The following is a 54,555-nucleotide window of genomic DNA, read 5'->3' on the forward strand; positions in this document are numbered from 1 at the left end:
CGGAAAGAACCTTGCAGGTGGTCGATACCGGACTAATCTCACCGAGAGCTGCTGCTCAATTAAAGAACGTATATCAAGGTGAAAGGTTCGTGGGTTTATCTCTATCGAGCGGTCGACAAATACGGCAAAACGCTCGATTTCATGCTGTGCCCACGTCGAAACAAACCTGCTGCGACAAAGTTCTTCGTCAGGATGCTAGAGGTCAACGGCCTTCCCAGAAAGATCGTCATCGACAAAAGTGGCGCCAATACTGCTGGCGTAAAGGCGATCAACAAGATGCTCAAAGGCTTTGGTTGTCCGATTCCAATCGAGATGGTGAGGCGGAAATACTTGAACAATATCGTTGAACAGGACCACCGTTTCATCAAGAGGCGCACGCGGCCGATGCTGGGGTTCAAGGCCTTTGCTTCAGCATCGGCGACGCTAGCAGGCATCGAGGTTTCGCACATGATCCGCAAGGGGCAATTCACACCCGGACTCTGCCCATTTCAGCAGTTCGCTGAGCTCGCAGCTTAACTCCCGAGCAATTGCTGAAACTGCTCGGCGGGCTCAAAGCTTTGCAACAGAACCTCCAGTAATCGCTGATTGCTCTCAATCGATCATCAGCAGTTTGGCAAGCCAAGATTGTCGATGACATTCGAGGCACAATCTATTTGTGTACTCTAACGAAAAAAATGTGACGGCCTGAAGGTCAATGGCGTAGTCTTCTTGCCTGTAGTGACCTCTGGATAATTCGGCTAACGGGGAACGAGATGAAAAAATTTGAATACCGAGATCTACTGATCAGAGAAGATAAAACTGCACAAAAGAGGTTTGCCCAACTTGGCAAAGCAGGCTGGGAATTGATCGGCATGGTGAGTGTTGAATTCGGCATCCGGTGTTTCTTCAAGCGTAAGCTGACACAAAATAAATAGATTTGTTCACAATGGTGTCAAAAAGCGAGGGCGAATTGGCGGCATTGTGGACTTAGGGCGCTTGTGATGAAGATATGTAACTGAACGGTATGATCAGTCCCAAGCGTTCAGCGCTTTAACGTTGCCATCGTTTCCTGCCTGATGTGTTTGCCTATGCGATTTGGCTCTATGTTCGATTTTAGCTTAGTCTGCACACGGTCTAAGATCCATGCCGTCGCTGTTGTGTTAATCGCGCCCCATAACCTGTGCTTCTTGCGACAGGCTGTGATCACGAACTCGTCTGAGTAACACTTATTGCGCAGCAGCGGCCTATCTCTGCGGATGCAAACTGCAAAGTGCTGACCAAAGCAATTGACCCACAGCCGAACTGCTTCCTGGCTAACGATCATACCCCTTGCTACAAACAAATCCTCGACGTCAGCTGAGCCCAACGCGAAGCGATAGTAAGCCCAATCCGCAATATTAAGGAGCTCAAGAAGATAGTGAAAAAGCTTCAAGCGCGGCATAATCGTAGAGATGTTCATATAGGCGGCATTGCTAGGTCACGCAACCTCGCGCTAATCAGACTTTCCAAATTAACCTGTTACATCCCAATCAGCATGAGACCTGCATAGACCATCACACCAACAGCCATCGTTGAAATGACATGGTTGGTCACGATTGCAGCGCCAAGCGCTGCACTCGCAGCAACCCAAGTCTGTACGGGCTGATCTGCCAATGATGCCGCGACCAGGCAGATGACAATCAAGCCAGGCAATTCATCTAGCACCCACGCTTGGCGTGAGGCTCGGATGCGCCCGCCGGCGATCAATCCGATAACACGAATGGAGAACGCGGCAAGGGCCAGAACGCCAATGACGGCCCAGTGTGCTCCGCTCATACCAGCACTTCTTTCGTCTGACGAAGGACAAACAAGACCACCAGCCCGGACATCGTCCCAGCAACGATGGCATAGGCTTTTGGCAAACCTAGCGCCACAATGGCGACGGTCGCGGCTGCTGCTACAATCCAAGGAAGCATTTGTGAGCGGCTGCGCCAGAGTCCTCGCGACATGGCGATGAAGGCCGCCGTGAACGCAAAGCCCAAGCCAAGCTTTTCGAGATTGGGCAGCACTGATCCAACCACAGCTCCGGTTGAGGTCGAAACTGCCCAGATACTGATCATAACAAAGCCAGACCCCAGCAGAAACGGAGCGCCAATGTCAGGGGATTTGGCGCGTTCTGTCATTGTCAGCGCCCAGTTTTCATCGCCTGTTATGTGGATCGCCAAGAGTTTGGTCCGCAACGACAACCCTTCCAGCACGTCTGACAGGCTTGCAACGATGCCGATGTAGCGCAAATTCAACGCCGCCCCTGCCAGTGCAGCACCCAGGACCGCTTGCGTCGAAGCAAATTGCTCCACGGCGACGATCTGCGAAGACCCGGCGTGGACCGTGGCGCTCATCAGCCCGACACTCCACCATGGGAAACCAACTTGCGCGGCGAGAAGACCAAAAGCGAAGCCATAAATAGCGGCTCCAAGAGCGAGAGGGAGAATTGCAATAGCACCATGTTTCATAACAGAAGAAATAGACTGTTGTCTTGATGCGGAATATACCGAAGAGGGATAAAAGTTGATGTGCTTGCATCGGATTACGACGAAAAACAGGATATTGATGATCATGGATGCTACAGATCGAAATCTGCTTGACCATCTACAGAGAAATTCGAAGATTTCCATTCAAGGCCTTGCAGACGTGACTGGCATTTCGACCGCCTCAGTCCAGCGACGGATACGGTCACTGCGTGAAGCACGTGTAATCAAGCGCGAGGTGGCGATTCTCGATCCTAAATCCATTGGAATAGCCATCACCGCCATCGTATCGGTTGAGCTGGAACGCGACCGCCTCGACCAGATCGATGCATTTAAGCGCAAAGCGCGCGAAGATCGTCAAGTGACCCATTTCTATTGTATCGCGGGCGACGCGGACTTTATCCTTGTTGTGATGGCAAAGGACATCGCAGGTTACGAGGCCTTCACACATCGTTTTTTCTTTGCCGACAAGAACGTCCGGAAATTCCGCACCTCTATCGTGGTCTCTACCGAAAAAGCGACCTCGGAGTTGCCTATCTGATAACGGTTTGCAGCGCGTAGGTGGTGAAGGCTCAGGCTGTCCGCTATGTCGACAAGGAGCGCGCGTTAAAGCGCTCTCCCAGTCATCATGCCGCTCCTCGTAGCCACGGTCGCTCCAATATGTATCATTGTTCGGGTTCAACTGGTCCGAATGAGTTTCATTCTCGTCCTGGCTGTGGTCGTTTCCGTTTTAGTGTCCCATGTGCTTTTCTTTCGATGTTTGGGTAGCTTCAACAAAGGGAAGCGAAGGATTTGTGAGAGTAGGAAACTGTGGATAATGAACAGCGGCCTGATTAGGTTCGCGTTCAGGCGCGGTATCGTCGTCGGGATGTTCATAGGCGCGACCCAACTGGTTGAATCAGCCTGAGTAACTTGGCAATACCGTTCAGTTTAATCCTCAATTTCGGCAATTACCTGACCCCATGCGAGCATTGTAAAGATAGCTGTTCCACCAACGATATTCCCGAACAAAACTGGAACGAAGAAACCGAAAACGGCCTGGGTTACAGATAGTTGCTTCTCAAACAGCATGTACCACATTTCCACCGAACCCGCGATCACGTGAGTGAAATCGCCGGCAGCGATCAGCCACGTAAACAGCACAATAACCACAACGTCGTTGCCCGGTTGGCCGGGCAACATCCAAACTATTGATGCGATGAGGATGCCTGCTGGTATTGCACGGGCAAACGCTTCTATCGGCGTAAAACTGGTTGCATGAGCGGATAGTTCAGCGACGTTAGCCAGAAGGTTCTCTGAAAAGGCCCCTGAAAACGCGATGAACCCGGCCGCCAAAGCTGCCCCGACAACATTTGCAGCGAGCACAATTCCCCAAAGGCGCAGAACACCTAACAAGCATGACAACGATCTTTGATTTACCAGAGGGAGAATTGTTGTGATGGTATTTTCGGTGAATAACTGCATGCGCCCCAGGATGACGAGTAGGAATCCAAAACTGTAGCCAAAATTCTCAATGAGTAAGCGCCATGACGTATTCGGCAGGTGTGTTCTTAAAATAGCTTCACCAAGCACTGAAAAGCTGATGAGTATACCGGCTGCTGTACCTGACCAAATCAGCGAGTTTGTCGGGCGCCCAAGTTCCTCATCGCCTTCGCGCCGTATGACTTCGTAGACCTGTCGTGAGCTCAGTGACGATGCTTCGCGAATTTCTTGTTCGTCGGTCACTTTTTGCCTCCAAGCTCTATCCCTTCTGTGCATTCTGCCTGCTCGTCTCCGTAACAATACATTCCACCTTCAGTGGCGCATACCTCAACTACCACAGTTAGAGCCGGCAAATCGACCGCGCGACTGTCAACGTCAAATGACCGAAATTGTTCAACTCTCAGTTGGAAACTTTGATTGAACCAAATGACAGTTCGCACGTTGACCACCGGACAAATCAAAAAAGGAAAGACCATGAATGTGATGAAATCAACGGTTATCTTGCTTGCTCTCGCAACGCCCCTGAGCGCCGAGACCACCTATGATCGTGCGGAGATGATCCGTACCCGGGACATTATGGGTGCTGCGGTTTACACAACCAATTCCGATGGCAGCACCGCTTGGGACATCAGCCAGGCTTTCGAGAAGGTTGACGATAGCTGGAACAATATTGGTGAAATCGAAGACGTGGTGTTGGACCGCGACGGACAAATGATCGGTGTCATCGCCGAGGTCGGGGGTTTCCTGGACATTGGCGATAAGCATGTGTTTATCGAGGTTGACGGCGTGAAATTGGTTCCCGTCGACGACAAGAATTTCAGCCTGGTAACTGGCTTGTCTAAGGACCAGCTGATGGAACGCAAAAACCTGGATGAAGGGTTCTGGGACTAATCCGATCTTGGGCCGCCCGCACGGTTGGGCGGCCCGAGTCTCCTGCCAGCGTACATCAACTGAAAAACAAGGCTCATACGATGCGAAACATCTTTTACATCATCGGCGTCGTCGTAGTTGTCCTCGTCATTATTCAAATCGTTCTTTGAAGAGGATCCTCCAATGACCAACAAAAAACGCACCAATGAAGGTAGAAGTAGCTTGTCCGATTCTAAACGCTCCACCCCAGCCAAAGAAACTGGAATCCCTGCGGACCGGGGTGTGAAAAAAACCCAGCAGGTCGCGGCAGACGCGGCTAAAACCGCAAAAGATGCTCTGTCATCCGGTGCGTCAGAACTGGCGGAGCAAACACGTGAAACTGCTGAACAAACTGCTGCAACGGTAGGCGACGCCGTCGACCGAGTCAGCCACAGCTTGCGCGAAGTGGCGACGTCCCTGGAAGACGGATCGATTCACGAGCGTACGTTTGGACAATTGGCCCAAGGGTTAGCCGATGTTTCAGATGCGATCCGTGACCAAGATATCAGGGAGTTGAGCACCAGTGTAAGCGGTTTTGCCCGTCGTAACCCACTGTTGTTTGCCGGCGCGGCGGCCCTGCTCGGCTATTCCCTTGCGCGGATGGTATCAAAGGATGGGGGCGAGTCATGAGCTCGCCGTCCGAGCCATCAACATCTGAGTTGGTCGGGCAGGCCTTGTCGCAGTCCAGTACTCTCATAAGGGAAGAAGTGCGTCTGGCGCGTGCCGAATTGGTGGAAAGCGCGAGCCAGGCCGCAGTTGCCGTCGGGCTACTGGTCGGTGCCATCGTTGTCAGTCTGGTGTCCCTGAATGTGCTGGCTGCTGCGCTTGTTGCAGCCCTGACGGAGCTGGGCATAGCCGGCGGTTGGGCCGCACTGATCGTGGGCGTTTTGTTCGCTGCTGTTGCTTACCTGATGGTTCAGAAGGGCGTCCATGATCTTAAAGTGTCGAACCTGGCACCCAAGCGAGCAATGGACAGTGTGAAGCGGGATGCAAAAGCCGTAAAGGACGTAGCAAATGAATGAAGATACCAGGACGCCAGATGAAATTCAGCAAGGCATCGATCGCGAACGGGAACAGCTGAGCGATACCCTCAGTTCACTGAACCACAACCTTTCTTTCGATGGAATCCGCGAGACTGTGTCAGGTCAATTGCGCGGTGTCAGTTCAGACATTCTGGATGACTTCGCGGGTACTGTGATCAAACGCGCCCGCGAAAAACCAATTGCAGCTGGTCTGGTATTGGCAGGGCTGACCTGGATGGCTATAGGTTCGCCCAATCGGCGCGACGCACGTCCGATCGCGCCAAAAGAACCCGAACCGCGACACGCGCAAGAGACATACAGGTACCAGTCTTCCTCAGAACTAAATCAAGCTCGGGCCTCACGTTCTCAAAGAGTGTTAACAGCAACCTCCAATCGGATTGAGAAGCTTTCAGCGGATGCCCAAACGCTGCGTGACCGTATCACGGAAGGCACCGAGAACCTGTCAGAGGAAGCACGTGATCGAGTAATTCAAGCGCGCACAACGGCGGTAGATGCAGCGGAAACAGCCATCGACACCTTACGGTCCGGTGCCAGAAAAACCAAACGCACTGTGCAAGATAACCCATTTGCGGTCGGCGGAATTGCCCTTGCGGTTGGTGCCGCAGTTGGTGGCGTGATTTTACTTCGCAAACAAGAAAACGAAGCGCGAGATGCAAGAAACAAGCTGTTTCGCGAAGCCGATCGCATCATGATAGAAGAAGCATCACATGGCACCGCCACCGATCATTCTGTTGGTGGCAGCCCCAGCTCTGAGTAATGGAGAAGGAACTGTGAAGCGAGGTCGTACCGCAGAAACGCCAGCACAAATCCCGATAACCGGCTGGATTGATATTGTGTGGCGCATCAAGAACCGACTTGTCGCCAACCGTATCAGTCTGGTGGCAGCAGGTGTCGCTTTTTATGGTCTTCTGGCGATTTTCCCGGCATTCGGAGCGATGCTTGCACTGGGTGGGTTGGCGTTCGATCCACAATCCATTCTTGAACAGATGACGGATTTTGATGGCCTCGTACCAGATGAGGTGCTCTCAATCATCACAAACCAGGCAACTGAAGTGTCCAGCGCAGCCGACAAGGGACTGACCTTGGCGGCGATATCCGGGATGCTTTTGTCCTTCTGGTCAGCCTCTCGCGGGATGGCAAACCTCGTGATGGGATTGAATCTGGTTTATAGTGAAGAGGAGAAACGCGGGTTCCTCATGCTGAACCTGCAATTGCTTTTGCTGACGATCATGCTGATCTTCGGCGTATTGATTGGTATTGCTTCGATTGTTGCTGTCCCTGCCGTCCTCTCAATCGTTGAATGGCCGTTGATCGGCGAATGGCTGGCGATCGTTTTTCGCTGGGTTGTCATGATTGTCGCGACGCTTGCCGGACTTGCCATAGTATATCGGTTCGGCCCCTCACGAAGTACGGCAGAATGGAGCTGGGTAACTCCCGGCGCCCTGGTTGCCTGCGTTGTGTGGATTATCGCTTCTGTTGCGTTTACCTATTATGTCGGTAACTTCGCGTCATACAACGAGAGCTTTGGCGCATTAGGCGGTGTAGTTATCATGATGATGTGGGTTTGGATCTCTGCTTTCGTCGTGCTGTTGGGAGGTGAGATCAATGCTGAGATGGAAGCACAAACCAAAGTTGACACAACAATCGGTCCAGACCAGCCTATGGGCGAACGCGGAGCTGTCAAGGCAGACACGTTAGGTGAGACGCGAGAGTAGAGGCCGGAATGAGAGCTGATGCGAATTGGGCCATAATTGGCATCTTTCTGTTTATGCTCATCCAGGCACTGGCGTGGTCAGCGGATTTTCTAACGCCGATCACGGCTGCCGTTCTCGGGTACCTGACAGTTGGTCCGTTTCAACGCCGCTTGTCTCGTATTGGCGTTCCCAGTGTTGTCACGGCCTTAATCGTGATCCTGATCGCAGCAGTGGGCCTAACTTACATCCTATTGACATTTGCCGAACCCACGGCCGATCTACTTGATGACCTTCCGCGGCTAATCCAGAATTTCTCGAACGAAGTTTCAGGGCGTGGAGGGGCAGTTGAAAAACTCAACGAAGCGGCTGCGGCCGCGCAAGAAGTGCTAACTCCAGAAGCAGATCCATCTGCGCTAGAAGTCAGAGTTGTCGCTTCGGGCAATTTCATCGCACAAATCATGGGACAAGCCCCGGCGATCGTGGGTCAGATAGTCTTTGCGATGATCTTGCTGTTTTTCTTGATCTCATCAGGCGACTTATTCATCACCAAAATCGTGGAGTGTTTCGGCAAGTTTGAAGACAAACGAAGTGCGATCTCAGTCGTCAAGTTGGTGGAAGAAAAGCTGGGCCACTATCTGGGCAGCATTGTTCTGATCAATGCCAGCCTCGGTATCACCGTTGCGATTGCGATGTATCTTTGGGGTTTGCCGAACCCGGAGATATTTGGCTTCGTCGCATTCGCGCTGAATTTTATTCCGTTTCTTGGCGCCATCGGAGGCGCGGCCTTTGCGGCTTTGGCAGCTTTTTCGGTTTTTGATGAATTGTGGTCGTCAATCGGCGTGTTTCTGACCTATATGGCTCTCACCAACATTGAAGGGCAATTCATTACGCCCAAATTGCTGTCAAACAGACTGAAACTGAACACGACGGTTGTTTTTGTCGCCGTCGCGTTTTTCGCGTGGATTTGGTCTGTAATCGGCATGATCATTGCTGTTCCGATCCTGATCGTTGCCAAGATAATTTTGGATGAGATTGAAGCCACAAAACGAGTGGGTGCCTTTCTTGGTGGTGCTGCGGACCCTTAGACTACGTCAAGGCAATGTTGATCAAAAGCGCCACGCAAAGGAAAGACACACCATGGCTAATGGTGGAGTGGATTAACTTCCGGCGTCAGTACCGCTGTCATTAGGTCGAACAACTAATTTCAACGGCTCCGCAAAGGTCAAAGTGCGATAAGGGTAGGGGATTTCAATTCCTGCATCGTCGAGCGCTGTCTTGATGGCAATTACGGCCTTGTCACGCGCGGCATGTTCATTGGGCGGGGCACTTTTCGTCCACCAGCGCACCAGAAAATCGATTGATGACGAATTGAACTCCTTCGCGAAAACCTGAGCTGGTCGATTGGAAACGGATTTACTGATCGTTCCGATGGCGTTTTCGATCACTTCCTTCGCGGCTGCTGCATCTTCGTGGTAGGCAACGCCAACTGTTAATGAAATCCGGCGCAACTCCTGATCTGTCAGTATTTTGACAGGGTTTTTAAAGAGATAGCTGTTTGGAACAATCAACAATTCGCCTGACCGCTTTCGCAAAAACGTGTCTCGGATCGAAATCTCCTCAACTTTGCCAGTAAGCCCCAAACAATCTATGTCGTCACCTATCCGCATTGGTTTACGCAGAAGTATTAGGAAGCCAGCGAGAAAATTCTCAAATATGTCCTTGAATGCCAACCCAATCGCAATGGAGCCAATGCCAAGACCCGCAACTAGTTTGGTTGGCGTCAAGCCGGGGAAAATGACCGTCGCGGCAATCAATATACCGGTGATCCAGATCATTAGCCGAATGACGGCTCCAATTGCTCTCAGCAAAGAGGGTCGCGCATTGGATCGGCTAAGGATTTTCCTCGCCGCCAATCTGGCAAATCGCGCCAGAACAAATGTCATGCCGATTATCAGCGCGGCGACCAGAAGATTTGGCGTCAATGCAATAAATGCCTGCGCAAAGGAGGTCAGCTGCTCGGTCAGGATTCTGATGGGTTCCACGATGGCTTCCGATCAAGCTAGTGTCACCTGCTGACACTGAACAAACGGGTCAAGGAACACGGCAACTGCGGCCAATGTTCAGGCGGCGGACCGCGGCCCGGCGAAAAACCAAATAATGAATCCCAAAACCGGCAGGACTATCACCAGTAGTGCCCAGATCACTTTTTGACCGGTCGTAGCCCCAGATCCGAAGATTGAAATTAGAGCCCAGATATCAAGCGCCAAGATGATAATCCCGCCAATACCGGTAAGTTCAAACATTGATTGGTCCACTTCTGTTGTGCTTTGCTCGCTCATCGCGATAAAGCGGCTGTTTCAGGTTCCTACTTAACGATCCGACGCCAGAAACAACTCTGGACGCCGGTCGCCAACGAGGTATTGAAGTAACGGACGAGCCGCATAAAGGTTCCAATCCAATCGCGTTTTCTCGACCAAGCCGTACTTCCACCGTATTTGTGGTTACGCAGTCGTCAGAACCTGCCCCGGTCGCCAGGCTTTGTGATCAGTTCTACGGGTAAACTGGAGATAGCCGTTTTCATAGCCAGCTTCGTGTTCCAACTGCACCCTGTCCACGACCCTCAATACCGCATTCCGAAACGATATCACCGCGTCACGCTCAAACGCTCGAAGAGTTTTGTTTGTATGCACGACTGAGATGCCAAGGATGTCGGCAAATTCCTCTTGTGACATTGGGATAAAGAACTGTTCAGGGTCGGTTATACCAATGATCTCCAATCTCGATATCAACTCACACAGCACATGGGCCGTCCTTACTCGTGCTGAACGGCGCCCAAGAGAGACAATGCGCTCTGCCAAAAGGCTTTCCTCGTGCGCATTCACCCAAAACAATGCCGCGGCCAGCATTGCGTTACGTGTCAACGCAGTTCCCAACCGATCAGCCGGCAAACGATAGGCAACGATGTCTGTTTTGCACCTTAGTTCGAAGTCAGACGTTGCGAACAGCAACGCATTCATAGCGACGAAATCACCCGGAAGTGCAACGTTCACAATCTGCCGTGCCCCGTTTTCTAGGTGACGCGACCGGACCACCCAACCCTTCTCCAGCAGAAAAATGTCTCCATAGTTTCCACCCTGAGAAACGATTACCGTGCCTGCATCAAACTCAACTAATTCGGTGCAAATCTCGGTGAACGTCGACTTAACGTCCTCGGTTACGTCGAAGAAACCTGAGATCTTGTTGAGCAGTATTTCGGTCAATTGGATAAGTCCCGCTTCTTGGCGTGCATCCACTACGAAATCCAGTTCATGGCCACAATTTGATCGTGTATTCTACATCGCATTGAAGCACGGACACCTTTACAGGTCCAGTCGCACGGAATTTCCTTCAATTCTCAGCTTGCTGAGAATACTTGCCGCCATCTGGTTTTCTGACGCGGAATGTGCCGCATGACGATGCTTATGAGCGGAAATGGCGGCATCGAAAGCCTCATCCACCTCGTCGGCCGATAGAGTACCACGTTCCTGCAACGTCAAGATAATAGCCTCAATCAATGACAGTGCAGCGATCCCATAAACAATTGAGGGATCGGCCGGTCCGTTTTCGCCTTCTGTGCGGCTCATTCCGTCTACCTCTCGTTTTTTCTCCGGAGACATGTATGACTGAAGAGCTTCATTCCGACAGCTGTTCATATTTCTGGGCCAACGGCGATCGTGCCATATGCGTAGTTATCCCTCGGACAAATGTGTCTATGTGAACGCGTTCCCAGTGGTTTTGTTCCACTCTCCGTCTCCAAGTGACCAGGGAATCAATTAGAGCGACTATGTAAAAGTTTAGGGATTCTGGATGAACAGTCGCGCGACGCTCGCAAGTAACTTGCAATTCTTGCGACGCGGCAACTGGGTTTTCAGGCCGCCTCGCATTCTGGGGGTCTGATGCCAGATGGAACTTTTACCGATATTGAAACATCTTCGAATGTTGGCGGCGTTGCCAAAGAGATTACCGACAAGGAGCGCTTTGATCGAGGCCTGTTAAAGTACCAAAAGAACTTAAAGGCATACGCCTGTAGCTTGACGCGTGATACTGAAGCCGCAGACGATCTGGTCCAGGAGACCATGCTGCGGGCCTTGGCAAATCGGGATAAATTCGATTGTGACACAAATCTGAGAGCGTGGTTGTTCACGATCCTGAAGAACCTGTTCCTAACAAAGATGAGGCGTGGTCAACGGGAAATCGAATTAACGGATGCGATGGCGAACGGACCGATGTTCTCTGTACAGGGCGCGCAGGAGGACACACTGCTTCTCAAAGAACTCATTCAAGGTATTGGCAAACTTCCCAGATCGCAGCAGCGTGCCGTCGTCCTGGTCGCCGCTTTTGGATATTCTATTGACGAGGTGTCTCGACACGAGAAATGCCCTTCAGGCACTGTCAAAAGCCGTGTGAATCGCGGGCGCAGCGCTTTGATTGGCCAATTCAAAACGGAAATTCCCGGTTGTTCCCGCGACGCAGATCGTTAATCCTGAGAGCCTACCAAAACTCTTGTCGCTAGCGCCCATGTGCTCGCTCGGTGCAAAACAAAATTCGAACAGGACATCGCGTGGAAGACGTATTCACATCCGGTTTTCGAAACATCGGTTTTCTGGATTATGGGATGCGTTTACTCTGTGCTTTGCTGACCGGTGGCCTTTTGGGCCTGGATCGGGAAATCCGCCATCGTAAGATCGGCGTAAGAACCTATATGCTTGTGTCGCTTGGGGCTGCCGGATTTTCCATGCTGACCATTGAGTTTGCCGCAATGTTGGCAGAGAGTGACATAAACTCAGATCCAACCCGCATTGTTCAGGGGCTAATAGGTGCCATCGGTTTCCTAGGGGCAGGCGCTATCATCCAAGGCGACAAAAACGTCGGCGGTATGGCCACTGCTGCCAGCCTTTGGGTGGCCGGTGCAGTTGGTATGGCATCTGGTCTTGGATTTTTTGTGCATGCCCTGACGATCTCAGCCTCTGCTGCGCTTGTCCTCGCAATGAGCCGTTTTATGAGCAATCGTGGTTCGGTCGATCGTCCCGATGAGTGATCTGGGAAATGCCCCTTTTCGACCTGTCGAAGAGTTTTGCCCTCTGATCACCGCTGAGCAAGGGTTCCCTGCAATGGAGCGGCTGGCGTTTAGGGCGCAGCGTCATCTATGGTTATCCTTTCGCGTATTTGACCCGACTACGCGCCTCAGGTTCGCTACTGATATAGGTAACACGTGGTTGGACCTACTGCAGAACCGGCTGGCTGCGGGAGTAAAGATCCGCGTTCTGCTGACTGATTTCGATCCTATTGTTGCACCTGATCTACATGAAGCCAGCGCGCGTTCGGCAGCTTTACTTGGGGGCTTGTCGGACAGTGGCGATTTGGAAACTATGGTCGTTCGTCACGACGCACGGGTTGGCAAAGGTCTTCGTTTTGGATTCTGGTTGCCTGCTGTGCGCGAGTTGGAGCAGCAACGCAGAGAATTGAACTCCTTACCGCTCGATGATCGTGCTGACATCTTTTCTCATCGACCGGGGATCTGGAGGTATTTGTGGCTGCGAGAGGACGGAAGAATTGCATGGCGTGCGTTCAAACTGCCACGTCTTTTTCCGGCAACGTTTCACCAGAAAATCGTCGTAGCCGACCATCAAAACGCAGTTATCGGAGGTCTCGACATTGACGAACGGCGGTATGACAGCCCCGCCCACGACCGTGAAGCAAGCGAGACTTGGCACGATGTAGCAGTTGATCTGACCGGCGGTGTTGTTGGTGACATTTCACGTCACATCGCCTCGTGCTGGAACGAAAACAGGCTTCGCATGCAGGCATTGTATCGTGAGCAATCTCGTCATGCCCCGCCAGAAGGAGTCATTTTGCCCTCGCAGATCAGCCCGCTGGAAATGGATGAAGTTCCTGACGTCCGTGTTGCATCGCAAGGATTTCGCCTTCTCCGGACGAAATCCGTCCAAAAAAGGCGGGTCGGCTTGCAGCTTTCTCCACGCAATGTTGTAGACGAGATCGAACAGGCCCACATAGCTGCCATCAGCTCATCGCAGAAAACGATTTATATCGAAACCCAATTCTTCCGCAGCCAGGCCATTGCTGATGCTCTGGTTCAAGTCTCTCAGAAGAACCCGACCGTTAATCTGGTCATGATCCTGCCCGCAGCTCCGGAGGAGATTGCGTTCGAGGAAAAATTCGGGTTGCCGGAGCGAATGGGTGAATACCTCCAATCTGAGTGTCTTGACGCTGTACATCGCGCATTTGGAGCACGGGCCGTGGTTTTAAGCCCGGTTCGAAAAGTCGCGAGCAAATCGACTTCCCGAGATCAATTGCACGGTTCGGAGATCATCTATGTTCATTCCAAGGTATTAATCATAGACGACGCAAGGTTTATCGTGGGATCGGCCAATCTGAACGGCCGCAGCATGAGGTGGGACACAGAAGCCGCCGTTGAATGCACAGATGCGCCAACGGTTCAAAAGCTCAGGCAGGCTGTTCTCAAGCATTGGCTGCCCAACGACCCAGATCCCAACTATTTTGATGTCGCAGAGATGGCCAGGCATTGGGGTTCTCTTGCGGATAGCAACGCGTGCCAGCTTCCGGGTCAGCGGGCGGGGTTCCTCGTCCCACATGATCCATCTCCGGCGAAACAGGCCGGCGCGCGGTTGCCAGGCGTTCCGGACGATCTGGTTTGAACGGCTTGGGCAGGATACGCGTGTCTAAGAAGACCCAGTGAACCGACAATAGCCGGAAATCTCTAAGAGCGAACAAGTCGCCGTGAATTGTCGGCCTTCAGCGCAGCAGGAGGTGCCATTCTACACCCCAGCCACGCTGCTCAAATAGCCGTTTCAAGGCCAAAGCTTCGCTCAAACCTCGCTGGTTACATTTTCCCTCACATTGAGGACAGAAAATCATCGACTTCCTTCTTCGCTTCTTCCTTTGTTTTTCCGTATTTCTCCTGGATTTTACCTTCCAGTGCGTTTCGATCGCCGTTCACTTGGTCGACTTCGTCATCTGTGAGTTCGCCCCACTTGGCTTGAACACTCCCTTTCAACTGCTTCCATTGCCCTTCGATTTGATCCCAGTTCATTTTTGATTCCTATCTATTGTTTGCTTCTGTCCAATGACAACAAGTACACCAGGGATAGGTTCCAAGCTAAATTCTGAGACCGGTACTATTGGCCAACTCCGAAAAAAGTAGCTCATTTGAGAGATGCTTCAGGAACGACCAATTTCTCATTCAAAGCAGTGGGTGCATCAAATCATTGAAAATACGGGTATGCGCAACAAAGACCAGTTTGGTAGAATTTACTGTGTCAAAAGGAACGTTTTTGAATATCGCACGTTATCAAGCGGAACATCCTGACTTAAACTGTGACGATTGGCAGAAACATCGCGGGAAACGACAAAGATCATGGCTGTGAACAAAAAACCAAGACTCAATATCGCCTTGCTCGTCATAGGTTTTTTGTTCTTATTGTGTGTACCTTCGATAGTTGTTTCACAAGCAACCGCTCCCGTGGGCGAGGAAGTCCCAACAGCGCCAGAACAGCCTGTCGAAATTGACCCAACTGCTTCAGACATAGCGATCAAAAAACGCATCGAGAATATCCTGAATGCCGCTGGTTGGTTTACAGGAGCATCCGTGCGTGTTGATGAAGGTGTGGTTTTTCTTGACGGTCAGTCTGGATCAGATGCGCATCGCACATGGGCACGCGATTTGGCGCAAAAAACCTCTGGTGTGGTTGCTGTAGTCAACCGCATCACGATAGACGAAAGACCGGTTTGGACGCTCACCCCTGCGTTCAATGAAATGAAATCTATCATTAAGAAAGCTGTCTCGGTATTACCATTGATGTTGCTTGCAATACTGGTGCTGCCTCTGGCCTGGTATGTGGCGTCGCTTCTCTCAAAACTGGCGCGCTGGTTGCTCAAGGACCGTATCCGATCTCCTTTCCTGAGACAGGTTGTTGCGCGCGCGATTGCCTTTCCGGTTTTTCTTTTGGGTCTTTACATTGTTCTACAGGTCGCAGGCTTGACGCAGCTTGCATTGTCCTTGGTGGGTGGCGCCGGTGTGATCGGTATCGTTATCGGTTTTGCTTTTCGCGATATCGCGGAAAACTTCCTCTCCAGCCTTATCCTGAGTGTGCGCCGCCCGTTTCAGCGCGGTGATTTCATCACCGTGGCTGGCCTCAGCGGAACGGTAAAAAGCATGACCACACGCAGTACGCTGCTGACATCGGTAGAAGGCAACGAAATTCATATCCCTAACTCGACTGTCTTTAAGAATGTGATCGTGAATTTCAGCTCATCACCTGATCGTCGTGGTGAGTTTGTAGTTGGCATTGGATATGATGCAGGTATAGCGGACGCTCAGTCGATCATTCTGGAGACCTTAAATGCTCATAGTGCTGTGCTCAGGGATCCCGAACCAATGGTTCTTGTAGATGAACTGGGTGCTTCAACTGTGAACATCAGAACGTACTACTGGTTCGATGGTCACACTATTTCTCCAATAAAACTGAAATCGTCCCTGTTGCGCGCGGTGAAGTCGGCGCTCACAGTGGAAGGTATCTCAATGCCAGATGAAGCGCGTGAAGTCATCTTTCCCGAAGGTGTGCGCGTGCTGGATGGCTCTTCAGACAATCTTAAGGACTCAATTGTTGCTCCAGAACCTGCCTCGCGCACACCAGAACCTGCTTCCAGTGAAGCTGAAGGAGATCTGTTAAGCGATCCTCCCGTGGACAATAGCACATCGGTGCAAAACAACGAGGATGATTTGCTAGGTAGTAAGTGACCCAGTGATCGTTGGCGCTGAGTGCGTGACGGGCTGAGCGAGACTTTTAGCTTAGCAACTTTATTTTAGGAGAGGCTTTGATCTGTCCCATCCACGCAGAGGGTGAATTTCATTCGTCTACGACACGAAAATCGCCGGATGGCGCATCTGTAGGTGGTTCTTCAAATTCATTTGTGATCAGACCGCGGCGAATGAGTTCGCGAATGGCAGCAGCTCTTGATGGCAAACGGTTCTCGAACCTCCAGTCATCAATTGCCTTGAGCTCGTCGAGATCCAACATCAGCTGGAGTTTTTCGGTTCGTTTGGGCGGTCGGCTTTGGTCAGACAATGGGTTGGTCCCTATCACTTACGTCACTTACTCCAATCATGTATGCCACTGCACCTCCATGTCTACAATAACATAGGCAGGCAAGGTGGGACACAGCGGATCATCAACACAAGGAATGACCCTATTGTGGGTTACATACGTACCTTAACAATATGATTTTATTTGATTTTTTGTAATTCATTCCTATAATTAACCATGTACGAAGTCGTGAAGGAGAGAAAATGACACACCAAGTCCTGAAACCCGAAGCGCAAGATGAAACTCACGACACAGGTATCGACAAGAATGCGTGGATCTCCAATGCGGTGACCGAAGTCTTGTCAGACAGCATGGTTTTGATGGTTAAGACGCAAGGCTGCCATTGGAATGTCGTGGGTCCTTTGTTCCTGCCAATCCATGAACTGACTGAGCGGCAATATCGCGACCTGTTCGAGTCAATCGATGATCTTGCTGAGCGTATCCGTGCTCTGGGTCACGTGGCACCAATTTCATTTACGGACATGATCAGCCAAGCCACTCTGGTCGAGGAAGAGTCGATCAAAGACGCTGACGGCATGATAAAGCAATTGATCGCCGACAATGAAAAGATTGCCCGCAAACTGCGCGAGACCGCGACACTCGCATCGCGCCACGGCGACGGTGCGACCGAAGATCTGATGAACACACGAATGGCCAAACATGAAAAGGCCGTTTGGATGCTCAAAGCTATCGTCGCGGCCTGACAAGTAGCTCTCGAATGCGGGAGTTCACCGAGCCGGAAAGAAAGGAGGACAAATGACACGCGTGGGGTATGAAAAGAAGGCAAAATTGCAACTGGACGCCTGGAACGCTCAAATTGATCTGTTTGAGGCGAAGTTAAACGTGGCCGAAGCGGATGCTAAAAAGGAGTATGAGGAGCACCTCAAAACCTTGTACTCCGCCAAAGCTGACGCAGAGGCGAAGTTGCGTGAGCTAAAGGCCGCCAGTGATGAAGCCTGGGAAGATATGCGAGAGGGCTATGAAGCGGCTTGGGAAGATATGCAGGCAACGATCAAGAAAGCTGCCAGCCGCTTCACCTGAACAACTGCGCGAGGTCACACCAAACCCGGCGTTTTTAACAGCACTGAATCAAAAGAAAGGAAATTGCTATGAACTGGGATCAAATCCAGGGTCAATGGAAACAACTCAAAGGAAGCGTTAAAGCCAAATGGGCCGACCTGACAGATGAAGATTTAGAGTCGATCGAGGGTGATGGTGAAAGACTGGTTGGCATACTTCAGGAAAAATACGGCAAATCGAAAGAAGACGCGAAAAAAGAAGTCGACGAGTTTCTTTCGTCTGTGTGAGTTCTCTCCCACCAGTTGGAAAATCGACCAAACCCGTGTGGGTAACCTGCGTACAGAAATGGTTGCAACCAAACAAGGAGCGGCTTCAGTAGAGAGCTGCATGAAGCAAAAGGGGGACGGTCTTGCGGACACCAAGAGAACTTCTGAGGTATTTTCGTGGTTTCCTAACAATCCCCGCGGCCATCAGTTTGTCAGGACTAGTGGTGGCGTGGGTAGTGTTTTACGCAGAACAGGTGATCGTAGAAGCGGGTTGGTCATTGCCCTCGATTCTCGTTGTTCCTCAGCGCACTGCAAGCGACGTACTGGGTGCAATTTCGGCAGCTTCCATGTCAGCACTTGTCATGGTCTATTCGATTGTTCTGTTGGTCTACACATTGGCGGCAGGATCCATTGGCCCCAGACTCTTACAGCGTTTCGGTGAGGATCGGGTAAATCAGGTTGCGGTTGGTTCTCTCGGGGCCACATTTCTATACAGCCTTTTGACTATGTGGTTGATCCGTGACAACGCTTCAATCAGTTTGGCGGCCGGCGTTGGCATGCTTTACTCAGTAATTTCAGTCCTGTTGTTGTTGTTATTTGTTCACACGGTTTCGACGCGAGTCACAATTGATCAGGAGGCCGCACGAATTTCCGAAGCCCTGGATTGCCAGATCGACGCAGCGATAGAAGAAAGCGCTGATTTGCATTCGTCTAATGTGGTCCCATGGGAGGGAGCGGAACACCAAATTCAATCTTCGGGCACGGGCTACGTCAATTCGATCAATACCCGAGAACTGATAAAAACGGCGCAGGATGCAAACTGCGTTGTTGTTTTTGACGTTCAGCCTGGCGATTTCTTAATTCCTACTGATATTCTGGCCAATGTGCACGGCGATTCAGAGGAAGACCTTAACGCTATTGTGCAAGCGGCGGCTCCACTCATTCCAGCCCGAGATCCGAATGGTGATATTCGGTTTTCCGTGCATCTTCTTGTAGAGATTGCACTTCGGGCTTTGTCGCCTGGCGTCAATGATACATTCACGGCAATTGTGTGCGTTGACCGGTTATCCGCTTCACTGGCACGGGCCTGGTCGTCTAACCTTTGCGCCGGCGTGTATCGCGACGACGCTGGCGCCATTCGAGTGGTATATCCATCCATCACCGCAAAATCGTTGTTTCATGACTCCATTCCGCCGCTTCGACGGGCCGCTCGTGGGAACGGGCTTGTCACTAATGCTCTCATCAGGGCGATGACGCGTTTGGCACAAACAGCGTTGGAAGAAGACCTCAAGGCCATCAGCGATGAATTGGCGGCGATTGGCGACGAAACCCGCCAAAGCGACATGTTGGAAAGTGAGGTCGACAAGTTCTGTTCAGATATCGAAACGGTTATTGCGCGGATCAAAGATAAGGGGGGGGGGTAACTCCAATCATAGTACCAAAATCACAATGCAAGAGAAAAGGCCCGAAAGCGAATTGTCCACGACGTGCGGCATGTATTTTGAGCCATCATGGGCAAAGTTATAGCCCGAAAATGGCAGCGGGAAATACTCGGCTGGGTCGCAAAGCTGGTAAACGCTGTGTTAAACGGTTCTGTTGCAAACTTTTGACCATTGGAGCTGGTCAGGTTAGGCGGTGGCTGGCCAACCGTATTCACCAGTTGAAAGCCAGCTCATGATCTCCTTCAAAGGCGTACAATATCCGAAGGATGTTATCCTCTTTGCGGTGTTCTTCTACGTTCGATACGGCGTCTCGTACCGTGATCTGGAAGAAATCATGGCCGAGCGTGGCGTTTCGGTTGACCACACCACGCTGAACCGTTGGGTGACACGATACTCCGGCGCCATTGCCGACGCCGCGCGCAGACGGAAGGGATCGTGTGACCGATCCTGGCGAATGGATGAAACTTATATCAAGGTGAAGGGCGCGTGGGTTTATCTCTATCGAGCGGTCGACAAATACGGTAAAACGCTTGATTTCATGCTTTCCCCACGCCGAAACAAACCTGCTGCGACAAAGTTCTTCGCCAGGATGCTAGAGGTCAACGGCCTTCCCAGAAAGATCGTCATCGACAAAAGTGGTGCCAATACTGCTGGCGTAAAGGCGATCAACAAGATGCTCAAAGGCTTTGGCTGTCCGATTCCAATCGAGATGGTGAGGCGGAAATACTTGAACAATATCGTTGAACAGGACCACCGTTTCATCAAGAGGCGCACGCGACCGATGCTGGGGTTCAAGGCCTTTGCTTCAGCATCGGCGACGCTAGCAGGCATCGAGGTTTCGCACATGATCCGCAAGGGGCAATTCACACCCGGACTCTGCCCATTTCAGCAGTTCGCTGAGCTCGCAGCCTGACTCCCGAGCAATTGTTGAAACTGCTCGGCGGGCTCAAAACTTTGCAACAGAACCAAGCGGGTGGTCGTTAAAGATGGTGCGGGGCGTGTTATGCGCCCCGCGTTAATGACTAGGATGCTCTACGGAGAAGCACGAGAGCCTGTGAGGGAAAATTAGAACAAAATATCTGCTTTGCGGGTCTTGCCCTAGCAACGGGAGAACTCGCTGGGTGGTAGATTAAGGCCGTCCTCATCGCCGCGATCTGAGCCCTCCAATAAGATGCCGCGGTTGCTCCGATGGCGGCAACGAGCCCTTCTTGACTGATGCTGCGGGGATGATGAACGTCTGATAAAGTAGCATTTCGTTCGTCGGCATTAGGCGCTCAGTCATTCTCAGTCTCGCGTTTCCATCACAACGATCATTTGGGTATTAGGCATCAAGGCTTCGTAAACATGGGTCCGGTCGGCAGGATAACGGTAGTAATCCCCGACGTTCAGAATCTCTTCGGCCCCAAGCGGTCCAACTCTGGCTTGACCGACACAGAGGACAGCATGTTCAAAGGTTCCAGCGGGGTGCGGGGCCGAGCGACGGGCGGTGTCTGGTTCGAGTTCCACGCGGTAAAGGTCGCGACGCCTACCCGAGGAACAATTTGCCAACAGCGTTGTCTGATAACTTGCATGATCTGATCTTACGGTATCGCCTTCACCAGCTCGTATAAGGCTGACATCAGGCATACTGACCTCAAATAAAGTAGAAAAAGTGACCTCTAACGCGGCGGCAATGGCCCAGAGAGTTTCAATGCTTGGATTTCCCTTGCCAGATTCTAACTGTGACAGAGTAGATTTAGCCAACCCTGCTTTGGCCGCCAATGCCGAAAGGCTAAGCCCCTTGCGATTGCGTTCCCTTTGAATTGCGTTGGCAATTAGATCATTTGGGGTCATATTTTATCACCATAAAGAACAGTTGTATCTTTTGTCGAACAGTCATAGGTTCGTCATAGTGAACAATGTTCGACATAAAAGGTCAATCATGTCTGAATTATCTACATCAATCATGTCTAAAATGGCATTGGGGGCGCGGGGTATGTTGCCTATGGCTCTGGCAGCCGCGACCTATGGTGCAGCCTTTGGCCTGTTGGCATCGCAATCAGGGTTTTCACTCGCGCAATCCCTCAGCATGAGCGCATTCGTATTTGGCGGATCGGCGCAGTTGATTGCATTGGATCAGCTGATGGCTGGTGCCGGTGTCACAGCAGCGATTCTTGCGGGTGCCGCGCTGAACATGCGCATCCTGCTTATTACAGCCAGCATGCAGAATGCTCTGATCAACCGTCCATGGTGGCAGATTATGGCCGGCGTATATTTTGCCACAGATGCCTCCGTGGCTCTGATGCAAACCGCCAAGAGCCGTGGCGCACTTGCAAGCTATTGGTATCTCGTTGGCGGGGGAGCGTTCCTGCTGATGACTTGGATTGCAGCAACTGGCATCGGTGCGTTGCTGTCTCAAGGCATACCTGATCCCACCCGGTTCGGATTGGATTTTGCAATCATTGCAGTTTTTGTTGCCTTGTTGCCTGACCTTTGGCGCGGGCGCAGCGATTTATTGCCTTGGGCCGTGGCCGCAAGTCCGGTCATTATCTGTACGCTGCTGTTTCCCGAACAAGCCAGTTGGGCATTGATTTTGGGGGCTATTTTAGGCGCAATCACGGCAGGAATAGCCCATGACCACTGAGATTTGGTTAACCATTCTGGGCCTTGCGGCCGCCAGCTATGCCATTCGCCTTGGTGGCTGTCTGCTAGCACTGCGCTTGCCGCATGAGGGCGGTTGGGCGCGCGGTATGGAGGCGCTGCCGGGTTGCCTGATTATCGCGCTAGTGGCGCTGATGATGATAAATGGTGGAGCTATCGAATGGGCAGCAGGGGCGACCGCATTTCTTGTTGCCGCAAAAACCCGCAATCTACCCATTTCCATGCTGGTGGGCATGGTGACTGTGGCAACTCTGCGTACTCTGGTGCTGTGACGCCAAGGTACATTGAGACATACACATGTTGGCCAGTTGATTAACCCGCAAGCATTTGTCCCATCTTATAACAAATCTGTAGAAACTGTCCCAACTTTCAACAGCAGTCATTGGACCTGTCTTGGCCAAAGTCGGGAAAGCCCGCAAACAGTGAGCACAATGGCCTTTGGGCTTTGCTCTCGCGGCGAAGGGCAGCAATGTGGGCTGCGACGGCAGCATGTAAGTTGGCTGATGGATGTCGGCTATGGGCCCGTCCAGGACAGGGCTTACCTAGGCTTGGCGAGTCATTCTGCGCCGCATCCGACGGCAGCAGTGAGCCCAGTTCGCGGATGCTGCATTATTATGAAACGACTGCAGCGCATTACGAAGCTGGCATTGACGTAAGCATCTTACGCAGGCATCGTTCTCTCCGTGGTTGCAATTAGTCTTGAGCGGTTTAGTTGCTTTTCTAGGATCGGATTAGTCTACCAAAGCGGCGCCATGTTTGTGGGCGCTCAAATAGCTAACGAGATTACATGGTTGGGCTCGACACATGCAACTGAATTCACGTCTTCTCGAGTGTTTCCACGCAACAATGACAGTAGGCACAGTAACTGGTGCTGCCGAACTGCTTAATACTTCCCAACCTGCGGTAAGCAGATCGTTGAAGCAACTGGAAGATGCAACCAGGATGACGCTGTTTGTTCGAACCGGCAACCGGGTTACGCCCACTCGTGAGGCGCAGTTGCTGTATGAAGAAGTCGACCGATCGTTTCGCGGCCTTAAACGCATCAGCCGGGCGGCTGATGAAATTCGAAACCTGCAACAGGGGAAAATCCACATCGCCTGCGCACCTGCTTTTTCTCAGGGCTTTCTGGTCGATACGGTCAAAGCATTTCGTATAAGCAGGCCTGGGGTGCAAACCGTCGTCACGACCCGCATGACGCCGACAATTGCGGAACTGGCTACGTCACAGCAATGCGACCTAGGGCTGGCGGCTTACGCAATTGAACCAGAGGGTACTGAATTCGAAACCTTCACCGATTCCCCGGAAATCTGCATTCTGCCTGTTGGGCACCACCTGTGCAAAAATAGCGTCATTTCTCCCGAGGATTTGCATGGTGTGGATTTTGTCTCACTCGGGCAGATTGATCCTTATTCGCAACGCCTTCAACGGTTGTTAGAAGAAGAAGACGTAACAACCCTAAACGTGATGGAAGTTCAAAATTCTCTGATGGCAGGTGAGGCGGTCGCGGAAGGTCTGGGTGTCACGATCATTAACCCGTTCTCCGCGCTCAGTTTCCGGCATCGTGCAATTGTGTTTCGACGCTTTTCCGTGAAACTCCCTTTTGCCACCACGTTACTGCGCTCCAAGTTTCGACCGGTAAGCGCGCTGATCGGCGAATTTGAAAAATGCCTGGCTGAGACCCGTAACCGCTATCTCGATGTGCTTGAAGATCTTTTGAACAAGTAGCCACCCGCCAGAGCACGGAGCCAAATCTAAAGCAACAAAACTAATGAATTGGGGGAAGCTATGGCCACCCCAACCAACTTGGAATTCGAAGTAGCTTATTCCCAGCATATCAAAATGGAATACTAGACATCAGTATTTATATTTTTCACATGCTCACCGGCATGACATGACTCCCCCTACACAACTTGTAACGCGCCCGGCATCAAAGCTTCGACGGGCCTAGGGGAGAAGACCGCGATGTACGATTTCTACGCTGACACGAAGACCAAACCGACGCTCGAGATGCGCCGGACCGTGTTGGATTGTGTCGTAGGGGACGAACAAAAGGATGAAGATCCCACAACGACCGAGCTTTGCGCTCGGGTTGCAAAGCTTCTAGGGAAAGAGGCAGCTGTCTTTCTACCGTCAGGTACGATGTGCAACGAGATTGCGATCAAAGTGCACACTAACCCGGGTGATGAAATCATCTGTGAGCAATCCTGCCACATCATCAATTTCGAAACCGGCGGACCCGCAGCAATTAGCAGCGTGATGATTAAGGCATTGCATGGTCGCAATGGCATGTTCACACCCGATCAGGTGCTGGGCGCCATTCGTCCGGATTCTCGATACATGCCACAAAGCACCCTGCTTTGTGTTGAGCAAACGGCAAACATGGGCGGTGGTGCTATCTGGCCGCTTGAACAATTGCAGGCCGTTTCCGCTGTCGCGAAAGACGCCGGATTGGCCACGCATATGGACGGTGCACGGCTGATGAACGCCGTTGTCAAAACGGGCATTCCTGCTGCCACCTATGCCGAAGGCTTCGACACCGTTTGGATCGATTTTACCAAGGGGCTTGCCGCACCGGTGGGGGCCGTGCTGGCCGGATCACACGAGTTTATCGCAAAAGCGTGGCGCCTGAAGCAGCAGATCGGCGGTGCGATGCGCCAGTCCGGTATTGTTGCGTCTATGTGCCTCTATGCGCTGGATCATCATGTGGACCGCCTGGCCGACGATCATACGCTTGCGTCGAACCTGGGGGATCAGATTTCGCAGCTTGCCCTGGTCAAGGAAGTCCTGCCGGTCGAGACTAACATCGTCATTTTTGACCTGAAGGATGCGGCACCTACTGCCGCGGAAATCGTCGCACGGCTTCGCGCCGACGGAATTCTGGCGGGTGCGTTTGGGAAACGCCGCATTCGCATTGTCACCCATATCGACGTCAACGCCACCGCAGGTGAAGCGCTGATGGAGTTATTGAAAAAATATCTTGGCACAGACGCAAGGGAGGTCGCGTGATATGGACAACGGCTCTGCACAAAAATGTGATGTACTGGTCAAGGTGGAAGGCCTGTCGAAGATCTTCAAAACCACCGACGGGCGCATAATCAACGCGCTGACAGATGTGAACACAACCGTGGATCGTGGCGAGGTTGTTGCCATCATCGGGCCCAGTGGCTCGGGCAAAAGCACACTGCTGCGGACCTTCAATGGGCTCGAGACGATCTCGAAGGGTCACATCTATATCGATGGGATCGACCTTGCGGACAAGAAAACCGACATGAATGCGTTGCGCGCTGATGTTGGCATGGTCTTTCAGCACTTCAATCTGTTCCAACACAAGACATCTCTTGAAAACATTACGCTGCCGCAAACCCTGGTGCGCAATTGCACGAGTGCCCAAGCGGATCAGATCGCAATGGATCTTTTACGTCAGTTGGGGCTCGATCATCTGGCCAACAACTATCCGTCGCAGCTCTCGGGTGGTCAGCAGCAACGGATCGCGATCGCGCGAGCTCTGGCGATGCAGCCCAAACTAATGCTTTTTGACGAGGCGACGTCTGCGCTCGACCCGGAAATGGTTGGCGAGGTGCTTGATCTCATGAAGGGTCTTGCGACCGACGGCATGACGATGTGCATCGTGACGCACGAAATGAACTTTGCCCGGGAGGTTTGTGACCGGGTGATCTTCATGGATGCCGGTGAACTGGTGGAAACCGGTCAACCTGCGGAATTTTTCCAGAATCCGTCCACGGACCGCGCCAAGCAGTTCCTGGACAAAGTTCTCTAATCATCATCAACCAAAGGGAGAATCCTCTGATGAATTTCTTGAAAACCCTCGCTGTCGGGGCGGTAGCATTTGCAGCTGCCCACACAGTAACACCGGCCCCTGCCAGTGCCGATACGGTGCAGGACATCGTGAACAGCGGCACACTGAACGTCGCTGTGCAAACCCAAGGCCCGCCGTTCAGCTTTGTCGACAAACATGGGGAGCGCACTGGTTTTGCCGTTGAAGTTGTCAAACTGATCGCACAGGACATGGGCGTTGAAATCGAATTCCACGATTACGAGTGGAAGGGCCTGATCCCATCGCTGCTGGCGGAAAAGGTTGATTTCATCGCCGCCGACATGACCCCCACACCCCAGCGCGCGTTGCAGTTGGTCTTCACCGAACCCTTCTACTATAGCGACGTGGTCGCCTATGTTGCTGGCGGGTCAGATGCGGCCAAATGGGAAGACCTGAACGTCGAAGGCGTCAACATCGGCGTTCCGCAAGCCAGCTCGCACGTCAAGTTCGTCCGCGACAACATGCCCAATGCCACAGTTGTCGAACTCTCTGGCGGCAGCCCTGCCGTGGCGCAGGCTCTTTCGGTTGGACGTGTAGATGCAGGTGTCACGTCGCGCGAAATCGCGACGCAGTTTACAACCGAATTTGAGGGCGTGCGGCTTCTGGATGGAACCATCGTGCAATCGCCGCTCAGCTTTCCTGTCCGTCCCACCGATACGCATCTTGAGGCGTGGCTGAACAACTGGTTCCGCATCAAGAAAGCAGATCGGACAATCGAGCGCATGCTGGAGTATTGGGTGCATACCAAAGCCTGGGAAGCAGATCACAAATAATAAATGTAGGCCGTGAGGGACTATACCTCTCACGGCCAGCCTAACAAGGGAGGTGCACCATGAGTTTGATAGAATTTTACAACTACAGGGTTGTTCTACAATACCTGCCCGAATTCGCCTGGGGGCTGTGGGCGACGCTCTGGATTTCTTTTGTCTGTCTTGTCGGGTCGCTTATCCTTGGCACTCTTGTCACCGTCGCGCGCCGATCTCAAAAGCGTTGGATATCAACCCCAGTGGCGGCCTATGTCGAAGCAGTACGCAGCACACCATTGCTGGTTCAGCTTTACATTGTCTACTACGGCCTGTCGCAAATCCCGGTGCTGAATGTTCCGGTTCCGGCGCTTGCCTGCGGTATTTTTGCACTGACAATCCACACTGCCGCTTACATGAGCGAAATCATTCGCGGCGGCATCGAAGCCGTAGATCGTGGCCAATTCGAAGGCGCTAAAGCAGTCGGAATGAGTGAGCGGCAGACGATGATCCACATCATCTACCCGCAGGCCTTCGCGAAAATCATCCCGTCGCTTCTTGGACAGGCGGCAGTGCTTGTGAAAGACAGCTCCATCCTCAGCTTTATAGCTGTCTTTGAACTGCTTGGTGCCGGGTTGATCATACTCTCCGACCGCGTCATGCCGACCGAGGCGTTCATGACCGCGGCCTTTGGGTATCTGCTGATCTATCTGCTGATGCTGGTGGCGTCGAATAAGATTCAAAAGAAGCTGTCGGGCAATGCCTGGAACAGCAGGTAGGAGGTCACAATGCTTGAACTCACGCTACAAACCATGCCCTTCTTGCTTGAGGGTTTTCTCAACACGATCCTGATTTCGCTTGTCGCGATCTCATTGGGCAGTTTCGTAGGCCTTGTGCTTGGACTTGGCCGCACGGTCGGGCCTAGGCTGGTTTACAACATCATCGGACTTTACGTGCACCTGGTGCGGGCGACACCATTCCTGGTGCAAATCTACATCGTCTACTACGTACTGCCGACGACGAAACTGCCGATTTTTGACTTCTCGAACTTCACGGCAGCCGTGATTGCGCTGACAATCTATACATCATCCTACACGGCCGAGATTGTGCGCGGCTCATTGGAAGCCGTACCAAAAGGGCAATGGGAAGCGGCCGCAGCGGTTGGCATGAATATGCGCCAGCGTCTTCTGAACGTGATCCTTCCCCAGGCTTGGAAACTCACCTTGCCGCCCCTTGCCGGGGTTTATGTTCTGGTCATCAAGGGCACGTCGATCCTGACCGTTATCGGCGTGGTGGAACTTATGCGTCAAGGCGAAGACGCCATTCACCGGCATCCGGCGCACATCATGTGGATACTCTTTCTCGTCGCGAGCCTCTATTTTATCTACTGCTTCCCGATCTTGCGCGGCATCAAACACATGGAAAAGCGGATTGCGGCCAAAGGTGCACGAAGCGTTGCCGGAGACGCTCAGTGGTAAGGCAAAACGTCACATGATTTTGATAGAGCAGCATCCTAGATGCCGCTCTATCACAAAGAACCCTCCCTGTGAGGCAATAATATGGGCGGCCTGTCGAGCAGGCAAACCAATCAACTACGGGATCTAAAGCCATGACAAAGACAGTAGATAAAACCCTGTTTATCGGCGGCGGCAACATGGGGCGTGCTATCTTAAGGGGGTACAAAACTGATGGCGGCGACATGTCGAAAATCTCGATTATCGACCCCTTCATGGATGCGCAAGACGCCTCTGAACTCGGGATCGGAGCGCTCCACAGGGCGTATGACGACATTCCCAGCGACCTGAAATTCGCAACAATTGTTCTTGCCACCAAGCCACAGGTTTTCGAGGACGCCAGCCGCCCGGTGGCCAATGTCCTGAGTGAAGATGCACTTGTTATTTCCATCATGGCCGGCGTGACCAGCGCCAGAATCATTCAGAATATTGGCAGACAAGTGCCTGTCGTGCGTTGCATGCCTAACATGGCCGCAGCGGTTCAGAAATCCGTCAACGTGGCCTTTGCGACGGATGCCTCCCGCAAAGACCAGTTTGAAGCGCTATTTACTGGGTCTGGCCCAGTCAGTTGGGTCGACGACGAAGATCATATACACGCAACAACAGCCGTTTCGGGAAGTGGCCCGGCCTATTTCTTCGCCTTTGTCGAGGCCATGGGGAAAGCCGGAGAACATGCAGGATTGGATCCCCAATTCGCTTTGGACCTTGCTACCGACACGCTGATTGGAGCCGCCGAACTTCTGAAACAGGACCGCGTGCCATCTAAGTTGCGAGAAAGCGTGACCTCAAAGGGTGGGACAACTGCAGCGGCGTTAGAGCAGTTTGCCCTGAACAACAACCTGAATGCGATTGTGTTGGAGGCCGTCAAGGCAGCACAAAGCAGATCGAAAGCGCTTTGAAGTAGTAAGGCTTTGATTTTTCAAATTGTCAGCCTGATGCTTTTTTGCGGTGGTGCACAATGCAAGATATTCTGACTATCCTTGACCGGCTCTGCGCTTTTGATACGATCAGTCACAAATCCAATCTGGAGTGCATAGATTATTGTCGTCATCTGCTGGTGTCCGCAGGGTTCGATGTCACCATTCTGCCCAATGCTGACGGCACCAAGGCGAACCTGCATGCTGTCGCGGGTCCAAGGGACGGTCCTGCTCTGGTCTTCGCAGGGCATACTGATGTTGTCCCTGTTGACGGTCAGAATTGGTCAACGGATCCGTTCAAACTGACGCGAAGGGATGGCAACCTCTTCGCTCGCGGCACAACGGATATGAAGGGGTTTGTCGCGGTCGCCCTTTCCACCGCGACAAATCTGGATCTGCACGCGCTTGGGCTCTCGCTGCATCTTGTTCTGACCTATGACGAAGAAACCGGATGTTTCGGCGCGCGGGATATCTCCGATTATCTGCGATCGGCGGTCCCCGCAGGAAGTTTCTGCATGGTTGGGGAACCCACAGGTCTGCGGCCCATCGTGGCGCACAAGGGAATTATCGGCCTGCGGGCAACGGTGACCGGTTCTGAAGGGCATGCAGCCACCATCGCGACCAAAACCAACGCCATTCACTTTGCATCCGATCTGGTGCAGTACCTGTTGCAACAGGCTCAGGTCTATGCAGCCAAACCCAACAAAAATGACTACGTCACACCCTTTTCAACGATCCAGATCGGCCTGATGAACGGGGGTCAGGCGCGTAACATGATCGCGAAACAGTGCGATTTGGAGTTTGAATTCCGGCACCTGCCGGATGATCTAAGCGTCGAATTTTTGGAGGACCTAGAGGCGTTCCTGTCGTCAGACCTGAGGCCGAGATTGATCAGGAATGATGAACTCTCATCGGTTCACATCAAAACGATGTCGCATGTTCCCGCATTTAGAGCCAGTAAGAACAGCCCTTTCCTCAGCGCTTTGAAAGCAAATCTGGGGTCGGTCGACATAGGGTTCTGGGATGGTGTAACCGAGGCTGGGTACTATCTGGATGCTGGCCTGGATACCATCGTGTGTGGACCAGGAACCATTTCTCAGGCGCACCAGCCGAACGAGTGGGTGTCAGTGAGTGCCCTGAGCGAGTGTAAAGATCTCCTGCGCCGTTTGACGTCCCACTTAGCTGCTGCTTCATAGGATAGACCGGACATTGCGAAGGCAACCACGAGTTCACAGTTTGTCCGCGTCTTTCCAGTTCGGGCTTGGCGCGGTGAAGGGTCGGTTACGTACCAACCTTTTCAGAAATCTCCTTACCACCCTATTTTGCACTCAGCCTGAATCGACCCCACAAGCTGATGGGCCAGATCAACCTTGTCCGCGTTGGACAGAGACATATCAGCGATGCTGGATCGTTCACGCTCACTGCCGGCATACTGTCACGAGAACCGATGCAGGGCTCGGTGGTGATCAGCATCGCCAATGGGGCGCTGGAATCCTTTGCCAAGGCAGCAGCACTCGAACTTGATCGCGAACTACGGGTGAACACCGTCAGCCCGGTCTTCGTCAAGGAAACGATGGAGATGATGGGCATGGATTCAAGCACGGGCTTATCGGCGGCAGACACTGCAAAGGCCTACGTCGCTGCCGTCGAAGGGAACATGAACGGCGAAACGTTGGATGTGCCTGATTACGTATAACGCTATGAGCTAAGCAAACTTGCTTGGAATACAAACCTGCCGTTCGGACCGCGAGGCCGAATGGCAGATTTGTCCGCGATCTGTGAGTTCATGAACCATGCGGTGAATGTCCGCACTTGGCGGTTTGCAACGCGCTGCACACGCGAAGGTCTGTCAGGTGACCAAAGTCTGCAATGGGCTCAAAGCCCCACAACCTTGGGTCCCCTCTAGGAAGTTGCTGTACCTGGCTTTCCTTAAGCACAGGCCGGACGGTCTATATCCTTCTGGCGTCCACACAGCTCACGGGTTATTGCCTTTATTATGACTGAAACTCCGCCTTCGTGCCCCGAATGTTCCTCTGCCTACACTTACCAAATGGATGCCCTGCTTATCTGCCCAGAGTGTGCGTATGAATGGGTCGCCGGTTCGTCATCTGACCACGCTGCGGAGGTGCTTGATAGTGTGGGCAACGTATTAAGTGACGGAGACACTGTAACTGTTGTCAAAGACCTGAAGCTCAAGGGAACGTCCTCCGTCATTAAGGTCGGAACCAAGGTCCGAGGAATCCGGTTGGTTGACGGTGACCACGACATCGATTGCAAGGTGCCTGGGATAGGTCCAATTGGCCTGAAATCCCAATTTGTGAAAAAGGTGTTCGGGTAAAGTTTGAACTGTGAACCCCGTAGCTGAGAAGTTTTAGTGTCCGGGCGATTGAAACGCCAGCACTTAGGCCGCGAAGGTTCGCAAGCTGCCTTTTGCAATTGCAGCATTCTGACTATCAATTAGCGGCAGTTCGGGGCTCTTATCCCAATCGATGAGAACCGCAGAGAACGACGGTTCTGAGCCCAAGTTGCTCCATTCTTGAAGCTATGCGACACGTTGGAAAAGGAGAACCGAATTGCCGACACTCATCGAAACAGTTCGCAAAAAAATGAGTGGCGGTGATCGACCTCTCGCAGAACTCGTGCAACCCGAAAGCGAATTAGTTGCCGTTGCCGCCCGTGACAGCCTTGGTACTCTCATCGCATCAGCTTTAGCTTCTCGAAAGCAGGGACGAATGAACGACGCAATCTCTCAGATCACGCGGGCAAACCGTGCACAGCTCGATGCAATCGAAGGTATTATGCGCACGTTGGACGGAGTGTTTGAACGCCCTAAAACCGAAGTGGTATTTGCCAAATATCGACAAACGCTTCCATTCGAAATGGGTATCGAAAATGCTGACGATGTGATTGATCTTGTTCAGGCTTATCATCGAGATATGCACCCTGATGATCCCTCAACGACCGAGATACTGCACAAATTGGAAACCGCTCGGTCGGAAGAAACTGAAGCCCTTGAATTCTTTAGAAATCGATTTCGAAACGGCGGTGCCGAAGCAGAGATTGAAGAAGCTCAAGACAAGCTCAAATCCATAAACAATGATCTAGAAAGAACAAAAACAGCAATCTTGGGTGCGGTAATTTCGGTGGTATCTACATTGTTGAAAAAGCACAGGAGCGGCAGGATGGCTTCTTCAGCAGAATATGAAATCTCGGGGTGGCTTTACCAGATTGTCACAAGCAAAACCCTCACTAAGGCCGCGAAAAATGTTAAGGCAGATTGATCCAGCCGGTAGTCGCTTCGTCCGCATCACAGTCATATGCGACCCATGCAGGCAATGTCCGGTTTACACGGTTCGCGACCCGCTGCATGTGCGAAAGACCGGAGTGTGATCAACGGAAGGTTAGGGCTCAAACCGGTCATCTGACGGTTTCAATAGGTCATCGGGTCGGGTCAGACGGCATCAAGGTCAGCAACGCGGACAAAGCTGCCTTATAAATTGCCTGAAAAGTGGTTCTGTCGCAAACTTTGTCCCTACCTGTCAGGTCGAGTGCATTTCTGGTAGCGCGCACTAGAACTTGACAGGAGCAGGCCGTGACGATCTCATTTAAGGGCGCACATTTTCCGAAAGACGTCATCTTGCACGCGGTCTTCTTCTACCTGCGCTACGGTGTTTCATACCGGGATTTGGAAGAAATCATGGCGGAACGTGGCGTTGCCGTGGATCACACGACGTTGAACCGCTGGGTGACGCGGTATGCAGGCGCAATCGCAGAAGCGGCGCGTCGTCGAAAAGGGACCGTGCGACCGCTCCTGGAGAATGGACGAGACTTACATCAAGGTGAAAGGCAACTGGGTCTATCTCTATCGAGCCGTCGACAAGCGCGGCAAGACGCTTGATTTTATGCTTTCCCAGCGTCGAAACAAACCCGCAGCCACCAAATTCTTCGCCCGAATGCTGGAGGTCAACGGCCTTCCGAGAAAGATTGTCATCGACAAAAGTGGAGCTAACACTGCTGGCCTCAAGGCCATCAACAAGATGCTGAAAGGTTTTGGTTGCCCGGTCCCAATTGAAATGGTCAGGCGGAAAAACTTGAACAACATTGTGGAACAAGACCACCGTTTCATCAAAAGACGAACCCGCCCGATGCTCGGCCTCAAGTCTTTTGCTTCGGCTTCTGCGACTCTGGCAGGCATTGAAGTCGCGCACATGATCCGTAAAGGCCAATTCACACCAAGACTCTGTCCATTTCAACAATTCAAAGAGCTGGTCGCTTAACACTGCTGGTCAGATGTATTTCTCTGAGCTTCAGTAAACTTCGCAACAGAACCCAGTCGATATGCCGGCCTCATTGCTGAAGCAGCGCGGTATAGAAAGCGTCCCGCAGACCGTTCGTGGCGAATGGATGAGACCTATGTGCGGGTCAAAGGCAAGTGGATGTATCTTTATCGAGCGATCGACAAACACGGGAAAACCTTGGACTTCATGTTGTCCGAGCGCCGGAATAAAGCCGCTGCGTCGCGGTTCTTCGCCCGCGCGCTTGAGGTGAACGGTTTGCCAAGCAAGATCGTCATCGACAGAACCCTCAAATGTTTGCGACACAATCGTTTGTTGCAACCAAGTAGAATCGGACCACCAAAGGTGTGTTAATATTTAATTCAAGTAATGCCTCGTATTCCTTGTCTATCCGTCTTTCAAATCACCGGAGATCAAGCTAATTTCCGTCAATCTGCCAATGTGACAGCATCAGAACCCATTGTAAGACACTCATAACGTACAGTTTCAGGAGTGACTCATGCGCGGCGCGGATATTCTGGTCGAAATGCTTTTGGGATACGAAGTTGATACCATTTTCGGTGTACCTGGCGACACGAACGTTCCGCTCTATGAAGCGTTGCAACTCAGAGAAGACCGGATTACCCATGTAATGGCCCGTGACGAGCGGTCGGCCGGGTTTATGGCGGATGCCTACGGACGATTCACAGATAGACCGAGCGTCGTAGAATGCCCATCAGGGGCTGGTGCGATGTACACGCTGCCACCAATCGCGGAATCTAACGCATCTTCTGTACCCGTGATCGTGTTGACGATCGACATCCCCTTGCCCGGTGAAGGGCGTGGGGTCTTGACGGAATTGGACTGCGCGCGCCTTTTCGAGCCTGTAACCAAGATGTCCGTTCAGATCAAATCCGCGGAGAAGCTACCCGAAATCATCCGTCGCGCCTTTCGAACAGCCTGTTCGGGGAAACCTGGGGCAGTGCATCTGCAAATTCCAGAGGACTTGCTTCTGGCGGAGGTCGATCCGGAAAAGGTGTCGCTGCATGTGGAAGACGAGTGCAAGCGGTTCCCGGCATTCCCGATGCGCCCGGCTCGAGACGTGACGGAACAATTGCTTGACCATCTCACTGCCGCGAAACGCCCGCTAATCGTATCGGGGGGCGGTGTCATCCGGTCGTGCGCCGGGGACGATGTTTTAAGTCTGGCCGAACGGCTGAATATCCCTGTCTGCACCACCATGACTGGCCAAGGAACAATGCCCGACGATCACCCCCTGTCGATTGGTGTCATTGGAGATAACGGTTTCCATCCCCATGCAAACCGCGCGATGGAGGAAAGTGATTTTGTGCTGTTTGTGGGCTCTAAGATGGGGTCGGTTGTCACCATCGGTTGGACCTTTCCCAAGATCACGCTGAACAAACGCGTCGCCCAAATCGACATCGATCCTGAGATCATGGCGAACAACTACGAAAACGTTCTATCGGTTGCAGGGGACGCGAAATTGGTGTTGCGCGATATACTGGCTTGCGTGCCGACCGATTTCAGCGGGACGAGATTTACGCCATGGGTTGATAACCTGAACAAGTTACGCGCCCGGTTTTGGGAAAGTGCCCAGAGCCTTCTGGACAATGATAGCACGCCGCTACGACCCGAACGCGCCGTGCGCTGTTTTAACGAAGCGCTGGAAGCGTCTGGCGCGCCCGCTCTGATCTACTCGGATGCGGGCACGCCGACACCGCACATGACCCGGCTTCTCAAAATTAACAATCCCCGAACGCGCTTCGCGATTCCCCGTGCCTTTGGCGGTCTGGGTTCTGCCCTGCCGGCCACTGTGGGCGCTTGGCGGGCCGATCCAACGCGGCGCCCAATTGGAATGTTTGGCGACGGGTCGTTTGGGATGTCAGTCGGCGAACTGGAAACGCTCGTCCGGTTGCAGATCCCCGCCATTTTGCTTTTGTTTAACAACGGCCATTTCGGCTGGATCAAAGGGCTTCATCGTTTAAACGGGCACAATCAGACATTTGGCGTCGATTTCATGCCCCCACGAGGTGCCGCCATCGCTGAGGCCTTTGGCGTCAAGGGTTGGACCGCCAAGACGGCGGTGGAACTGGATTCTGCACTGGCCGAGGCCTTCGCCTACAAAACCGGCCCATGTCTGATCGACGTTTGCGTGGAATCCATCGCCGACCGTGTGCCCCCGGTCTATTCGTGGCTTACCAAAAAGGGCGAAGACCCTTTGCAACTGGACGCCAAAGACGTCGCTTACCTGTAGGGGTGGCCAGAATGGCGAAGGCTCACACCGAACACCAGAACCTAAATGGGAAAGACGTGATCGTAGTGGGGGCGGGCATGGTCGGGGTTTGTGTCGCTATTCATCTGTTACGCCGGGGCGCAAATGTCAGTCTGCTGGATCGCAGCGCGCCGGGTTCCGAAACGTCGTTCGGTAACGCTGGAGTTTTGGCCCGCTCGTCTTTGATGCCACTCAATAACCCGACGATGCTGCGGGACCTGCCTGCTCTGATTGCCCATCGCCGCAATGGACTTCGATACAGCTGGCGCTATTTGATGGCCAATTTGAGTTGGGCCCTCCCTTTCGTAGTAAATGCGCGAAGGTATCAGTTTGAACGCACAGCCTGCGCACTCGATGCATTGATTCAGCTTTCGTTGACGGGGCATAAGAAGCTGATTGGTCAAGCCGGACAGGACGCACTATTGTCCGAGAGAGGTTGGCTGTTTCTCTACCGGTCCGATCTGGCCTACGCGAGATCAGTTCTATTGCGCGAATTGCTTGGACAATTCGATGTTCGCCACAAGACGATTGACCGCAATGTGCTACAGCAGATGGAGCCGAGCCTTGCTCCAATCTTTCCCAAGGCTGTTTGGATACAGAACAGTGCTTCGATCAGCGATCCCGGGGAACTTGTGACCAGCTACGCACGGCTTTTCGCTGCCGAAGGCGGACATCTCCGTCAAGCCAATGTCAGCCACCTATTGCTGGGTCCCCATTCCCCCGAGCTCATTCTGTCAAACGGCGAACGTCTCACCCCCGATCATCTGGTGATCTGTATGGGGCCCTGGAGCAAGGAAGCCCTTTCCTCTGCGGGTTTCTCTGTTCCGATGGCGTTCGAGCGCGGGTATCATCGGCATTTCTCTGGTGCTAGCGGCAGAAATGGTCCGGTGCTGAATCGTCCTGTTTATGATACCGGTGGCGCCTATGTTCTCTCTCCGATGCATCGGAGGCTGCGCCTCACTTCAGGAGTTGAACTCAATAATCTTGGGGCGGCTCCGCGGGCTGGTCAACTGGATCTCGCTGAGACTGCGGCGCGCCAGGCCATCGACTTGGGCCATCGTTACCCAGGACCTGACTGGATGGGAGCGCGACCAACCTTCCCTGATAGTTGCCCTTGCATCGGTATTTTGCCTGATGCAAAAGGGGTTTCAGTGGCCTTCGGGCATCAGCATATTGGCTTTTCAACCGGGCCAGGAACGGCAAGTATTCTGGGTGATCTGATTGAAGGTAACACTCCGCAGATCGACTCCTATGCTTTCCGTCCGGAACGGTACATCAGGCGCATACATGCGTCATCTTAAGCTGCGGGTTTCCGCCATGATCCAGTCCCGAAAGGCAAGGATCTGCGCCGAGGGACGCGCCGTTTCAGGATAAACCACATAGTAGCTAAAGCCGCTAGAAACAGCTTCACCGAAAGGCGTATGTAGTCGGCCATCAGCCAGATGATCTTGGATCATGAAGACTGGTAGTATTGCTAAGCCTATACCCGCAACTGCCGCTTCAATCACCATGGTTGTCTGAGAAAAACGCGGCCCGGAAATTGGTCCTAGATGGGCGATCTCCTTTGCCTCTAACCAACGAAGCCATGAATCTGGCCGGTGCGCGTTCTGAATCTTGGCGAATTTTTCGTGGTCGGCAAGTTTAAGTGTAGCACCTGGCGAAACAAGGTCAGGCGATGCTACGGCTGCAACTTGTTCGTCAATCAACTTGAATGACATGGCGTCACGCCAGGCGCCAGGCCCGCGCACAACTGCAATATCCGGGCTGCCCGCGTCAAAATCGACCTCGCCACGGATGGGCAATACGTTGAACGGTTTATCTGGGTGGAGTTTCATGAAGTGCTTCATTCGCGGAACCAGCCAACGGCTGGCAAGGCTGTCCTGCACGCCAATCTGCAGCGCATCTGTTGACCGGCTTCCACGCACAACGTCAATTGACGCTTCTTCCAACTGACCCAGAATATCCGACACACGTCTGGCATAGCTACGCCCTGCATCCGTCAGCACAAGCCTCGGCCCGAACCGCTCGAAAAGATTGATTCCCAATAGGTTTTCCAGGTTAGAGACCTGTCGACTGATCCCACTTTGTGTACGTCCCAGTTCTTCTCCCGCGCGTGTGAAACTGAGCGTGGTCGCAGAGGCTTCGAAAGCCTGAAGCGCAGAAAGAGAAGGAAGGTAACGACGCATGTCATGATTTTAGTTCATGCTTATGCGTATAAACAGCATTATTTGCATGGTCAGTTTTCTGCCAAGCTGCCTGACGACACTTACTTAGTCTTGGGGGAAAAATGCGAAAACTAGATGCCATCGACCGAAATATTATTGCACTGCTGACGGAAGATGCACGGCTTTCCACGTCGGAGCTATCCCGACGTCTTGGCACCGCCCGCACAACCGTCAGCGAGCGGGTGGCGCGGCTGGAGCGCGAGAAAGTAATTCTGGGCTATGCCGCAATAGTTCAAGAAGAAGAAAACATCTTTGAGACACGCGCAATGGTGCATTTGATCTGTGATCGAGCCTTAAGCCGAAACGTCATCATTGCCTTGCGAGCATTTTCCGAAATTGAGGAATGTTTGAGCGTTACTGGGCGCTACAATTTTGTCTGCATGGTGCGCACCCCACATCAAGAGGATCTGGATGCACTGTTGGACGAAATCTCGTCAATCGCTGGTGTCAAAACCGCTGATGCGACCATTGCGCTGGCTAACAAGTTTTCGTGGCCCAACACGATTGGAAGCGCCCAGCCAAGGCATCTACGAGTAGCTAGCTAATGCCTGCAGGTGTGCTGCGCATCAGCAATTCTGCTGCCTCGACAATTGAATAGACCGGTTTGCCGGTCGCAAGTCGAATATTGGCAGCATAGGGTGGCAGATTCCCGCATTCCAAAACAAATGCACCAAGATCGGAATGTGTCTCGGCCAAGCGTGTCGCTTCGCCGACGACTATCTGGCGCATACTGGCGACATCGAACTTTCTTGGCTGCCTTGCTTTGGGCACCAGAAAGCACTCGCGAAAGAGGGTATGTCGGTCAAGGCCCGCAATCACGGTATTGCCTTGCTTGATCCCCGCCTGCATCTTGATATTTGGTCCAAGTGATGTTTCCGACGCTGTAAGAATCCCGATTTTACCTGGGTGAACAGCGAAAAGCATCGGAACCAAGGACAATGCAGACATCATGACAGGAATGCGAACCGCCCTTGCGATGTCATGTTGAGCTAGGATCAAGAAGCCACAGGTCGAAACGATGGCCCGCGCGCCCTTAGCCTCCAACTCCTGGGCAGCTTCGGTAAAACCCTGCAATAAACGGCTACACGGCGGCGTATCAGCGACAATCACATTGCTTTCAGCCTTCGGGACAATCTTCACTATGCAGTCGAACGGATACGTTTCTGGACAGCCCGAATCACCGGGGATCCGATCAAATGCAGTATCGAGCGAAAGGATTCCGAGTTTACCATAGTTTAGGTGTTTCATCAGGGGCGAGACTAGACCTGTTTCAACGGCGCGAGAAGCTCCTCCATAACCGATTTCAACAGAAAATTGCACGTGCACCAAACGAACCCGTCAGTTTCACGGATTAGATAAAAAACCCGTCAATTTGACGCTGTTCAGCGACCCTGCTTAGTCTGAGGATCAAGTTAAGAAACATACCATGGGAGCTTGCGAATGAACCTTACAAGAACAATTCTGGCCGCTTCGGTCACAGTCGGCGCTGTCGGTACTGCAGCAGCTGAAAAATGGGATATGGCGCTGGCGTATTCTGCAACCAACTACCATTCGGAAATAGCGGCCGAGTTCGCGGCGGAAGTGACCGCCAATTCTGATCTTGAAATCGTGACGCATCCAGGAGGCTCGCTTTTTGGCGGATCAGAAATCTTTGGCGCTGTGCGAAAAGGCTTAGCACCGATCGGCGAGCGTTTGATTTCGGCACTTGGCAACGATGATGCACTGTACGAAATCGACAGTGTTCCGTTTCTGGCCTCGGGTTTCGGGGATGCCAAGCGTCTTTACGAAGTGTCAAAGCCAGCGCTGGTAGAGACCCTGGAAGACGCGCGGCTGCACTTTCTATATTCCTGCCCCTGGCCACCACAGGGCTTCTATTCCGTTCAGGAGGCCAACAGCCTTGACGACGTTGCTGGCCTGAAGTTCCGCGCCTACAACGCGACGACCTCAAAAATGGCCGAAGGTTTGGGTATGGTGCCGACCAAGATCGAAGCGGCTGAACTTGCGCAGGCTTTTGCCACCGGCGTGGCGCAATCGATGATCTCTTCAGGCTCGACCGGCTATGACCGCAAACTCTGGGAGCATGTCGATTACTATTATGACGTGAAAGCCTGGCTGCCACGCAACATGGTAATCGTGAACGGCAAGGCTTGGAACCGGCTGAGCGATGAGACCAAGTCTACAATAGAAACTGCAGCCGCCAACGCAGAAGAGAAATGCTGGGCCAAGGCCGAAGCGCTTGACAGCTGGTATGTCGAGCAATTCCAGGCCAACGGCATGCAGGTTGCTCCTTTAAACGACGCGATGCAGGTCGAATTCGAGCGGGTCGGCACAGAGTTGCGCGACGCCTGGCTGGAACGAGCAGGTGAAAAAGGGCAACAGGTTCTGGACGCATATTCGACCACAAACTGACCACAACCAAAGCGCAACCTCTTTTTCCTCCGGGGGGGTTGCGTTTTATCTTTTTGAAAAGGAACCTGCCGTGCAGCGACTGTCTTCCATCATGGATCAGGTCTACAAAGTTGGCGCGTTTTTCGCTGGCGGATTGTTGATCCTGCTTTGCGGGTTGGTGCTATATAGTATCCTAGCACGCGCATTTGGGCTTTATGCCGGTGGTGCCACGGATTTTGCCGGCTACGTCATGGCGACAAGCACCTTTCTGGCGCTTGCCTACACATTCCGAAGCAATGGGCATATCAGGGTTCAACTGCTGATCCAGCGGATGGGCCACACGCCACGCAGGGGTATTGAGATCTTCTGTCTCGGCTTTATGTCCGTTATCACGGTCTTTGTCGCATACTACATGATCCGCCTCGCATATGACAGCTACGACTTTGGCGAACGCAGCGAGGGCGCGGACGCTGTGCTGTTGTGGATTCCACAAACCCCCGTCGCCATTGGCGCCATACTGCTGGCCATCGCGGCATTGCACACATTTTTGCAATCGCTTTTCGACTACGAAGCGATCAATCCCGAAACTGCCGGGCATGAAGGGCCGAACGAAGTATGAGCGAAACAATCTCCATTATCGTTTTCCTGTCAACCCTCTTCATACTGCTGGGGTTCGGCGTTTGGGTGGGGGCCGCGCTATTGGCCACTGCCATCGTGGGCATGGCCCTCTTCACATCCGCACCCATCGGCGATTCGATGGCCGTCACGATTTGGGGAGAGCAATCCTCTTGGACCTTAACCGCACTACCACTTTTCATTTGGATGGGTGAGATTTTGTTCCGAACGAAGCTAAGCGAAACGTTGTTCAAAGGGCTGGCCCCGTTTCTGAAAGGACTTCCAGGGAGCCTTCTGCACGTCAATATTGGGGCCTCGGCGGTGTTTGCCGCAATCTCAGGGTCTTCAGCGGCAACCGTGGCGACAGTCGGCAAGATGTCCATCCCCGAGCTGCGCGCCCGCAACTACCCCGAACACATGATTATTGGGACCCTGTCAGGCGCAGGCACACTAGGGCTTTTGATCCCGCCTTCGATTTCTATGATCATCTTTGGCGTCACGGTGAACGAAAGTATCTCGAAGCTGTTCATGGCGGCGATGATTCCCGGACTGTGCCTTGCATTGTTGTTTATGGCCTATGTCGCAGCGTGGTCATTGATCAACAAAGGCACATTCAAGCCCGTACTTGATGTGGATGTCTCTAGCCTGGGTCGCAAGCTTGCGGACCTTTTGCCTGTTCTTCTACTGATCGGAGCCGTGATCGGTTCGATCTATTCTGGCATAGCAACCGCCACCGAGGCGGCAGCGCTTGGTGTTGTTGGTGCATTGCTGCTGTCCATGGTGCAGCGTAGTTTGAGTTGGGACAGCTTTCAGGAAAGCGTGTTGGGATCGGTTAGAACCACCGCCATGATCATGCTGATCCTCATGGGGGCTGGGTTTCTATCCTTGGCCATGGGGTTCACCGGCATACCAAAAGCCTTGGCGGAAGTCATCGCCGCATGGAACCCATCTCCGCTGGCCCTGATTGCAATCCTCACCGTCTTTTATATCATCCTTGGAATGTTCCTTGATGGGTTGTCCTCTATCGTGCTGACGATGGCGGTGATAGAGCCGATGGTACGCGCCGCAGGATTCGACATGCTGTGGTTCGGTGTCTATCTGATGATCGTGGTTGAAATGGCACAGATTACTCCGCCGATCGGCTTCAATCTGTTTGTTCTTCAGGGCATGACTGGCAAGGATATTGGGTTTATCTCGAAGGCATCATTCCCGATGTTCCTCGTCATGTGCCTGTTCGTTGTCATCCTGGTGATATTCCCAGGACTTGCCACCTGGCTGCCTGAAGCTCTGAGCAAATAGGAGATTGATGAGATGGCACCCAAAATAGTTCTTGTCCTCGTTGATATTGCCCATGCGGAAAGTGGCAAGGGTGTTGTACGCTATGCCTCAGACAGCTTTCCCGAGGCCGAATTGCACGTGGCATATGTGATGCCATATGGGTTTTACAGTTATGTTGAACCCTTCGTTTCGGATGAAAGCCAGAAGGCCGCGAACGAGCGTGCAAGGGCCGAATTGGCTAATCTTGTGGCGACAGCCGGGGTCGAGGCCAAACGACATGTCCTACGCGGCGGTATAGGAGAGCAGTCTTTGCTGGAAGCCAAAGAAATAGGCGCGGATCTGATTGTGCTGAATGCCGCACGCCCTGACAGCAAGCTGTCTACATTGGGCACGCATGCAGCGCAGATTGCCCGCCATGCCGAGATCAGCGTTTTGCTCCATCGCTGATCCCGATTGCAAAAAAGACAAGGGTTCCGCATCAGCCCTCTGCGGGTTTTTTGTATTGGCATATCTACTGTGCAAAGACAAAATGACCAACGCTGATCTTCAAGAGATGCAGCGTGCCCTTCTCCTATTCCTGAACAACAGATTTTCCGATTGCAGGGTTTTGTCGCAAACTCGTACTCAGCGCAAAAATATCCTAACGACTAGACACGGTTATCCAGCGAGAGCCGCAAACTGCGCGAAGCCGTCGCCCTCCAGTTCAAATTGTTTCTTCCGGATCATTTGAGCAACTTCGATGCCATCGAGCGTCGCTGCCGCTGACGTGAAGGATTTGAATCCAAGCATCGGACGCGTTCGCCGTTTGATAAAGCGATGGTCTTGCTCAATTCGATTGTTTAGGTACTTGGATCTCACTACGGTGATCTTGGTTGGGCAACCAAATCGCTTGAGGATCTTGTTTACTTCATTGATTCCGGCAGCATTTGCTCCGCTCTTGTCGATCACGATCCACAATGGAATGCCGTTGTTGGCCAATGCCTTCGCAAAAAACTTCTTGGCCGCTGCAGTGTCCCGGCGTTCAGATAGCATGAAGTCAAGGGTTTTCACGTCACGATCAATCGCACGATAGAGATACATCCACTGGCCGCGCACTTTGAGATAGGTTTCATCCATTCGCCAGGAAACGGCGCCGGACTTCTTTCGCTTATGCGCCTCGATCGCGACCAAGGGCGAGAATTTAACCACCCATCTGCTGAGCGTTGCATGATCAACAGTGACACCGCGCTCGGCCAGGATCTCCTCCAGATCTCGCAAGGACACCGAGTACCGCAGGTAGAAATAGACTGCATGAAGAATGGCCTGCTTGGGAAAATGGCAACCTTTGAACGAGATCACGTCGGGCACCTGCTCCACAAATTTGCCGGTACATTATGTCGGTTGGGGGAACTCCAAGCAATCAAGCAAAAAGTTTGCGACAAAGCCAGACGGGTTATGCTGTCGCATTCAATCGCCCCAAGAGCCGTTCCATCATTGGATTTTTTACTGTCAGATCTGCAAGTGTTACCTCTTCCAGAACGGCATAAAACGCGTCCTGCGCCGAGCTCAGTAAGGCCGTAAGGCCGCAGGAGGGGGCCAGCTTGCAGCAGCCGCCATCCGGTCGCATACATTCCACCAATACAGACTGGCTTTCGAGTTTGCGGACAAGTTCGCCAAGATTAATCTCATTTGGTTGCTTTGCGAGCGAAACGCCCCCAGCGCGACCTCGGGTGGATGCCACATAACCCTCTCTCACCAGCCATTGTGTGATCTTCGCGAGGTGATTGTATTTTGCTTCATGGATTTCGGCGATCTGCCCAGTGGTCAGAGAATGACCCTCGGTGACGGCCAGGTGCATCAGGGTCCTCAATGCGTAGTCGGTAAATTTGGATAGCTGCATGTCAATCTCGTAACATAGTTTATTTGGTATCTGTAGTGCAAATTTAAATTGACATTTAAAATACCAATTAATAATCGTGACCTAGCAAATGAACGATGCGAGGGAACATGCAACCAACGATTCTATTGATCAGCCTTGTGCTGATGGCCGTCGTGGCCCTGTTTTATTGCAGGGCAGTTTTTGCCACAGCCGGCCCCTCGGCAGACGCCGGCGTAAACAAAAGGCGCACTGTGCTGCTGTGGGGACTGATCATTTTTGGAATCATTCTATCGGTGGGAACACTCAGAGAATGGCCGAATAAGTCAGCTGGCGCTGACGCTTTGGTGGTCAATATTTCTGGCGGTCAGTGGTGGTGGGACACTGACACGGTTGAGATCCCGCTTGGCCGGCAGGTCGCCTTTAATGTGACAACCGAGGACGTGACGCATGGCATGGGCATTTACACACCGGACATGCGTTTGGTCGCGCAGGTTCAGGCTATGCCCGGATACACCAACACCTTAGTGCACACTTTCGATGAAACGGGCACCTACCAGATTCTTTGCATGGAGTATTGCGGCGTAGCCCACCACGACATGGTCAATGAATTCGAAGTCGTGGAGACGAACTGATGACAAATGTAGCATTCAAATCTGATATATCGGCACAAAACCCACAGGCAGGACTGATAAAGCTGACGATGGGTTTGGCCGGTGTCGTGTTTTTATTGATGATGATTTTTGGCTTGATCATGCGTGCCGCTCAGGGTGGGCTGTTGGAACTTGATCCCGAGTTCTTCTATCAGCTTTTGACAGCGCACGGAGCGGGAATGGTTGGTTCGGCCGCCTTGTCCGGCGCAGCTATCATGTGGTATTTCCTGGGCCGCCACATCTCATTGAACACAAAGATTTATGTGGCGTTTCTGGGTCTGTTCCTGTTGGGAGTGGTCTTTATTCTCACCTCAATCTTTGTCGGTGGATTTGGCGGGGCCTGGACGTTCCTGTTTCCACTGCCCGCCATCTCTGGCGGCGTTTGGGAAGCAGGATCTGCTATCGCCTTTTGTCTGGGCTATGTGTTCATCGGGGTTGGCTTTCTACTGTACTACCTTGAAGTCGGCTACAAGATTTCCAAGTCATTCGGTGGCCTTTTCGGCGGGCTGGGCTGGAAATTCCTTATTAGCGGGGATACCAGCACTGCTCCTCCGCCCACGATTGTCGCGGCGTCCAGTGTTGTGATCTTCAACTCGATCGGGATTGTTTTCGGCGCGATTGTCCTGGTTGCAAGTATCGTAAACCTGCTATTCCCGGATTTCGCTGTTAATGCGCTTCTGGCAAAAAACGCAATCTACTTTTTTGGTCATGTCTTCATCAATGCGACGATCTACATGGCCGTTACCGCAGTTTATGAGTTGATCCCAGAGTACACCGGCAGGCCGTGGAAAACGACCCGTGTGTTCGTGATGGGTTGGGCCGCCGTAGTTGTCTTTGTTCAGATTGTTTACTTTCACCACCTGCTTCAGGACGTCAATATGCCGGTCTGGGCGTTGGCAACTGGGCAGATCATCTCATACGCATCAGGCGTGCCGCTGCTTGGGATCACGGTTTTTTCTCTGGCTGTTTACGTCAAAGGTTCGGGTCTAAAATGGGATCTCGCGTCGAAGCTTCTGGTTCTTGGCGTCGGCGGTTGGGGTCTGGGATCAATCCCGGCGATGATCGACGGAATGGTTTCGGTCAACAAGCTGATGCACAACACACAATGGGTGCCAGGCCACTTTCACACCTATCTGCTTTTGGGTGAGGTCGCGATGGCGTTTGGTTTCTGTGCGTGGCTGGTCCGCGATGCAAAGCGCTCAACTCCGTCCAACTTGGACCGTTTCGCTTTCCTCGCCTATGTTTTCGGTGGCGTTGGGTTCGTCTTGATGTTCTTGTGGTCCGGCGCAAGCTCGATCCCACGCCGCTGGGCTGTGCATTATGAGCAGTGGCAGTTCCAAAGCCAACTTGCCACGGTCTTTGCGACAATCGTCGTATTGGCAACCGCATTGTTGGTGCTGGGCTACATAGCCGGCCTTCTGAGGAAAAGGGCCGGAGAATGAGGCCCACAATCCCACTCACACTTAGCGCCGCGTTTCTGGGCGGCGCCAGTCTTTACCAAGCAACGGATGGGCTGCATGCTTTTACCGCCGAAGGAGCGCGGCGCTACGAGGTGTTCCAGACCCAGCCAATTGTGCCCGAGTTTATCGTTGAGGATATGGCTGGGTCGACGCAATCATTGCGGCCTCTGAGTAACGAGATCGTATTGTTGGAGTTCATTTACACGACCTGCCCAACAATTTGTCAGACCTCCGGCGGGGAGTTTGCCGAATTGCGCGATGCTTTGTCAGAGACAGATGTTCGAACGCGCATGTTGTCGGTTAGCTTTGATCCCGAAGCCGATGATCTTGCCGCTTTACAAACATACGCCGAAGCGCACTCCGCGGCAGGCGATCCTTGGACCGTGGCCCGGCTGGCGAATGCTGATTTGGATCTGGTGCTGGATTTCTTCCAGGTGACGGTGATCCCCGACGGCTGGGGAGGTTTCCAGCACAACACTGCTGTGCTGCTGATAGACAGAAGAGATAGGTTGTCCGGTGTCTTTGATACAGATGCGATAGATCAGGTTGTTGAGGCGGTCGAGCGATCGTCATGAGCCGGTATCTGAACATGCTTTCTGCACCGGCCCTGTTCGTGGCAGCTTTTGCTGTACAGCCGTTTGTAGCAGCGGATCCGGTTTTGCACATGCTTGTACAATTCCCGTTGTTGGCCGCCGCGGGATATGTGTTGGGGGTCAGATTGAGAATCCCTGATGAATGGATCGGCTCGGTTCTGATTGGCGGTATCACAGTCCTTCTGTTCTGGATGCTACCCAGATCGCTGGATGGTGCCCTGACAAGTTGGTCGATGCATTTCGCCAAATTCATCACTTTGCCCCTTTTTGTAGGGCTACCTCTGGGACTGACATGGCCAGTGTTGGGACCGATCCTACGCGGTTTCCTAAAAGCACAGTGTGTTTCGATGACCGGTGTTATGGGGTTTCTATACACTCATGCGCCCATACGGATTTGCAACTCGTATCTGGTGGATGACCAGATACGTTTAGGCTTTGGGTTCTTTTATCTCGCCACCGCACTTGCTCTCTTTTGGAGCCTACCAGTTTTGGTCGGGCATCCGATTTCTGTAACTCGTTTACTTCCTGGAAAGTTCGAACATGACCTTCGTTGATTCAGTTTATGGTTTCGCCAACTCAGCGGTCACCAAGCGGGCACATCTTCGCGATGATCCCATGGGATTCCTTGTGCTGGCGATGATGGCTGGCGCGTATGTTGGGCTTGGCATCTTGCTGATCTTTTCAGTGGGGCAGAACGTCGATCCGGGACTTCGACCGATTGTCATGGGTGCCAGTTTTGGACTGGCGCTGATCCTGGTGATCTTTGCCGGATCAGAGCTGTTTACCGGACACACAATGTATATGACACATGGACTGCTGACCGGGCGGACTAATATGGGAGACCTCGCCGCTTGTTGGGCAGCAAGCTGGGTAGGGAATCTGTTTGGAGCGCTGCTGCTTGCAGTTTTCTTCGTCTATGGCGGCGGAGGCGTTGTATTGGGGGCTGAAGGAAAGCTACTGATCCACGCAATCTCCGAAAAGAAAATGCATGGCTCCGCCTTGCAGCTGTTCCTGAATGGCGCGCTGTGCAACTGGCTTGTCTGTCTTGCCATTTGGGGTAGTTCGCGTACGCAGAACGAAATGGCCAAGATCGCAATAATCTGGTTCTGCCTCTACGCATTTATCGCCGCAGGGTTTGAACATTCGGTCGCAAATATGACCGTGTTCTCAGTTGCACTTCTTTCCGAACACCCGGGCTCGATTTCGCTTGCCGGCGCCGCGCGCAATCTGGCCTTTGTCACCGCCGGAAATGCATTTGCCGGGGTGTTCATTATGGGTTTGGGGTACTGGCTCGCAGCTGGTCGGCCGCGGACCACTAGAACCGAAGTGGCGTAAGTTCTCATCCTGAGATCTTTGTTAGTCACTGCAAACAGGTAAACAATATACCATAATAGGAGATCTAATATGAATCGTTACTGGTCAACAAAACTTTCCGGGCCACTTGCAGCTGTTTCGTTTATCGTGACTTTGTCTCAACCGGTACTGGCGCAAGACATTGAAGCTGGGGAGAAGGTCTTCAAAAAATGTAAAGCCTGTCACGCGGTCGGCGAGGGGGCCAAAAACAAAGTCGGACCCGAATTAAACGGCATTGTCGGAGATGCGGCAGGGCAGAGAGAGGGCTTCAAGTACTCGCCAGCAATGATGGAGGCCGCTGAGAATGGGTTGATTTGGGTTGATCAAAGCCTGGTGGCTTTTCTGACTAAGCCCAAGGAATTCCTTCCCAAGACAAAAATGAGCTTTCCGGGGCTGAAAAAGGAAGAAGATATTCTGAACCTAATCGCGTATCTGAAGACCTTCCCACCCGAGGGCTGATCGCGTCCATTTCATGATATGTTTGGAAACTGGCAGCTGGACTAAGTTCCAGCCGCCAGTATCTGATTCTTTACTTCTCGGACAGGCGTCGCCCGATTCCGGCCGCATAAATGCCTGCGCGGACCTGAAGCATGGGATCCTCTGAAGGCTCAAAGCCGTCGCTCAGCAGAGTCGGGTCAAAATTCATTTCATCACAGATTCCATCTTCTTCACGAACCGCCGATGTCACGACCAGCTTGGCTGCAATGATCTTCGGATTGTCGTCGTTCCAGCGGATAGCCGGATTGAGGATGTCGTCCCCTTCCTGAGCAAACGTAACCACCATATCCCACGCCACTTCACCCTTTTTGAGGTTGGCTTGCATATTTTCAAAGAAGAAGTTCTCCGTCGGTTCAAGTATCACGCCTTGATCGTTGGATGGTACAAATGCCCAGCGAATTGGCGTGCGCGTACCCACTTCGTCAATGAGATAGAAGCTGTTGATACTGTTGTAGGTCGATCCTTCATAGGGCACCAGCGTCTTGTCGCGCGCTGAATGGAATGCGGTATAGGTGGCCAACTCCGGATGGTTTTCTTTGAATTCGGCGACGGCTTCTTTGCCGATCCCTTTTACGCGGATGAGCTCGATAAAGGCGTCTGAAGAAGACACTGGAAAGAATGACTCGGTGTTCATGTTGATGATATGGTAGTCACCCTCTGGCGTTTCGATTTCAAAGGCAAGGCCGTAGTCTGCAAACTTATTATCCGGGGGGTTGCTTTTGCCGCCCTTGTGCGACACGCGCCCGTTGATTGTAGAGACCTGCGTGAAGATCGGACTGTTTGTGTATTTTAGAATTTCCTTATCCTGAGGCACAAATTGGCCGATTATGCAGTAGCCTTTGGTATGATTGCGACGTTTGCCTTCCGTGACACCAAAAGTTCCTTCAAAGATTGTCAGAACCCCGTCTGGGTTTTCGGACATAAGGTGGCCATCCGCCAATGCGGTCATGGGCAACAATGTAGCGCAAAGTGCAAGGGACGTGATCTTGATCATGGGTCAATCCTCAATATAGTTAGTACACTAACAGTTAATGTACATACACTTTGCAAACGTACAATCAAGCGTTATATCCAAGTAGCGTCAAGTTGCCGTTTTCGGGGGATACAAGATTTGAACGACCAGCCGACTAAATCACTGCCGGAAACGCTCAGGTTGGAAGAGCAGCTGTGTTTCGCAGTTCATTCCGCATCAAATGCGATTGATCAACTATATAGGCCGCAGCTGTCAGAACATGCTCTGACCTACAGCCAGTACATTGCGCTAATGGTATTGGCCGAGGAGAGCGGACTTTCCATAACCGAGTTGGCGCGCAGATTGGGTGTCAGCAAGGCCACTATGACACCTCTATTGCGTCGTCTAAACGACAAAGGCCTGATCACCAGGGAAGTGGAAGAAGGCAACGAGCGCCAAAAGGCTGTCGTGATAACAGATTTAGGGCGCAAGGCGTTGGCAGCGAGCTGTCACGTCACAGACAAAGTGTTCGCAGACACATCGCTATCGTTGGATGAGGCTGAAATGCTAATCAGGTTATGCAAGCAGGTCGTGAGGGCGGCAAAATCCTAATCACCTGGTAACCGCATGTGACACAGCCAATGCTCTCGCGCTCCTATGGTTCAGCTTCGCCTTGTCTGTAGCGCGTCAGGTTCTGGGACAGGTCGGTCAGTTCGGAAACGATGTTGTCCAGAACTCTAGGATCCAACCCTGACGCTTCGACGATACAGGACGTGATATCCTTGGCCACTGGCTTAATCGCCCGGCCAGAACCGGTGAGGTGTACAAAAACCTGCCTTTCATCCTGTTGCCCCCGGCGTCGCTCAACGTGCCCCATATTCTCGATGCGCTTCAATAACGGCGTTAGAGTGCTGGATTCCATGCCCAGCTGCGCCGCCAGTTCGCCTACGCTCTGCCCATCACGTTCCCAGAGCAATGTCAGCGTTATGTATTGTGGGTAGGTCAGACCCAGAGGCTTTAGCAATGGCGCATAGGTCCGGTTGATCGCATGCGTGGCCCCGTAAATAGCAAAACAAAACATATCACGGGCGTTTTCTGGGAGGTCCGACAAGTTTTCACCTTTGTGCGCTGCAATTAAATCGTGTGCGATACTTATCTATTGACAAGCAGTAGGTGTCAATAATATATAGTTAGTACATATAATCGTGCACGATCTTATGCCAATACTTGATCGCATGCACTCGCCACGCGAATAAAGCTACAGGAGATGACAACCGTGACCCAAGCTGCAACACTCATCGACGCACTCAACGGGACGTTTGGGCGCCACAAGGGCTTCCGCGCTTCACATGCTAAGGGTATTGCTGTGAAGGGACGTTTTATTCCATCCGAAGATGCTCATGAAGCGGATATCCCTCTGCTCGTATCGGAACAGCCTGTATCAGCCCGGTTCTCAATCGGAGGCGGCAAGCCAGGTATCAGCGACAAAAGCCCTACTGTTCGTGGTATTGGACTTACGATAGGCGAGCAGGATGATCGGTGGTCGATGGCACTGATCTCGGCACCGGTGTTTTTCGCAAACTCGGCGGAGCAATTCCTAGCCTTTCTCGCGGCACGTGTTCCTGATCCAAACATCGGCGGGCCAAACCCCGAAAAGGTCGCGGCTTTCAACGCCGCAAACCCCAACACCATAGCGCATCAGGTCCATCTTAAGTCGACAGCACCCTGCCGCTGCTACTCGACCGAAGAGTATCATTCGGGTCATGCTTATTGCATCGCAACGACAAAGGGTGACCTATCCGCCCGCATCTACCTGGAACCCATCGCAGGACGTCAGGGTCTGTCCGAACATGAGCTGGCAGCGCAGTCAGACGACTTTCTACAGGACACATTAGCGCAAAAACTTGCCGCTGGAGCAGTCAGCTGGATGGTCAAACTGGTTGTCGCCAATTCGGGAGACACCCTTTCAGATCCAACCGTTCCATGGGAGGGCGCACACCGGGAAATCACTCTTGGCGAGCTGCGAATTGAAGCGCTGGACAACAGTGACCACGGTCAGGTCCAGGTATTCGATCCATCACTTCTGTCGAAGGGTGTTAGCGCCCCACAAGATGAGGTCTTCGCACTACGAAGCCCGGCGTACGCAGTCTCTTGGTCACGCCGCAACGACTAGCCTGCCAGGCAGTCGCTAGGCCGTCCCGCCACCAAAAACACTCACGGATCTGAGCGGGGCGGCCCCTCACAACAGCCACGACCCAATGCAAGCTTACCTTTCAAGCTCGGAGACCCCAGGACATGGATTTTGAAGCATTCTGCGCGGCGGAGCTGGAGACGTTGAAAAACGAGGACAACTATCGCTACTTTGCCGACCTTGAACGGAAGATGGGAGAGTTCCCCCAAGCCAAACGATACCTGCCTGACGGTGATGCCCGCGAAACAACCGTCTGGTGCTCAAACGACTACCTCGGCATGGGCCAGCATCCCGCTACCTTAGCAGCGATGCATGACGCCATTGAAAAGTGCGGGGCGGGGGCGGGCGGCACCCGCAACATCTCGGGCACAAATCATTTCCACGTTCTCCTCGAGCGCGAGTTGGCGGATTTGCATGCTAAGAAGGCTGCGCTGCTGATGACATCGGGTTACGTCGCCAATTGGTCCGCACTTGGCACGCTAGCAGCGCGGCTACCGAACTGCATCGTATATTCTGACAGCGACAATCATGCATCAATGATCGAGGGTATTCGCCATTCGCGTGCTGAAAAGCGAATATGGCAACATAATAACGTAGAGCATCTTGACAAGTTGTTGCGTGAGTCTGACCCCGATGTGCCGAAGCTTGTGGTCTTTGAATCCGTTTATTCGATGGATGGAGATATTTGCCCGCTGAACGAAGTTTTGGATGTTTGTGAACAGTACAGCGCTTTGTCGTACCTTGATGAAGTCCATGCAGTCGGGCTCTATGGGCCGCGCGGTGGTGGTATTGCCGAGCAGGAAGGCCAAATGGGCAGGGTTGATATTATCCAAGGCACGTTGGGTAAAGCATTTGGCGTAATGGGGGGGTATATTGCAGCAGCTGATACTGTTGTTGATTTCATCCGCTCTTTTGCCTCGGGTTTTATCTTCTCAACCGCCCTTCCCCCGGCACTTGCTGCGGGCGCGTGCGCATCAATACGGCACCTTAAAAACAGCCAATCCGAGCGTATGGCTCAACGTCGGCAAGTTTCGAAGCTAAGAGCACACCTGGATGAGCTTGGCATTCCGCATCTGCACAATGACAGTCACATCGTGCCCATCATGATTGGTGATCCGAGAAAATGTAAATTCATCTCCGATTGTCTTCTAGAAGAATTCGGCATTTATGTTCAGCCGATCAACTATCCGACGGTTCCCAAAGGGTCTGAGCGTCTACGCATAACGCCCGGTCCAGTGCATTCCGATCACGATCTAGAGCGGCTCTGTTCTGCACTCAGCGAGCTCTGGTCTCGATGTGCCCTTTCGCGAGCTGTTGCATAAGGCGGCATGGGTCAGGCACCGTCTGAAACTGACGGTGGAGATAGCCAATCAGGAAAGCACGACATGGGTCTTAAAATTTTGGAACTTCGGAAGCTGTTCGATAGTGATCAGAGACACCATAACTCAGACCGTGCCCGTTTCGGTGGGCCAAGTTTGACCATGCCTCTGCCAATTCCGCCGGAAGCTGGTCATGAAGAACTGTGTCGAACAGATCCAACCAGATTGCGAAGTGCCCGCGCTCTACGTTCCCGGCAGCGAGGTGAACTTGCATTGGATTGCCGGAGTAGGACCTTTCGTACAGTAACGCGCTTGCCCAGAAGCTTGCGATCTTTGCTTCGTGTTCATCCCTGGACGATACGTGATCAACAAAAATCGGGCCAAGTACGTCATTGTGCCGAACATGCCCATAGAACTGTGCGACGACCTGTTCGATTTGTGTCCGTGACAGTCCGATCCTTGGTTGATCGCTCATGCTTGCTCCATCCAATTCAAACGATGCAAAGGGTTGATGCCGATTTTCGACTTGATCCGTTACGCGTAGTATTTATAATAGGTATTATAAATACCAAATATAAATCGTATGTGATCGGAAACCTCTGAGAGTTGTGCTATGCCTATTGAAACCAACACCGCCTCTTATGCTGAATTGAAAAGGCTGCAGTTACGACAGCGGGCAAATGGTTTTGGCGTGACCGAATTGTTTATTCACGTTGTGGTAGCGGCCTTTTACACAAAGGTCAGGAGGCATCCGGTCCTTCGGCCGATATTTGTGGAAAAACTGGGCAGCCATTGGCAGAACCATCTTGGGAAAATGGAAAGGTTCTGGTGCTCGGTTGCACTGAATGCTGGAACTTATTCTGGCAAGCCAGTGCAAGCCCAGGCGGTGCTTCCCGTAATTATGCCGCAACATTTTGGAATTTGGATAGAGCTGTTTGAGCAGACACTGGATCAACTCGCGCCAACTGAAGAAGCAAAGCATCATATGATGTTAAGGGTGCGACGCATGTCCAAAAACCTAGAGAACGCAATAGTAACCGGTAGGGTCGACGACAATGCAGCGTAGTCTAAGCATAGCGTTAGTTGCCACTGCTCTTGTTTGGGCCGGGGTATCCCTTGGCGGCAATTTGATAGCAGCCCCTGCTAAATTCAGCGTTGAAGGTCTGGCTTTGTCGGAACTACTGCAAGTTGGTCGAGCGCAATTTAGGTGGATTGGCTACGCCGAATTCCTGCTGACGGGAATCGCGTTTATTGTGGCATATTGCTCAAATTCATTTGCGCCAAAACTGATCTTTATCGCCATTTTGGCATTCGCAGTGCAGCGCGCTGTGATCATGCCGGAACTCTCTGAACAAACGGATTTGGTCATGAATGGGCAAATGGTAACGAGCCGTGTTTTGCACCTCGCGTTTGTCGGTGCAGAGTTAATAAAATGCGCGACCTTACTGGCGCT

General features: G+C 52.5%; 66 protein-coding genes and 2 pseudogenes (1 of these 68 only partly in view). 51 read left to right on the plus strand and 17 right to left on the minus strand.

What is annotated here, in order from left to right; translation table 11 throughout:
• Positions 1-66 precede the first annotated feature (66 nt).
• Both AC2FH6_RS18570 and AC2FH6_RS18575 read left to right on the plus strand, forming a co-directional pair.
• Positions 67-516 (plus strand): annotated as a pseudogene (locus AC2FH6_RS18570) (IS6 family transposase); the annotation flags it as partial.
• Between the two features lie 236 nt (positions 517-752).
• Complete coding sequence (locus AC2FH6_RS18575) at positions 753-914, plus strand: hypothetical protein (RefSeq protein ID WP_496703869.1); 162 nt, start codon at positions 753-755, stop codon at positions 912-914.
• 583 nt (positions 915-1,497) lie between these two features.
• On the opposite strand, the gene AC2FH6_RS18580 is transcribed toward AC2FH6_RS18575, so the two are convergent.
• Both AC2FH6_RS18580 and AC2FH6_RS18585 read right to left on the minus strand, forming a co-directional pair.
• Complete coding sequence (locus AC2FH6_RS18580) at positions 1,498-1,794, minus strand: AzlD domain-containing protein (RefSeq protein ID WP_496703870.1); 297 nt, start codon at positions 1,792-1,794, stop codon at positions 1,498-1,500.
• Positions 1,791-2,471: an AzlC family ABC transporter permease gene (locus AC2FH6_RS18585; RefSeq protein WP_496703871.1), complete on the minus strand. Its 681-nt coding sequence runs from the start codon at positions 2,469-2,471 to the stop codon at positions 1,791-1,793. The genes AC2FH6_RS18580 and AC2FH6_RS18585 overlap by 4 nt, the downstream gene beginning before the upstream one ends.
• A gap of 103 nt (positions 2,472-2,574) precedes the next feature.
• Here AC2FH6_RS18585 and AC2FH6_RS18590 point away from each other — a divergent pair, with 103 nt between their 5' ends.
• A complete protein-coding gene (locus AC2FH6_RS18590) occupies positions 2,575-3,027 on the plus strand; it encodes an Lrp/AsnC family transcriptional regulator (protein WP_496703872.1) in 453 nt (150 codons plus the stop codon).
• Between the two features lie 389 nt (positions 3,028-3,416).
• On the opposite strand, the gene AC2FH6_RS18595 is transcribed toward AC2FH6_RS18590, so the two are convergent.
• A complete protein-coding gene (locus tag AC2FH6_RS18595) occupies positions 3,417-4,244 on the minus strand; it encodes a formate/nitrite transporter family protein (protein WP_496703873.1) in 828 nt (275 codons plus the stop codon).
• A gap of 198 nt (positions 4,245-4,442) precedes the next feature.
• On the opposite strand from AC2FH6_RS18595, the gene AC2FH6_RS18600 reads away from it, so the two are divergent.
• The 6 genes from AC2FH6_RS18600 (at position 4,443) to AC2FH6_RS18625 (ending at position 8,699) form a co-directional block, all read left to right on the plus strand.
• A complete protein-coding gene (locus AC2FH6_RS18600; protein ID WP_496703874.1) occupies positions 4,443-4,859 on the plus strand; it encodes a PRC-barrel domain-containing protein in 417 nt (138 codons plus the stop codon).
• A gap of 162 nt (positions 4,860-5,021) precedes the next feature.
• A complete protein-coding gene (locus tag AC2FH6_RS18605; protein ID WP_496703875.1) occupies positions 5,022-5,507 on the plus strand; it encodes a hypothetical protein in 486 nt (161 codons plus the stop codon).
• Positions 5,504-5,899: a phage holin family protein gene (locus AC2FH6_RS18610; RefSeq protein WP_496703876.1), complete on the plus strand. Its 396-nt coding sequence runs from the start codon at positions 5,504-5,506 to the stop codon at positions 5,897-5,899. Before AC2FH6_RS18605 ends, AC2FH6_RS18610 begins: the two co-directional genes overlap by 4 nt.
• Positions 5,892-6,677: a hypothetical protein gene (locus AC2FH6_RS18615; protein ID WP_496703877.1), complete on the plus strand. Its 786-nt coding sequence runs from the start codon at positions 5,892-5,894 to the stop codon at positions 6,675-6,677. Before AC2FH6_RS18610 ends, AC2FH6_RS18615 begins: the two co-directional genes overlap by 8 nt.
• Positions 6,628-7,635, plus strand: a complete 1,008-nt coding sequence (locus AC2FH6_RS18620) for a YihY/virulence factor BrkB family protein (RefSeq protein WP_496703878.1) — start codon at positions 6,628-6,630, stop codon at positions 7,633-7,635. The genes AC2FH6_RS18615 and AC2FH6_RS18620 overlap by 50 nt, the downstream gene beginning before the upstream one ends.
• 8 nt (positions 7,636-7,643) lie before the next feature.
• On the plus strand, positions 7,644-8,699 hold the full coding sequence (locus AC2FH6_RS18625; protein ID WP_496703879.1) for an AI-2E family transporter: 1,056 nt from the start codon (positions 7,644-7,646) through the stop codon (positions 8,697-8,699).
• A gap of 72 nt (positions 8,700-8,771) precedes the next feature.
• Here the strand turns inward: AC2FH6_RS18625 and AC2FH6_RS18630 are convergent, their stop codons facing one another.
• From AC2FH6_RS18630 to AC2FH6_RS18645, 4 genes are all read right to left on the minus strand, one after another.
• Positions 8,772-9,656, minus strand: coding sequence for a mechanosensitive ion channel family protein (locus tag AC2FH6_RS18630; RefSeq protein WP_496703880.1), 885 nt, complete (start codon positions 9,654-9,656; stop codon positions 8,772-8,774).
• Positions 9,657-9,734: 78 nt separating this feature from the next.
• Complete coding sequence (locus tag AC2FH6_RS18635) at positions 9,735-9,917, minus strand: PLDc N-terminal domain-containing protein (protein ID WP_496703881.1); 183 nt, start codon at positions 9,915-9,917, stop codon at positions 9,735-9,737.
• A 198-nt stretch (positions 9,918-10,115) separates the two neighbouring features.
• Positions 10,116-10,874, minus strand: a complete 759-nt coding sequence (locus tag AC2FH6_RS18640) for a Crp/Fnr family transcriptional regulator (protein WP_496703882.1) — start codon at positions 10,872-10,874, stop codon at positions 10,116-10,118.
• A gap of 99 nt (positions 10,875-10,973) precedes the next feature.
• The gene (locus AC2FH6_RS18645) at positions 10,974-11,237 is read right to left on the minus strand and encodes a hypothetical protein (protein ID WP_496703883.1); all 264 of its coding nucleotides are present in this window, start codon (positions 11,235-11,237) and stop codon (positions 10,974-10,976) included.
• 312 nt (positions 11,238-11,549) lie between these two features.
• On the opposite strand from AC2FH6_RS18645, the gene AC2FH6_RS18650 reads away from it, so the two are divergent.
• The 3 genes from AC2FH6_RS18650 to AC2FH6_RS18660 all read left to right on the plus strand — a co-directional run bounded on the left by AC2FH6_RS18650 (position 11,550) and on the right by AC2FH6_RS18660 (position 14,330).
• Positions 11,550-12,134 (plus strand): sigma-70 family RNA polymerase sigma factor, encoded by a 585-nt coding sequence (locus tag AC2FH6_RS18650; RefSeq protein WP_496703884.1) that lies wholly within the window; start codon positions 11,550-11,552, stop codon positions 12,132-12,134.
• 80 nt (positions 12,135-12,214) lie between these two features.
• On the plus strand, positions 12,215-12,691 hold the full coding sequence (locus tag AC2FH6_RS18655; RefSeq protein ID WP_496703885.1) for an MgtC/SapB family protein: 477 nt from the start codon (positions 12,215-12,217) through the stop codon (positions 12,689-12,691).
• A 73-nt stretch (positions 12,692-12,764) separates the two neighbouring features.
• Positions 12,765-14,330 (plus strand): phospholipase D-like domain-containing protein, encoded by a 1,566-nt coding sequence (locus AC2FH6_RS18660; protein ID WP_496703886.1) that lies wholly within the window; start codon positions 12,765-12,767, stop codon positions 14,328-14,330.
• Positions 14,331-14,527: 197 nt separating this feature from the next.
• On the opposite strand, the gene AC2FH6_RS18665 is transcribed toward AC2FH6_RS18660, so the two are convergent.
• The gene (locus AC2FH6_RS18665; protein ID WP_496703887.1) at positions 14,528-14,725 is read right to left on the minus strand and encodes a CsbD family protein; all 198 of its coding nucleotides are present in this window, start codon (positions 14,723-14,725) and stop codon (positions 14,528-14,530) included.
• A gap of 324 nt (positions 14,726-15,049) precedes the next feature.
• On the opposite strand from AC2FH6_RS18665, the gene AC2FH6_RS18670 reads away from it, so the two are divergent.
• Entirely contained in the window at positions 15,050-16,432 is a 1,383-nt protein-coding gene (locus tag AC2FH6_RS18670) for a mechanosensitive ion channel domain-containing protein (RefSeq protein ID WP_496703888.1), read from the plus strand.
• Positions 16,433-16,541: 109 nt separating this feature from the next.
• On the opposite strand, the gene AC2FH6_RS18675 is transcribed toward AC2FH6_RS18670, so the two are convergent.
• A complete protein-coding gene (locus AC2FH6_RS18675) occupies positions 16,542-16,760 on the minus strand; it encodes a hypothetical protein (protein ID WP_496703889.1) in 219 nt (72 codons plus the stop codon).
• Between the two features lie 221 nt (positions 16,761-16,981).
• Here AC2FH6_RS18675 and AC2FH6_RS18680 point away from each other — a divergent pair, with 221 nt between their 5' ends.
• The 5 genes from AC2FH6_RS18680 (at position 16,982) to AC2FH6_RS18700 (ending at position 20,419) form a co-directional block, all read left to right on the plus strand.
• Complete coding sequence (locus AC2FH6_RS18680; RefSeq protein WP_496703890.1) at positions 16,982-17,482, plus strand: Dps family protein; 501 nt, start codon at positions 16,982-16,984, stop codon at positions 17,480-17,482.
• A gap of 52 nt (positions 17,483-17,534) precedes the next feature.
• Complete coding sequence (locus tag AC2FH6_RS18685; RefSeq protein ID WP_496703891.1) at positions 17,535-17,819, plus strand: sll1863 family stress response protein; 285 nt, start codon at positions 17,535-17,537, stop codon at positions 17,817-17,819.
• A 68-nt stretch (positions 17,820-17,887) separates the two neighbouring features.
• Positions 17,888-18,085 (plus strand): CsbD family protein, encoded by a 198-nt coding sequence (locus AC2FH6_RS18690; RefSeq protein WP_496703892.1) that lies wholly within the window; start codon positions 17,888-17,890, stop codon positions 18,083-18,085.
• Positions 18,086-18,207: 122 nt separating this feature from the next.
• Entirely contained in the window at positions 18,208-19,488 is a 1,281-nt protein-coding gene (locus tag AC2FH6_RS18695; RefSeq protein WP_496703893.1) for a DUF2254 domain-containing protein, read from the plus strand.
• Between the two features lie 250 nt (positions 19,489-19,738).
• Positions 19,739-20,419, plus strand: coding sequence for an IS6 family transposase (locus tag AC2FH6_RS18700; protein WP_496703894.1), 681 nt, complete (start codon positions 19,739-19,741; stop codon positions 20,417-20,419).
• Between the two features lie 371 nt (positions 20,420-20,790).
• Here AC2FH6_RS18700 and AC2FH6_RS18705 read toward each other — a convergent pair whose 3' ends face one another.
• A complete protein-coding gene (locus AC2FH6_RS18705; protein ID WP_496703895.1) occupies positions 20,791-21,339 on the minus strand; it encodes a helix-turn-helix domain-containing protein in 549 nt (182 codons plus the stop codon).
• An 88-nt stretch (positions 21,340-21,427) separates the two neighbouring features.
• On the opposite strand from AC2FH6_RS18705, the gene AC2FH6_RS18710 reads away from it, so the two are divergent.
• From AC2FH6_RS18710 to AC2FH6_RS18790, 17 genes and pseudogenes are all read left to right on the plus strand, one after another.
• Complete coding sequence (locus tag AC2FH6_RS18710; RefSeq protein ID WP_496703896.1) at positions 21,428-22,129, plus strand: AzlC family ABC transporter permease; 702 nt, start codon at positions 21,428-21,430, stop codon at positions 22,127-22,129.
• On the plus strand, positions 22,119-22,418 hold the full coding sequence (locus AC2FH6_RS18715) for an AzlD family protein (RefSeq protein ID WP_496703897.1): 300 nt from the start codon (positions 22,119-22,121) through the stop codon (positions 22,416-22,418). The genes AC2FH6_RS18710 and AC2FH6_RS18715 overlap by 11 nt, the downstream gene beginning before the upstream one ends.
• Positions 22,419-22,950: 532 nt before the next feature.
• Entirely contained in the window at positions 22,951-23,871 is a 921-nt protein-coding gene (locus tag AC2FH6_RS18720; RefSeq protein WP_496703898.1) for a LysR substrate-binding domain-containing protein, read from the plus strand.
• Between the two features lie 237 nt (positions 23,872-24,108).
• Positions 24,109-25,152 (plus strand): threonine aldolase family protein, encoded by a 1,044-nt coding sequence (locus AC2FH6_RS18725; protein WP_496703899.1) that lies wholly within the window; start codon positions 24,109-24,111, stop codon positions 25,150-25,152.
• A 1-nt stretch (position 25,153) separates the two neighbouring features.
• Positions 25,154-25,924: an amino acid ABC transporter ATP-binding protein gene (locus AC2FH6_RS18730; protein WP_496703900.1), complete on the plus strand. Its 771-nt coding sequence runs from the start codon at positions 25,154-25,156 to the stop codon at positions 25,922-25,924.
• Between the two features lie 29 nt (positions 25,925-25,953).
• Complete coding sequence (locus AC2FH6_RS18735; protein ID WP_298855857.1) at positions 25,954-26,754, plus strand: ABC transporter substrate-binding protein; 801 nt, start codon at positions 25,954-25,956, stop codon at positions 26,752-26,754.
• A 59-nt stretch (positions 26,755-26,813) separates the two neighbouring features.
• A complete protein-coding gene (locus tag AC2FH6_RS18740; protein WP_496703901.1) occupies positions 26,814-27,503 on the plus strand; it encodes an amino acid ABC transporter permease in 690 nt (229 codons plus the stop codon).
• A gap of 9 nt (positions 27,504-27,512) precedes the next feature.
• The gene (locus AC2FH6_RS18745) at positions 27,513-28,202 is read left to right on the plus strand and encodes an amino acid ABC transporter permease (protein WP_496703902.1); all 690 of its coding nucleotides are present in this window, start codon (positions 27,513-27,515) and stop codon (positions 28,200-28,202) included.
• Between the two features lie 131 nt (positions 28,203-28,333).
• Complete coding sequence (gene proC / locus AC2FH6_RS18750) at positions 28,334-29,137, plus strand: pyrroline-5-carboxylate reductase (protein ID WP_496703903.1); 804 nt, start codon at positions 28,334-28,336, stop codon at positions 29,135-29,137.
• Positions 29,138-29,196: 59 nt separating this feature from the next.
• Positions 29,197-30,351, plus strand: a complete 1,155-nt coding sequence (gene argE, locus AC2FH6_RS18755) for an acetylornithine deacetylase (RefSeq protein WP_496703904.1) — start codon at positions 29,197-29,199, stop codon at positions 30,349-30,351.
• A 158-nt stretch (positions 30,352-30,509) separates the two neighbouring features.
• Positions 30,510-30,851 (plus strand): SDR family oxidoreductase, encoded by a 342-nt coding sequence (locus AC2FH6_RS18760; protein WP_496703905.1) that lies wholly within the window; start codon positions 30,510-30,512, stop codon positions 30,849-30,851.
• Positions 30,852-31,151: 300 nt separating this feature from the next.
• The gene (locus AC2FH6_RS18765; protein ID WP_496703906.1) at positions 31,152-31,493 is read left to right on the plus strand and encodes a zinc ribbon domain-containing protein YjdM; all 342 of its coding nucleotides are present in this window, start codon (positions 31,152-31,154) and stop codon (positions 31,491-31,493) included.
• A 235-nt stretch (positions 31,494-31,728) separates the two neighbouring features.
• Positions 31,729-32,436 carry a hypothetical protein gene (locus AC2FH6_RS18770; RefSeq protein ID WP_496703907.1) on the plus strand — a complete coding sequence of 236 codons (708 nt, stop codon included), beginning with the start codon at positions 31,729-31,731 and terminating at the stop codon, positions 32,434-32,436.
• A gap of 311 nt (positions 32,437-32,747) precedes the next feature.
• A protein-coding gene (locus AC2FH6_RS18775; RefSeq protein WP_496703908.1) for an IS6 family transposase occupies positions 32,748-33,432 on the plus strand; the annotation gives its coding sequence in 2 pieces (ribosomal slippage) (positions 32,748-32,957 and positions 32,959-33,432; 684 coding nt in all).
• 57 nt (positions 33,433-33,489) lie between these two features.
• Positions 33,490-33,738, plus strand: a pseudogene (locus AC2FH6_RS18780) (DDE-type integrase/transposase/recombinase); the annotation flags it as partial.
• A 211-nt stretch (positions 33,739-33,949) separates the two neighbouring features.
• Complete coding sequence (locus tag AC2FH6_RS18785) at positions 33,950-35,704, plus strand: thiamine pyrophosphate-binding protein (RefSeq protein WP_496703909.1); 1,755 nt, start codon at positions 33,950-33,952, stop codon at positions 35,702-35,704.
• Positions 35,705-35,715: 11 nt separating this feature from the next.
• On the plus strand, positions 35,716-37,023 hold the full coding sequence (locus AC2FH6_RS18790) for an NAD(P)/FAD-dependent oxidoreductase (protein WP_496703910.1): 1,308 nt from the start codon (positions 35,716-35,718) through the stop codon (positions 37,021-37,023).
• Here AC2FH6_RS18790 and AC2FH6_RS18795 read toward each other — a convergent pair.
• On the minus strand, positions 37,015-37,908 hold the full coding sequence (locus tag AC2FH6_RS18795) for a LysR substrate-binding domain-containing protein (protein WP_496703911.1): 894 nt from the start codon (positions 37,906-37,908) through the stop codon (positions 37,015-37,017). The two genes, AC2FH6_RS18790 and AC2FH6_RS18795, sit on opposite strands and share 9 nt — an antisense overlap.
• A 101-nt stretch (positions 37,909-38,009) precedes the next feature.
• Between AC2FH6_RS18795 and AC2FH6_RS18800 the strand changes: the two genes are divergently transcribed.
• Positions 38,010-38,492, plus strand: a complete 483-nt coding sequence (locus AC2FH6_RS18800; RefSeq protein ID WP_496703912.1) for an Lrp/AsnC family transcriptional regulator — start codon at positions 38,010-38,012, stop codon at positions 38,490-38,492.
• On the opposite strand, the gene AC2FH6_RS18805 is transcribed toward AC2FH6_RS18800, so the two are convergent.
• Positions 38,485-39,273 (minus strand): aspartate/glutamate racemase family protein, encoded by a 789-nt coding sequence (locus AC2FH6_RS18805; RefSeq protein WP_496703913.1) that lies wholly within the window; start codon positions 39,271-39,273, stop codon positions 38,485-38,487. The two genes, AC2FH6_RS18800 and AC2FH6_RS18805, sit on opposite strands and share 8 nt — an antisense overlap.
• Positions 39,274-39,387: 114 nt before the next feature.
• Between AC2FH6_RS18805 and AC2FH6_RS18810 the strand changes: the two genes are divergently transcribed.
• From AC2FH6_RS18810 to AC2FH6_RS18825, 4 genes are all read left to right on the plus strand, one after another.
• Positions 39,388-40,356, plus strand: a complete 969-nt coding sequence (locus AC2FH6_RS18810; protein ID WP_496703914.1) for a TRAP transporter substrate-binding protein — start codon at positions 39,388-39,390, stop codon at positions 40,354-40,356.
• Between the two features lie 70 nt (positions 40,357-40,426).
• Complete coding sequence (locus tag AC2FH6_RS18815) at positions 40,427-40,954, plus strand: TRAP transporter small permease subunit (protein WP_496703915.1); 528 nt, start codon at positions 40,427-40,429, stop codon at positions 40,952-40,954.
• Positions 40,951-42,249, plus strand: a complete 1,299-nt coding sequence (locus tag AC2FH6_RS18820) for a TRAP transporter large permease (protein WP_496703916.1) — start codon at positions 40,951-40,953, stop codon at positions 42,247-42,249. The genes AC2FH6_RS18815 and AC2FH6_RS18820 overlap by 4 nt, the downstream gene beginning before the upstream one ends.
• Before the next feature lie 12 nt (positions 42,250-42,261).
• Positions 42,262-42,675: a universal stress protein gene (locus tag AC2FH6_RS18825; protein WP_496703917.1), complete on the plus strand. Its 414-nt coding sequence runs from the start codon at positions 42,262-42,264 to the stop codon at positions 42,673-42,675.
• 210 nt (positions 42,676-42,885) lie between these two features.
• Here AC2FH6_RS18825 and AC2FH6_RS18830 read toward each other — a convergent pair whose 3' ends face one another.
• Complete coding sequence (locus tag AC2FH6_RS18830; RefSeq protein WP_496703995.1) at positions 42,886-43,566, minus strand: IS6 family transposase; 681 nt, start codon at positions 43,564-43,566, stop codon at positions 42,886-42,888.
• 94 nt (positions 43,567-43,660) lie between these two features.
• The gene (locus tag AC2FH6_RS18835; RefSeq protein ID WP_496703918.1) at positions 43,661-44,107 is read right to left on the minus strand and encodes an RrF2 family transcriptional regulator; all 447 of its coding nucleotides are present in this window, start codon (positions 44,105-44,107) and stop codon (positions 43,661-43,663) included.
• A 107-nt stretch (positions 44,108-44,214) separates the two neighbouring features.
• Between AC2FH6_RS18835 and AC2FH6_RS18840 the strand changes: the two genes are divergently transcribed.
• The 6 genes from AC2FH6_RS18840 (at position 44,215) to AC2FH6_RS18865 (ending at position 48,601) form a co-directional block, all read left to right on the plus strand.
• On the plus strand, positions 44,215-44,718 hold the full coding sequence (locus AC2FH6_RS18840) for a cytochrome C oxidase subunit I (protein WP_496703919.1): 504 nt from the start codon (positions 44,215-44,217) through the stop codon (positions 44,716-44,718).
• A complete protein-coding gene (locus AC2FH6_RS18845) occupies positions 44,718-46,178 on the plus strand; it encodes a cbb3-type cytochrome c oxidase subunit I (protein ID WP_496703920.1) in 1,461 nt (486 codons plus the stop codon). Before AC2FH6_RS18840 ends, AC2FH6_RS18845 begins: the two co-directional genes overlap by 1 nt.
• Entirely contained in the window at positions 46,175-46,771 is a 597-nt protein-coding gene (locus AC2FH6_RS18850) for an SCO family protein (protein ID WP_496703921.1), read from the plus strand. The genes AC2FH6_RS18845 and AC2FH6_RS18850 overlap by 4 nt, the downstream gene beginning before the upstream one ends.
• Positions 46,768-47,343, plus strand: coding sequence for a hypothetical protein (locus AC2FH6_RS18855; RefSeq protein WP_496703922.1), 576 nt, complete (start codon positions 46,768-46,770; stop codon positions 47,341-47,343). Before AC2FH6_RS18850 ends, AC2FH6_RS18855 begins: the two co-directional genes overlap by 4 nt.
• A complete protein-coding gene (locus AC2FH6_RS18860; RefSeq protein WP_496703923.1) occupies positions 47,330-48,124 on the plus strand; it encodes a formate/nitrite transporter family protein in 795 nt (264 codons plus the stop codon). The genes AC2FH6_RS18855 and AC2FH6_RS18860 overlap by 14 nt, the downstream gene beginning before the upstream one ends.
• A gap of 69 nt (positions 48,125-48,193) precedes the next feature.
• A complete protein-coding gene (locus tag AC2FH6_RS18865; protein WP_496703924.1) occupies positions 48,194-48,601 on the plus strand; it encodes a c-type cytochrome in 408 nt (135 codons plus the stop codon).
• Positions 48,602-48,671: 70 nt separating this feature from the next.
• Here AC2FH6_RS18865 and AC2FH6_RS18870 read toward each other — a convergent pair whose 3' ends face one another.
• The gene (locus AC2FH6_RS18870) at positions 48,672-49,634 is read right to left on the minus strand and encodes a catalase (protein WP_496703925.1); all 963 of its coding nucleotides are present in this window, start codon (positions 49,632-49,634) and stop codon (positions 48,672-48,674) included.
• Between the two features lie 117 nt (positions 49,635-49,751).
• Here AC2FH6_RS18870 and AC2FH6_RS18875 point away from each other — a divergent pair, with 117 nt between their 5' ends.
• The gene (locus AC2FH6_RS18875) at positions 49,752-50,204 is read left to right on the plus strand and encodes a MarR family winged helix-turn-helix transcriptional regulator (protein WP_496703926.1); all 453 of its coding nucleotides are present in this window, start codon (positions 49,752-49,754) and stop codon (positions 50,202-50,204) included.
• A 43-nt stretch (positions 50,205-50,247) separates the two neighbouring features.
• Here AC2FH6_RS18875 and AC2FH6_RS18880 read toward each other — a convergent pair whose 3' ends face one another.
• Entirely contained in the window at positions 50,248-50,703 is a 456-nt protein-coding gene (locus AC2FH6_RS18880) for a MarR family winged helix-turn-helix transcriptional regulator (protein ID WP_496703927.1), read from the minus strand.
• Between the two features lie 165 nt (positions 50,704-50,868).
• Here AC2FH6_RS18880 and AC2FH6_RS18885 point away from each other — a divergent pair, with 165 nt between their 5' ends.
• Both AC2FH6_RS18885 and hemA read left to right on the plus strand, forming a co-directional pair.
• The gene (locus AC2FH6_RS18885) at positions 50,869-51,765 is read left to right on the plus strand and encodes a catalase (RefSeq protein ID WP_496703928.1); all 897 of its coding nucleotides are present in this window, start codon (positions 50,869-50,871) and stop codon (positions 51,763-51,765) included.
• Between the two features lie 122 nt (positions 51,766-51,887).
• A complete protein-coding gene (hemA, locus tag AC2FH6_RS18890) occupies positions 51,888-53,105 on the plus strand; it encodes a 5-aminolevulinate synthase (RefSeq protein WP_496703929.1) in 1,218 nt (405 codons plus the stop codon).
• Between the two features lie 70 nt (positions 53,106-53,175).
• On the opposite strand, the gene AC2FH6_RS18895 is transcribed toward hemA, so the two are convergent.
• Complete coding sequence (locus AC2FH6_RS18895) at positions 53,176-53,577, minus strand: group III truncated hemoglobin (protein ID WP_496703930.1); 402 nt, start codon at positions 53,575-53,577, stop codon at positions 53,176-53,178.
• Positions 53,578-53,715: 138 nt separating this feature from the next.
• Here AC2FH6_RS18895 and AC2FH6_RS18900 point away from each other — a divergent pair, with 138 nt between their 5' ends.
• Entirely contained in the window at positions 53,716-54,168 is a 453-nt protein-coding gene (locus AC2FH6_RS18900; protein ID WP_496703931.1) for a group III truncated hemoglobin, read from the plus strand.
• Positions 54,158-54,555: the 5' portion of a hypothetical protein gene (locus tag AC2FH6_RS18905; RefSeq protein ID WP_496703932.1), read on the plus strand. 55 nt of this gene lie beyond the right edge of the window; only the first 398 of its 453 coding nucleotides appear in the window; its start codon is at positions 54,158-54,160; the stop codon falls past the right edge of the window. The genes AC2FH6_RS18900 and AC2FH6_RS18905 overlap by 11 nt, the downstream gene beginning before the upstream one ends.

The sequence above is a fragment of the Ruegeria sp. CDSC045 genome (assembly GCF_059610725.1).

Coding starts and splice junctions, on each gene's coding strand:
- AC2FH6_RS18795 (WP_496703911.1), bottom strand. CDS start 37,908: ATGCGTCGTTACCTTCCTTCTCTTTCTGCGCTTCAGGCTTTCGAAGCC.
- AC2FH6_RS18895 (WP_496703930.1), bottom strand. CDS start 53,577: ATGAGCGATCAACCAAGGATCGGACTGTCACGGACACAAATCGAACAG.
- AC2FH6_RS18680 (WP_496703890.1), top strand. CDS start 16,982: ATGACACACCAAGTCCTGAAACCCGAAGCGCAAGATGAAACTCACGAC.
- AC2FH6_RS18810 (WP_496703914.1), top strand. CDS start 39,388: ATGAACCTTACAAGAACAATTCTGGCCGCTTCGGTCACAGTCGGCGCT.
- AC2FH6_RS18660 (WP_496703886.1), top strand. CDS start 12,765: ATGGAGCGGCTGGCGTTTAGGGCGCAGCGTCATCTATGGTTATCCTTT.
- AC2FH6_RS18860 (WP_496703923.1), top strand. CDS start 47,330: ATGACCTTCGTTGATTCAGTTTATGGTTTCGCCAACTCAGCGGTCACC.
- AC2FH6_RS18610 (WP_496703876.1), top strand. CDS start 5,504: ATGAGCTCGCCGTCCGAGCCATCAACATCTGAGTTGGTCGGGCAGGCC.
- AC2FH6_RS18590 (WP_496703872.1), top strand. CDS start 2,575: ATGGATGCTACAGATCGAAATCTGCTTGACCATCTACAGAGAAATTCG.
- AC2FH6_RS18600 (WP_496703874.1), top strand. CDS start 4,443: ATGAATGTGATGAAATCAACGGTTATCTTGCTTGCTCTCGCAACGCCC.
- proC (WP_496703903.1), top strand. CDS start 28,334: ATGACAAAGACAGTAGATAAAACCCTGTTTATCGGCGGCGGCAACATG.
- AC2FH6_RS18855 (WP_496703922.1), top strand. CDS start 46,768: ATGAGCCGGTATCTGAACATGCTTTCTGCACCGGCCCTGTTCGTGGCA.
- AC2FH6_RS18730 (WP_496703900.1), top strand. CDS start 25,154: ATGGACAACGGCTCTGCACAAAAATGTGATGTACTGGTCAAGGTGGAA.
- AC2FH6_RS18865 (WP_496703924.1), top strand. CDS start 48,194: ATGAATCGTTACTGGTCAACAAAACTTTCCGGGCCACTTGCAGCTGTT.
- AC2FH6_RS18665 (WP_496703887.1), bottom strand. CDS start 14,725: ATGAACTGGGATCAAATCGAAGGGCAATGGAAGCAGTTGAAAGGGAGT.
- AC2FH6_RS18850 (WP_496703921.1), top strand. CDS start 46,175: ATGAGGCCCACAATCCCACTCACACTTAGCGCCGCGTTTCTGGGCGGC.
- AC2FH6_RS18685 (WP_496703891.1), top strand. CDS start 17,535: ATGACACGCGTGGGGTATGAAAAGAAGGCAAAATTGCAACTGGACGCC.
- AC2FH6_RS18720 (WP_496703898.1), top strand. CDS start 22,951: ATGCAACTGAATTCACGTCTTCTCGAGTGTTTCCACGCAACAATGACA.
- AC2FH6_RS18740 (WP_496703901.1), top strand. CDS start 26,814: ATGAGTTTGATAGAATTTTACAACTACAGGGTTGTTCTACAATACCTG.
- AC2FH6_RS18765 (WP_496703906.1), top strand. CDS start 31,152: ATGACTGAAACTCCGCCTTCGTGCCCCGAATGTTCCTCTGCCTACACT.
- AC2FH6_RS18760 (WP_496703905.1), top strand. CDS start 30,510: ATGGGCCAGATCAACCTTGTCCGCGTTGGACAGAGACATATCAGCGAT.
- AC2FH6_RS18670 (WP_496703888.1), top strand. CDS start 15,050: ATGGCTGTGAACAAAAAACCAAGACTCAATATCGCCTTGCTCGTCATA.
- hemA (WP_496703929.1), top strand. CDS start 51,888: ATGGATTTTGAAGCATTCTGCGCGGCGGAGCTGGAGACGTTGAAAAAC.
- AC2FH6_RS18735 (WP_298855857.1), top strand. CDS start 25,954: ATGAATTTCTTGAAAACCCTCGCTGTCGGGGCGGTAGCATTTGCAGCT.
- AC2FH6_RS18620 (WP_496703878.1), top strand. CDS start 6,628: ATGGCACCGCCACCGATCATTCTGTTGGTGGCAGCCCCAGCTCTGAGT.
- AC2FH6_RS18800 (WP_496703912.1), top strand. CDS start 38,010: ATGCGAAAACTAGATGCCATCGACCGAAATATTATTGCACTGCTGACG.
- AC2FH6_RS18645 (WP_496703883.1), bottom strand. CDS start 11,237: ATGAGCCGCACAGAAGGCGAAAACGGACCGGCCGATCCCTCAATTGTT.
- AC2FH6_RS18580 (WP_496703870.1), bottom strand. CDS start 1,794: ATGAGCGGAGCACACTGGGCCGTCATTGGCGTTCTGGCCCTTGCCGCG.
- AC2FH6_RS18705 (WP_496703895.1), bottom strand. CDS start 21,339: ATGACCCCAAATGATCTAATTGCCAACGCAATTCAAAGGGAACGCAAT.
- AC2FH6_RS18840 (WP_496703919.1), top strand. CDS start 44,215: ATGCAACCAACGATTCTATTGATCAGCCTTGTGCTGATGGCCGTCGTG.
- AC2FH6_RS18615 (WP_496703877.1), top strand. CDS start 5,892: ATGAATGAAGATACCAGGACGCCAGATGAAATTCAGCAAGGCATCGAT.
- AC2FH6_RS18825 (WP_496703917.1), top strand. CDS start 42,262: ATGGCACCCAAAATAGTTCTTGTCCTCGTTGATATTGCCCATGCGGAA.
- AC2FH6_RS18845 (WP_496703920.1), top strand. CDS start 44,718: ATGACAAATGTAGCATTCAAATCTGATATATCGGCACAAAACCCACAG.
- AC2FH6_RS18690 (WP_496703892.1), top strand. CDS start 17,888: ATGAACTGGGATCAAATCCAGGGTCAATGGAAACAACTCAAAGGAAGC.
- AC2FH6_RS18715 (WP_496703897.1), top strand. CDS start 22,119: ATGACCACTGAGATTTGGTTAACCATTCTGGGCCTTGCGGCCGCCAGC.
- AC2FH6_RS18835 (WP_496703918.1), bottom strand. CDS start 44,107: ATGCAGCTATCCAAATTTACCGACTACGCATTGAGGACCCTGATGCAC.
- AC2FH6_RS18575 (WP_496703869.1), top strand. CDS start 753: ATGAAAAAATTTGAATACCGAGATCTACTGATCAGAGAAGATAAAACT.
- AC2FH6_RS18785 (WP_496703909.1), top strand. CDS start 33,950: ATGCGCGGCGCGGATATTCTGGTCGAAATGCTTTTGGGATACGAAGTT.
- AC2FH6_RS18710 (WP_496703896.1), top strand. CDS start 21,428: ATGTCTGAATTATCTACATCAATCATGTCTAAAATGGCATTGGGGGCG.
- AC2FH6_RS18870 (WP_496703925.1), bottom strand. CDS start 49,634: ATGATCAAGATCACGTCCCTTGCACTTTGCGCTACATTGTTGCCCATG.
- AC2FH6_RS18700 (WP_496703894.1), top strand. CDS start 19,739: ATGATCTCCTTCAAAGGCGTACAATATCCGAAGGATGTTATCCTCTTT.
- AC2FH6_RS18790 (WP_496703910.1), top strand. CDS start 35,716: ATGGCGAAGGCTCACACCGAACACCAGAACCTAAATGGGAAAGACGTG.
- AC2FH6_RS18650 (WP_496703884.1), top strand. CDS start 11,550: ATGCCAGATGGAACTTTTACCGATATTGAAACATCTTCGAATGTTGGC.
- AC2FH6_RS18635 (WP_496703881.1), bottom strand. CDS start 9,917: ATGTTTGAACTTACCGGTATTGGCGGGATTATCATCTTGGCGCTTGAT.
- argE (WP_496703904.1), top strand. CDS start 29,197: ATGCAAGATATTCTGACTATCCTTGACCGGCTCTGCGCTTTTGATACG.
- AC2FH6_RS18745 (WP_496703902.1), top strand. CDS start 27,513: ATGCTTGAACTCACGCTACAAACCATGCCCTTCTTGCTTGAGGGTTTT.
- AC2FH6_RS18605 (WP_496703875.1), top strand. CDS start 5,022: ATGACCAACAAAAAACGCACCAATGAAGGTAGAAGTAGCTTGTCCGAT.
- AC2FH6_RS18820 (WP_496703916.1), top strand. CDS start 40,951: ATGAGCGAAACAATCTCCATTATCGTTTTCCTGTCAACCCTCTTCATA.
- AC2FH6_RS18625 (WP_496703879.1), top strand. CDS start 7,644: ATGAGAGCTGATGCGAATTGGGCCATAATTGGCATCTTTCTGTTTATG.
- AC2FH6_RS18585 (WP_496703871.1), bottom strand. CDS start 2,471: ATGAAACATGGTGCTATTGCAATTCTCCCTCTCGCTCTTGGAGCCGCT.
- AC2FH6_RS18725 (WP_496703899.1), top strand. CDS start 24,109: ATGTACGATTTCTACGCTGACACGAAGACCAAACCGACGCTCGAGATG.
- AC2FH6_RS18900 (WP_496703931.1), top strand. CDS start 53,716: ATGCCTATTGAAACCAACACCGCCTCTTATGCTGAATTGAAAAGGCTG.
- AC2FH6_RS18595 (WP_496703873.1), bottom strand. CDS start 4,244: ATGCACAGAAGGGATAGAGCTTGGAGGCAAAAAGTGACCGACGAACAA.